Origin of the sequence: Pseudomonas bubulae (genome assembly GCF_900618535.1) — a bacterium.
In the GTDB taxonomy this organism is placed as follows: Bacteria; Pseudomonadota; Gammaproteobacteria; order Pseudomonadales; family Pseudomonadaceae; genus Aquipseudomonas; species Aquipseudomonas bubulae.
Map to the genome: position 1 here is coordinate 395,414 of NZ_UYJA01000004.1, position 56,356 is coordinate 451,769.

A 56,356-nucleotide genomic window follows, 5' to 3' on the forward strand; every position below is an offset into this window, starting at 1 on the left:
AGTTGCGCCTTCAGGCAGGGCGTCGAGGCTTTTGTATTTTTTCGAGTACAGGCCCACGTTGTTGATGATGCCTTTGGCGTAGGGTGCCAAATCGAACCCGGCGGCGGCCTTGGCGTTTTCCAGGAACGGGATGTGCTGGAAGTAATTCACATCGATATCGCCGCTGGCCAGGCTGACGTTGGGTGCGATCCAGTCGGTGAACTCCACCAGCTCGACCTTGAGCCCTTGCTTGTCGGCCTCGGCCACTGCGGTTTCCAGGGGAATGGCGAACGCGGCGGTGGTACCGACCTTGAGCGGCTTGTCGGCCGCGTGGAGCAAACCGCTAAACAGCCCGAGGGCCAGAACCAGTGCGTGTTTTTTGTTCATGATAATTGCCCAGTCAAAGAGTCGGAATTCGAACCCTGTGGGAGCGAGCCTGCTCGCGAAAGTTTGGCAGTCCTGCAAGCTTCGCGAGCAGGCTCGCTCCCACAAAAGAACAGTTATGCGCTGTGCCTGAAGGCCGCACCTGTATGGCGTTGCGGCAAGTGCGCATCGCCTTCCACAAACAGCTTCTGACGCAGGCTGCCAGTGTCATAAGCGGTTTTATAAGAGCCCCGGCGCTGCAGTTCGGGGACCACCAGGTCGATAAAATCGACGTAGCTTTCAGGGGTGACGATGCGGGTCAGGTTGAACCCGTCCAGGCCGGTTTCTGCAATCCAGGATTCCAGCTCGTCGGCCACTTGCGCAGGCGAACCCACCAGCGTGATGTAACGCCCGCCCAGGGCGTGCTGTTCAAGCAGCTTGCGCCGGGTCCAGTCGTTGTTTTGCAGCACTTTGGTCGCGGACTGGATCGCGTTGCTCTTCACGTACTGGATCGGCTCGTCCAGTTCGTAATCGGCAAAGTCGATACCCGTGGAGCTGGAAAAGTGCGCCACGCCGGCTTCGGCACTGGCATAGCTCAGGTACTCGTCACGCTTGGCCAGGGCCTGGGCCTCGGTCGGCGCCACGATCACGTTGATCCCCATAAACAGCTTGATGTCGTCCGGGTTGCGGCCCGCAGCCACAGCGCTGGCGCGCACCTTGTCGACCTGGGCTCTGGTCGCTGCCTTGGTCTGCCCGCTGATAAACACGCACTCGGCATGGCGACCGGCAAACACCAGGCCGCGATCCGAGCTGCCCGCCTGAAACAGCACCGGGGTGCGTTGCGGCGACGGTGCGCAAAGGTGATAACCCTCCACCTGATAGAACTCACCTTCGTGTTTGATCTTGTGCACCTTGTCGGGCCGGGCATAGATGCGCCGGGCCGGGTCATTGAGCACGGCGTCGTTTTCCCAGCTGCCTTCCCATAGCTTGTAGAGCACTTGCAGGTACTCATCGGCCTGATCGTAGCGCCGGTCATGCTCGACCTGTTCGGTCAGGCCCATGGCTTTGGCTGCACTGTCGAGGTAGCCGGTAACAATATTCCAGCCCACGCGACCGCGGGTCAGGTGGTCCAGGGTCGACATGCGACGCGCGAATAAATACGGCGTTTCGTAGGTCAGGTTGGCGGTCAGGCCAAAACCGAGGTTCTTGGTGACGGCAGCCATCGCCGAAACCAGCAGCAGTGGATCATTGACCGGTAGCTGGATCGCCTCTTTGAGCGGCATATCAACCGATTGTTGATAAACGTCATACACGCCCACGATATCGGCGATAAACAGCCCGTCGAACAGCCCGCGTTCCAGCAGCTGCGCCAACTCAGTCCAGTATTCAAGGGTGTTGAAGGTGGTCGAGTTGTCCCGTGGGTGGGTCCACAGACCGTGGTTGATATGACCAATGCAGTTCATGTTGAAGGCATTGATCAGAATCTTCTTTTTGCTCATCAGATGGTCCCCCGCAATGGCGGGTTGGCATCATTTAGGTAGTAATTGCCTACCGCGTGGTACTTCCAGCGCACCGGGTCATGCAGGGTGTGCACGCGGGCGTTGCGCCAGTGACGGTCAAGGCCGTGCTCGGCCAGCGTGGCCTGGCTGCCGGCGAGCTCGAACAGGGTGCTGCCGGCGGCCAGGGAAATTTCTGTACTCAGGGCCCGGGCTTCTGCGATGGCAATCGAGGCTGCGGCGACGGTGCTGGCGCTGGTGTTGCTCTGAGCAATATCCAGAAACGCTCCGGCACGTTCCAGCAGGGCTTCGGCGGCATGCAGACGTACGCTCAAATGGCCGAAGCTTTTGAGGGTCAGCGGGTCTTCGCTGGCGATATCCGTAGTGGCATCGATCCAGGGCCGGGTTTTGCTGCGCACAAAATGCAGGGCGTCTTCAAAGGCGGCGCGGGCGATACCGGTATCGATGGCCGCGTGAAGGATCTGCGCCAGCGGGCCAACCGGGGTCGGACGCTCGAAGGCGCTTTGAAACGGGATCACGTCTTGTGCTGCGACCAGTACGTTGTCGAAAACCACCGAACCGCTGCCCGTAGTGCGCTGGCCAAAACCGCTCCAGTCGTCGATCACGCTTAGGCCATCGCTGTCGCGGCGCACGAATGCGAGATGCTGGATGCCGTTATCGTCCACAACCGAGGTAGGTATCCGCTGTGCATACAGTGCGCCAGTGGCGTAGAACTTGCGGCCGGTGATGCGGTAGCCGTGTTCGGCCTGGGCCAGATGGGTGGTGCGATCGTGTGCAGTCTTGGTGCCGATTTCAGCCAGGGCATTGCCGAAGCGCTCTCCGGCCAGCACCTCGGCATAGAGCCGCTGCTTTTGCTCGTGTGTGCCATTGACCCGTAAAACTTCGAGTGCATAAAAGTGGTTTTGCGGGATTTGCCCCAGAGAGGCATCGGCCGCAGCGATCAGCGCGATCACTTGCGCCAGGGTGACGCTGGACACGCCTGCGCCGCCGTAGGCCTTGGGCACGGTGATGCCCCACAGGCCGGTATGGGAAAACAGCTCAAGCTCATCAAACGGCAAACGCCGCTCACGGTCGCGCAGGGCACTGTCGCGTTTGAAAAACGCCGCCAGTTCACGGGCTACGCTCAGGGCCTCGGCATCGCTGTGGATAACCGGGACCTGTTTGGATATCAGTGACATGGGTGTCTCCAGGGTCAGATCCAGGAATGCCGGGCAGGCAGGGTGCCGTTGAGGCGATACGCGCCGATGGCGTGGTATTTCCAGCGCACCGGGTCGTGCAGGGTGTGCACCCGGGCGTTGCGCCAGTGGCGGTCGAGGTTGAACTCGGCAAGGCTGGCGCGGCTGCCGGCCAGTTCGAACAATTTTTCGCTGGCCAGCAGCGACAGCTCGGTGCTCAGCACCTTGGCTTCGGCCACCGCAATCGATGCGCGGGCAGCGCCAGGGGCGTCGATCGCTGCCGCGCTGACTTCGTCCAGGACGCGTCCGGCTTTGCGCAACAAGGCTTCGGCTGCGTGCAGTTCAATGTGCAGTTTGCCGATATCGGCAATCACATAAGGATCATCGCTGTTGCGTTCGACCTTGGCGTCGATCCACGGGCGTGAGCGCTCGCGGACAAAACTCAGGGTGTCGGCAATGGCACCGCGGGCAATGCCCAGGTCAATGGCGGCCTGGATCAATTGCGACACGGCGCCTTGAATGTTCGGAGCATCGTTGAGGCGCGAACTGTCGACCACCTGTTCGGCTTCCACCCGCACGTTGTTAAGTAATACGGTGCCACTGGCGGTGGTGCGCTGACCAAAACCGGACCAGTCATCCACGACGCGCAAGCCTGGTGTACCGCGACGAACGAAGGCCATGACCTGTCTGCCTTCATCGTTGACGGCTTTTACCGCAATCCAGTGGGCGAACAGGGCGCCGGTGGAGTAAAACTTCTGACCGTTAATGGCGAAGTCGTCGCCATCGGCGATGATCCGGGCCTTAATGTCCAAGGTGTTTTTGCTGCCGCGTTCCGGGCCCGCATTGCCGATGCGCCAGCCTTGCAGCACGCTGGAGAACAGTTGTTCTTTTTGCGCCTGGGTGGCCGTGGCAGCGATCAGGCTGAGAATGCCAACCTGATTTTGCGGGATTTGCCCCAGCGCCGGATCGGCAGCCGAGATGATCGCGAACACTTCAGCCAGGGTCACAAATGACACCTGGGGGCCGCCAAATTCGCGGGCAATGGAAATACTGCCCAGGCCGCTGCGGGTGAAGGCTTCTATGAGCGACCACGGCAGCTTGCGTTGCTGGTCGCGTTTGCCCGCGTGTTCGCGTGCACTGGCTGCCAGTGTGTGTGCGGCTTCAAGGGCTTCGTTGTCGGTGCGCAGAACCTGCGCTGCCAGCAACAGAGGCGCGACATCCTGGTCGCTTTGCAGGTGTGCATTGGCCAAGCTGGACATTAGTTGCGCTCCTTGGCTGCACTCAATGCCCTGGCGTTATGCACAAGGGTGATTGTGTTACGGACCATACCTACCTCACGTTTCATGGGAGCGCCGCTCGTGCGGCGCGGATAAAAGCTGAGAGTCCGGTGGTCCGGTTCATATACCCTAATCGAGTATAAAAATTTTAAGAACTAACTTTTAGGAATATGGATAGACGATTCCCTGGCTCCCTGCTCCTGGTTACGCCAGTTGGAACGGGGCTCTGCGGCGTGCAGTACCTCCCTCGGGGCAGGGTTGAGATAGAGCTTGGGAGCACCTACCTTGAGCACTCGCGCCGGTGCCCAGCGCGAATTGTTGCCCACGCGGTCGATCACGCAGTAGGTGACTTCCAGCTTGGCGTCTTCGCCAGCCTCCTGGATGATGTGGGGGGGCACGAACACGCTGACGGGTTTGTCGATATCCACTTTGCGCAGTTTGGGCAAATCCAGGCGTACATCCCCCCAGAGCAGGGTGATGGCGTCATTGTTGGCCATGTTGCGATAGGGTTCGATACTCACCGGGACACCGCGTTTCATCTGGCTTGGGTTAACCCCGTAGCGCTGGATGGGCTGCGGAATTACAAGCGGGGCCAGGCCCTGGTTTTCGTCGCCAATGGCTTCGCCGCCAGGGCAGTCAAGTTTGACCAATATTTTAAGTTGCGCAGAAAGAACCGGGCTGCTGCCGATATGCATCACCCGGTAGTAAAGGCGCGCCGTACCATTTTGAATAAAACTCTCTGGCACTCTTAACATGACAGGCTGGCCAATACCGGCTTTGAAAATCTGCCGCGAGGCGACATAGCACCCATCCCAGTACAACTCGACAAGGTCACCTTCTTCCATGTTCTTGTAAGGGTTTATTGTAATAAGCAAGTGCTCGGCCGCGCGCGCGCACACAGTATGCCTTGCGGGGTTTGAAAGTACGGGCGGAGGGAGTTTGTTGAAACATGAGGTAAAGGGCATATTTAAAGATTCCTTTTCAGTATGTAAGGGAACGGTACACGTCTGCGCAGACCGGCCCTCGCTTTCAGCACCGAGTACTGGCCGCACATGGTTAACGCGATAAATATTTGCTTTTTGACAAGTGGCTGGGCTCGATTATTTTTATTAGATAAGAGTCTGTGGGTATGAGTGTCAAGGGCGAACAGAAGTAATATAAATGTCCCTGAATTATTCAGAATGTTCCTACTGAAAGAGTACTTTAAAGTTGCATGACAAGTAGTTCTGGCGATGAGCGATGAGTCATCAGTCTAAGTTTACAGGCTGTTTAATGGTCCTCTCTCACCAGGCCTTTGCACACGCCCAATCACTCGGGACCTCAGCCAGCATGATTTTTTTGCGTTTTTGCCATTTATTTCACACTCCGTCTGCATAATCGCCATGCACGAGGCAGCTGGTTAGCCCGCTTTGTGATATTTAGATCTGGCCCAACATTTCGGAAGCCCACTCAAATGGCAACAAACCCACAGTTGATACCGCCTGTTCCCCGGTCCTCACGTTTCAGCATGCGCTGGTATTCCTGGGTATTACTGGTGGGGGTATTGGTCTACGGGCTCGCGTGGATCATGCATTGGGATGACCGCGGTGCGTTGTGGGTACTGGAGCGGTTTGAGAGCCCGTCCGAGCAGAACGAAAGCATATGGCTACCTGACTACAGGGCGGTGATTGATGCCAAGGTGTTGCCAGGAATGGAAAAGGACGAGGCATCGGACCTGGCCTATAACCCGCTGACCAAAACACTGTTCTCGGTGATGGGTAAAAACCCTTTTCTCGTGGAACTGACTCTGGATGGCGACGTACTGCGCAAAATTCCGCTGGTGGGCTGGAGCAACCCGGAGGGCCTGACAGTCATGGAGAACGGCCTGCTGGCCATTGTCGATGAGCGTGAGCATATGCTGAGCATCATCAACATCGACGCGGACACCAAGTCCCTGAATATTGCCGACTTCCCCAAGTACGACCTGGGGCCTTCGAAAAACCAGAACAAGGCCTTCGAAGCCATTGCCTGGGACCCTCGTCGCCAACAACTGCTGCTGGGTGAAGAGCGTCCGCCGCAGTTGTTTGTATGGAAGAGCGACGGTAGCCAGGTGCTAACCGGCAGCAAGCAGAAAGTGCCAAGCGATGAGCTGGATCTACGTAACCTGTCGGCCCTGAGCATCGATCCGCGTACAGGCCATACACTCGTACTGTCGGCCGATTCGCATATGCTGCTGGAGCTCGATGAGCTGGGTGAGCAGGTCAGCTTCATCACCTTGCTCGGTGGCTTCAATGACCTGAAGAACACCATTCCCCGGGCCGAAGGTGTCGCGATTGATGAACACGGCACGCTGTATATGGTGAGCGAACCGAACCTGTTTTATCGCTTCGAGAAGGTGGCCAAATAAATCCCGCGCTCGCGCAAGACATGTTGCCCGTTGAGGTTTAAGGTTCAATTCAGACAGCCGTGGTATTTCATTGGCCTGATCTGTTTAGAGTTCGACCCATGCGCCGTGTCAACCGCACTACCGTTTTTACTCTCTGTATAACGCTGGTGGCCTTGCTGGCCGCCGGCTTTGCCGCGCAACATTTTCGCCTGTTTGAACGGACCTGGTTCCAGATCAGCCAGATGTGGCACCCCGCCAATCCTGATGCAATCAACCTGGGAGACTACCGCGCCGTAATGCAGGGCAAGGTCATCGAAGGGCTTGAGGATGATGTCTCGGCACTGACCTTCGATCCATTGCGTAAGAGTCTGTTTACCGTGACCAACAAGAAAGCCGAGCTGATCGAGCTGTCCCTAGATGGCCGGGTCTTGCGCCGCATTGCACTGGTCGGGTTCGGCGATGCCGAGGCAGTCGAATTTATTGGCGAGAATACCTACGTCATTACCGATGAACGTCAACAGCGCCTGATCAAGGTCAAGGTCGATGACAACACCCGGGTTCTGGATGCCCGGGATGCTGAGCAATTGACGCTGGGGATCAATCAGTCGGGCAACAAGGGCTTTGAAGGTTTGGCCTATGACTCGGTGGGCAAGCGCCTGTTTGTAGCCAAGGAGCGCGACCCCATGCTGATTTATGAAGTGCGCGGCTTCCCTCAAGCCAACCCCCAGCAACCTTATGCCACCCATGTTGTGAGCAATCCGCGACGGGATGCACGGTTGTTTGTAAGGGACTTGTCGAGCTTGCAGTTTGACGAACGCACCGGGCATTTGCTGGCACTGTCAGATGAGTCGAAATTGCTGCTTGAACTGGGTCTGGACGGGCAACCGATCAGCACACTGTCGCTGAAGAAGGGCAAGCACGGTCTGACCCGCTCAGTGCCACAGGCAGAAGGCGTCGCGATGGACGATGAAGGGACTGTCTATGTGGTGAGCGAGCCGAATCTGTTTTACGTGTTCAAAAAACCGGCTTTGTAGATGAGAAATGGCCGATCATTTTCTCTTGTGGGAGCGAGCCTGCTCGCGAAGTTCGTTCGCGAGCAGGCTCGCTCCCACAGTTGAAATTTTCCTGCTGGCGCAGTTACTTGCTCAGGGTTTTCACGCCCTCAGGCGTGCCCAGCAACAGCAGGTCGGCCGGGCGGGCGGCGAACAGACCGTTGGTCACAACACCGACGATGGCGTTGATCTGACGCTCCAGCTCAACCGGGTTGGTGATCTGCATGTTGAACACGTCAATGATGATATTGCCGTTGTCCGTAACCACACCTTCGCGGTACACCGGATCGCCGCCCAGTTTTACCAGCTCGCGGGCCACGTGGCTGCGGGCCATCGGAATAACTTCAACTGGCAGCGGGAACGCGCCCAGCACCGGAACCAGCTTGCTGGCATCGGCGATGCAGATAAAGGTCTTGGCCACGGCAGCGACGATTTTTTCGCGGGTCAGGGCTGCGCCACCGCCCTTGATCAGGTTGAGGTTTTCGTCACTTTCATCGGCGCCATCAACGTAGAACTCAAGATCACTGACCGTGTTCAGTTCGTACACCGGAATGCCGTGGCCCTTGAGACGCGCGGCGGTGGCTTCGGAGCTCGCAACCGCGCCGTCGAATGCGCCCTTGTGCTGGGCCAGGGCATCGATAAAGCAGTTGGCAGTGGAGCCGGTACCGACCCCGACGATGCTCTTGTCATCCAGTTTTGGAAGGATGAAGTCGACAGCAGCCTGGGCTACGGCCTGTTTGAGTTGATCCTGGGTCATGCGGGCTCCGGGGCGGGAAGGGGGAAAAAGAAAGGAGCTGAGTATAACCCAAGGCTTTAAAACCTTTGGATTCGTATGGTCGCCTGCGCAAACGCTGGGGTAGACTCCTTGGTCCCTGCCAACCCGCCCAGTGAAGCTTTCCGATGCTCGAACAGTACGTTAAGAAGATCCTCACCTCGCGCGTTTATGACGTTGCCGTAGAAACCCCACTGCAAGCTGCCAACCAGCTTACCCAGCGGTTGGGCAACCAGATTTTGCTCAAACGCGAAGATTTGCAGCCGGTGTACTCGTTCAAGATTCGTGGCGCTTACAACAAACTGATGCACCTGACCGACGCCGAGCGCGCGTGCGGCGTGGTGACGGCGTCAGCGGGCAATCACGCCCAGGGCCTGGCCCTGGCGGCCAAGGTGCTGGGGGTCAAAGCGACCATCGTGATGCCCAAGACCACCCCCGAGATCAAGGTCGAAGGCGTGCGCTCCCGTGGTGGCATTGTGGTGCTGCATGGCGACACGTTCCCCGAGGCGCTGGCCTACTCGCTGCAACTGGTCGAAAAAGAAGGCTACGTCTACGTTCACCCCTACGATGACCCGCACACCATTGCCGGGCAGGGCACCGTGGCGATGGAAATTCTGCGCCAGCACCCGGCGCCGCTGGATGCGATCTTCGTACCTGTGGGCGGCGGCGGGCTGATTGCCGGTATTGCGGCGTATGTGAAGTACCTGCGCCCGGACATCAAGATCATTGGTGTCGAGCCCGATGACTCCAACTGCCTGCAAGCCGCGATGGCGGCGGGTGAGCGCGTGGTGCTGCCAACCGTGGGGATTTTCGCCGACGGCGTGGCCGTGGCGCAGATTGGCCAGCACACGTTCGATATCTGCAAGGACTATGTGGATGAAGTGATCACCGTCAGCACTGACGAGATCTGCGCAGCCATCAAGGATATCTTCGACGATACCCGCTCGATCACCGAACCTGCCGGTGCGCTGGGCGTGGCCGGAATCAAGAAGTACGTCGAGCAGCGCGGCGTGCGCGGCCAGACCCTGGTGGCAATCGACTCCGGTGCCAACGTCAACTTTGACCGACTGCGTCATGTGGCCGAGCGGGCCGAGCTGGGTGAAGGCCGTGAAGCCATCATTGCGGTGACCATTCCTGAGGTGCCGGGTAGCTTCAAGGCGTTCTGTCAGGCCGTGGGCAAGCGTCAGATCACCGAGTTCAACTACCGCTACCACACTGGCAGCGAAGCGCACATTTTCGTTGGCGTGCAGACCCACCCCGAGAACGATCCCCGCAGCGCGCTGCTGGCCAGTCTGACTGAGCAGGGCTTCCCGGTGGTCGACCTGACCGAGAACGAGCTGGCCAAGTTGCATATCCGTCATATGGTTGGCGGCCATGCTGCGAAGGTCAGCGATGAGTTGCTGTTCCGTTTCGAGTTCCCGGAGCGGCCGGGGGCGCTGTTCAACTTCCTCAACAAGCTGGGCGGGCGCTGGAACATCTCGATGTTCCATTACCGCAACCACGGCGCGGCGGATGGCCGGGTCATGGCCGGCCTGCAGGTACCGGCGGACGAGCGCCACCTGGTGCCGGCGGCGCTGGAAGAAATCGGCTACCCGTACTGGGATGAGAGCGATAACCCTGCCTACCAGCTGTTTCTTGGCTGATAGGCGCTACGCTGATTGAACGGCTCAAGGGATTAATCAAATGGAAACGTTCACAGCGTTAAAACTGCTGCATGGCGTGTCGACACTGCTGCTGTTTGTCAGCGCCATTGCCTTGCTGGTTGTGGTAATTCGCCGCTGGCGGGCAGGGGATAAAAACCTGTCAGGCGGAGTGGTGCAGCGGCCCTGGAGTTATGTTTGGGCGCTGATGGGCCTGTGTCTGCTGGCGTTGCCCGTCAGTGGCTGGTTTCTGGTGCATCTGGCCGGTTGGCCGTTGAGCCAGATATGGCTGCTGGCGGGCAGCTGCCTGTATCTGCTGGGCAGCCTGAGCTGGCTGTGGCTGGTGGTGCGCCTTAACCGTCTGCGCTTGGGGCGAATGGCCAGATACCCGTGGTTTACCCTGGTGCTGGCCATTTTTTGTGCAGTCTGCTTTATCGCCATCGCGGGATTGATGGGCGCCAAGCCGGTTTAAGCACACGTGCTTGTGTGGGAGCGGGCTTGCTCGCGATGGCATCACTGCGGTCTTGCAGAAAAACCGCGGCGATCTTATCGCGAGCAAGCCCGCTCCCACAGGTTGTGTGTCAGTCGCGCAGCGAGATGACTTCCCAGCCACGCTTGATGGCCTCCGCCCGCAAGTTCGGATCCGGGTCTACCGCCACCGGATGATCAACCTGCTCCAGCAGCGGCAAGTCGTTCATCGAGTCGCTGTAGAAGTAGCTGTCTTCCAGGCTGTAGCCGTTTTCTTCGATCCAGCGGTTCAGGCGTGTCACCTTGCCTTCACGGAAGCACGGTACGTCTGTGCTGCGACCGGTGTAACGGCCATCGATGATTTCGCATTCGGTGGCAATCAAATGTTCCACGCCGAGTTTTTCGGCAATGGGGGCCGTGATCACGCGGTTGGTGGCAGTGATGATCACCAGGGTGTCGCCGGCTTCACGGTGTTTGGCCAGCAGGGCATGGGCCTTGGGCAGCATCAGGCCATCAATGCAGTCGCGCATGAATTCGCGGTGCCATTGATCCAGTTGCGCCATGTCATGGCGGCCAAAGATTTCCATGCTGAAATTAAGGTAGGCGGCGTTGTCCAGCTTGCCGGCCAGGTAGTCCTGATAGAACGCGTCGTTGCGCGCCTTGTAGGCGTCGCCGTCGAGAATGCCCCGGCGGCACAGGTAATCGCCCCAGGCGTGATCGCTGTCACCGCCCAGGAGGGTGTTGTCCAAGTCGAATAAAGCCAGACGCATTGAGGTTACCCGTTGAGTTGCCTGAGAAATGGCCACAAGAATACGGTCTTTTAACAAGAGTGCACATAAGGCAGGAAGGCGCGTTGCTGCTTTCACAACCTTTGTGGAACAATGCGGCGACATGCGTTTGCGAGGTTGTTGCCGTGATCGACCCCGATGGTTTCCGCCCTAATGTCGGGATTATTCTGACAAATGACGCTGGTCAGGTACTTTGGGCTCGCCGTATCAATCAAGACGCCTGGCAGTTTCCACAGGGTGGCATCAACCCTGACGAAACGCCGGAAGACGCCTTGTACCGTGAGCTGAACGAAGAAGTTGGCCTTGAACGCGAAGATGTAGAAATACTCGCCTGCACGCGAGGCTGGTTGCGTTATCGTTTGCCGCAACGCCTGGTACGTACCCACAGCCAACCGCTGTGCATCGGCCAGAAGCAAAAGTGGTTTTTGCTGCGCCTGGTCTCCAACGAGCAACGGGTGCGGATGGATTTGACCGGTAAACCGGAGTTCGATGGCTGGCGTTGGGTCAGTTATTGGTACCCGTTGGGCCAGGTGGTGACATTCAAGCGCGAGGTCTACCGTCGCGCTCTCAAAGAGCTTGCCCCGCGCCTTTTAACGCGCGCCTGACACGGAGTTCGACCCCGAGCCATGCTCAATACGCTGCGCAAGATCGTCCAGGAAGTTAACTCCGCCAAGGATCTCAAGGCGGCGTTGGGGATTATTGTGTTGCGCGTCAAAGAGGCCATGAGCAGCCAGGTCTGCTCGGTCTATTTGCTTGATCCAGAGACCAACCGCTTTGTCCTGATGGCCACCGAGGGCTTGAACAAGCGCTCGATCGGCAAAGTCAGCATGGCGCCCAACGAAGGCCTTGTCGGCCTTGTGGGCACCCGTGAAGAGCCTCTGAACCTCGAAAACGCCGCCGATCACCCGCGCTATCGCTACTTTGCCGAAACCGGAGAGGAGCGTTATGCCTCTTTCCTGGGCGCGCCGATCATCCACCACCGGCGCGTGGTCGGGGTCCTGGTCATTCAGCAAAAGGAGCGCCGTCAGTTCGACGAAGGTGAAGAAGCCTTCCTGGTGACCATGAGCGCCCAGTTGGCCGGGGTTATTGCCCACGCCGAAGCCACGGGTTCGATTCGTGGCCTGGGCCGTCAGGGCAAGGGCATCCAGGAAGCCAAGTTCGTCGGCGTACCGGGTTCGCCGGGCGCTGCCGTGGGTACCGCCGTGGTGATGCTGCCACCCGCGGATCTGGATGTGGTGCCCGACAAGACCATCACCGATATCCCCGCCGAAATTGCGTTGTTCAAGACCGCCCTGGAAGGCGTGCGCAACGATATGCGCGCGGTGTCCAAGAAACTCGCCACCCAGTTGCGCCCCGAAGAACAGGCATTGTTCGACGTGTACCTGATGATGCTCGACGATGCGTCGCTGGGCAGCGAAGTCAAAAATGTCATCAAGACCGGTCAATGGGCCCAGGGCGCGCTGCGCCAGGTCGTGACCGATCACGTCAACCGTTTCGAACTGATGGACGACGACTACCTGCGTGAGCGGGCGTCGGATGTGCGTGACCTTGGCCGTCGTCTGCTGGCCTATTTGCAGCATGATCGCCAGCAAACCATGGTCTACCCGGACAACACCATTCTGGTCAGCGAAGAGCTGACGGCCACCATGCTCGGTGAAGTGCCCGAAGGCAAGCTGGCAGGCCTGGTGTCGGTACTGGGTTCGGGCAACTCCCACGTTGCCATCCTGGCCCGCGCCATGGGTATCCCGACGGCGATGGGCGTGGTCGACCTGCCGTACTCCAGGGTCGACGGCATCCAGATGATCGTCGACGGCTACCACGGCGAGGTCTATACCAACCCCAGCGAAGTGCTGCGCAAGCAATACGCCGAGGTGGTCGAGGAAGAGCGCCAGCTGTCCCTGGGGCTTGATGCCCTGCGCGAGCTACCCTGCATCACCCCTGACGGGCATCGCATGCCGCTGTGGGTCAATACCGGCCTGCTGGCCGATGTGGCGCGAGCACAACAGCGTGGCGCTGAAGGCGTAGGTCTGTACCGCACCGAAGTGCCGTTCATGATCAACCAGCGCTTTCCCAGCGAAAAGGAGCAGCTGGCGATTTATCGCGAGCAATTATCTGCCTTCCATCCGCAACCGGTGACCATGCGCAGCCTGGACATCGGCGGCGACAAGTCACTGTCTTACTTCCCGATCAAGGAAGAAAACCCGTTCCTGGGCTGGCGCGGGATTCGCGTGACCCTCGACCACCCTGAAATCTTTCTGGTGCAGGCCCGGGCCATGCTCAAGGCCAGTGAAGGCCTGAACAACCTGCGTATCTTGCTGCCGATGATCTCGGGCACCCACGAACTCGAAGAAGCCCTGCACCTGCTGCACCGCGCCTGGGGTGAAGTGCGCGACGAAGGCACCGACGTGCCGATGCCGCCTATTGGGGTGATGATCGAAATCCCGGCTGCGGTTTATCAGACCAAGGAGCTGGCCCGTCAGGTCGACTTTCTGTCGGTGGGTTCCAACGATTTGACCCAGTATCTGCTCGCTGTGGACCGCAACAACCCACGCGTGGCGGACTTGTACGACTATCTGCACCCGGCGGTGCTGCAGGCCCTGCAGTCGGTGGTGCGTGACGCCCATGCCGAAGGCAAGCCGGCGAGCATCTGTGGAGAAATGGCCGGTGACCCGGCGGCGGCGATCTTGTTGATGGCGATGGGCTTTGACAGCCTGTCGATGAACGCCACCAACTTGCCGAAAGTGAAATGGATGCTGCGTCAGGTCAGCCTGAGTCGCGCCAAGGAACTGCTGGCCGAAGTGATGACCATCGACAACCCGCAGGTCATTCGCAGCACCATTCAACTGGCGCTGAAAAACATGGGCCTGACCCGCATGATGAACCCGGCGGCGATCAAGCCTTACTGAAAAGCGTCCTCACCCTAACCCTCTCCCGGAGGGAGAGGGTTGGGGTGAGGGCTAGCGTCACACCGCCAGCCTTACCTCTCCCAACCGCCCCCCATGCGGCCCGAAGCTGTGCTCCACCATCACCCTTGACCCGTCTGCATTCACAATAAGCGCGGTGCTGGCACGGGTGCCATAGCTGGGGCTGGTGATAAACACACTCGACAGCAGACTCTCCGTGGCCAGACCTACGCCGGTGTCCGGCAGTTCGCTGAACGGGGCCGTCTGCGGGTCCTTGAGCAACGCCAGCAGCGCTTGTGGCTGCGGGTTGTCCAGCACCTCGGCCAGCGCGGCCTTGGCTTTGAGCAGTTTGGGCCACGGCGTATCCAGCCCGCCGTTGGACAAACCATAAATCCCCGCGCTCAGCGGTTGCGGCGCCAGTTCCCCGGAATTGAAATGCCAGAGCTGATCTGCGGTGCCCAACAGCAGATTAAAACCGGCATAGTCGACAGAACGTCGGCCTACCTGGGTGAAATACTCGGCAATTGACTGGTGGCCGGTGAGAAAGTCTGCCACCAGCTCGCCCCGTGAGCGCCGTGAAGGCGGCTTGTGCGGTTCGCGGATATTGGTCAGGGCCGCAAAGCGTCCATCGGCGCCGATGCCCAGCCAGGTTCCTCCCGCTTCAAGGTCGCGCCCGGCATATACCTGTGGCGCATTGGCCCACTGCGCCAGGGGTTTGGCGGGGCGGGCATAGAATTCATCGCGGTTGGCCGCAACGACCAAAGGCTGTGCATGGCCGGGGCGCCAGGCGAAGACAATCAGACACATGGGCAGTCCTTAATGTTTTTTTAACCACACTACTTATAGATTGCTCGGGCGGCTCGCGCCATACCGTGCAGCGCAGTGGAGCCAAAGCCCTTGCTCCGTTACCATGCGGATCAAATTTGGGGGGGGCGTCATGGAATTTCTGCTCTATCTGGTACTGGGAGGTTTTGCGGGGGTGCTGGCCGGGCTGTTCGGGGTCGGCGGCGGGTTGATCATCGTGCCGGTGCTGGTGTTCAGCTTCACCTTGCAGGGTTTTGACAGCGAGGTGCTGACCCATCTGGCCGTTGGCACGTCACTGGCCACGATCATTTTTACCTCGATCAACTCGATTCGCGAGCACCATCGAAAAGGCGCCGTGCGCTGGCCTCTGGTGCTCTGGATGACGCTGGGCATCCTGATCGGTGCGGGCATCGGTGCGTTAACCGCAGAAGCCATTGCCGGCCCCCACTTGCAGAAAATCATCGGTGTGTTCGCCGTGGTGATCGCCATTCAGATGGCCCTGGGCTTGCAACCCAAGGCCACTGGCACGGTACCTGGCAAGGTCGGGCTGACCCTGGCCGGTACGGTGATTGGCTGGGCTTCGGCGATTTTCGGCATCGGCGGCGGCTCGCTGACCGTGCCATTTCTGAGCTGGCGTAGCGTGCCGATGCAGCAGGCCGTGGCCACGTCGTCAGCCTGCGGGCTGCCGATTGCACTGGCAGGTGCAGCAAGTTTCATGATCATTGGCTGGCACAACCCCGACCTGCCCGCGCATAGTCTCGGTTTTGTCTACCTGCCCGCGCTGCTCGGGATCGCCCTGACCAGCATGTTTTTCGCCCGTTTCGGTGCGCGACTGGCCCACAAGCTCTCGCCACGCCTGCTGAAACGGCTGTTTGCCGCACTGTTGTTCTGTGTCGGCTTGAGTTTCCTGATCTAACAAGGAGTCGCAATGCTGCCTTACCCGCAGATTGATCCGGTGGCACTGGCCATCGGCCCGCTGAAAATCCATTGGTACGGCTTGATGTACCTGATCGGCATTGGCGCTGCCTGGCTGATCCTGTCACGCCGCCTCAACCGCTTCGACCCGACCTGGACCAAGGAGAAACTCTCCGACCTGGTGTTCTGGGTGGCCATGGGCGTGATTGTCGGCGGGCGCCTGGGCTATGTGCTGTTTTACGACCTGAGCGCCTATATCGCCAACCCGCTGCTGATTTTTGAAGTGTGGAAAGGCGGCATGGCATTTCATGGCGGCTTGATCGGCGTGATGCTGGCGGTGTGGGGTTTTGGCAAGCGCAACGGCAAGTCATTCTTCCAGATCATGGACTTTATCGCCCCTGTAGTGCCCATTGGCCTGGGTGCAGGGCGCATCGGCAACTTTATCAACGCCGAACTGTGGGGCAAGGCCAGCGATGTGCCGTGGGCGATGATCTTCCCTACCGACCCACAACAACTGGCGCGTCATCCGTCGCAGCTTTACCAGTTCGCCCTCGAAGGTGTGGCACTCTTCCTGATTCTTTGGCTGTACTCGCGCAAACCCCGTCCAACCATGGCGGTTTCCGGGATGTTCGCCCTGTTCTACGGCATCTTCCGCTTTATCGTCGAATTCGTCCGTGTGCCGGATGCCCAATTGGGTTATCTCGCGTTCGGCTGGGTGACGATGGGGCAAATTCTCTGTATCCCGATGATCGCGGGCGGCCTGTTCCTGATCTGGTGGGCTTACCACCGCGATCCAGCGGCTCAAAAAGCTGCGTAATACATTCGGATGGCGGGGCTTATAAAGCCCCGCATTCAAACGGTAGGAAAACCATGAAGCAATATCTCGACCTCGTTGCCAACGTCATTAAAAACGGCACCCTGCAAGCCAACCGTACCGGCGTAAAAACCATCAGCCTGCCCGGCGCCATGCTGCGCTATGACCTCAAGGAAGGCTTCCCGGCCATCACCACCCGGCGCATGGCGTTCAAATCGGCTATTGGCGAGATGTGCGGTTTCTTGCGCCCGGTCAATAGCGCTGCAGACTTCCGCGCACTGGGTTGCAAGGTGTGGGACCAGAACGCCAACGAAAACGCCCAGTGGCTGGCCAACCCGTTCCGTCAGGGCGAAGACGACCTTGGCGAGATCTACGGTGTGCAATGGCGCAAATGGCCGGCCTACAAGCAAGTTGATCGCAGCAATGTGGCCGCTATCGAGTTGTGCCTGAGCCAGGGTTATCGCCAGATTGCCGAAGGCGAAGAAGACGGCCAGGCCTATGTGGTGCTGTACAAGGCCATCGACCAGGTACGCCAGTGCGTCGACACCATCATCAATGACCCGGGCAGCCGCCGTATCCTGTTCCACGGCTGGAACTGCGCCCAGCTCGACGAAATGGCCCTGCCACCGTGCCACCTGCTGTACCAGTTCCACCCGAATGTCGAGACCAGGGAGATTTCCCTGACCCTCTACATCCGCTCCAACGATCTGGGCCTGGGGACACCGTTCAACCTGACCGAAGGCGCTGCGCTGCTGAGCCTGATCGGCCGCCTGACCGGCTATACACCACGCTGGTTCACCTACTTTATCGGCGATGCCCACGTGTACGAAAACCACTTGGACATGCTTAACGAGCAGCTCACCCGCGAACCGTTCCCGATGCCCAAACTGGTAATCTCGGACCGCGTACCGGAATTCGCCAAGACCGGCGTGTACCAGCCGGAGTGGCTGGGCATGATCGAGCCGGGCGACTTCAGCCTCGAAGGCTACCAGCACCACGCGCCAATGACCGCGCCAATGGCGGTGTAATGCCAAAGCCTGTGGCCGTTGCCACAGGCTGTTTCAATTGCCAGGCCCGGACTAACGAACGCGGCTCTCGAAGCGGCTAACGCCCGTCAGCTCCAGCACCAGCTCATCGCCCACATTCAGTGGGCCGACGCCCACCGGTGTGCCAGTCATGATCACATCACCGGCTTGTAGCGAGAAGCACGCAGCCATGTGCTGGATCATCGGTACGATCGGGTTGAGCATCAGGGCGCTATTACCGTCCTGACGCACTTCGCCATTGATGGTCAAACGAATGCCGATATCGGCCAGGTCAGCAAAAGTGCTGCTCTGTACGAAAGGAGCCAGCACACAGGCGCCATCGAACGACTTGGCAATTTCCCACGGCAGGCCTTTGCCTTTGAGCTCGGCCTGTTTGTCGCGCAGGGTCAGGTCCAGGCCAGGGGCAAAACCGGAGATCGCATCCAGCACTTCTTCGGCGCTCGGGTTGTTCGACAGGGGCTTGCCGATCAGTACCGAAATTTCGGCTTCGTAATGCACCGAACCGCGCTCGGTGGGGATCGCAAAGCCGCCTTCCAGTGGCACGACACAACTGCCCGGTTTGATGAAGAGCAGGGGCTCGGTCGGGATCGGGTTGTCCAGCTCTTTGGCGTGCTCGGCATAGTTGCGGCCGATGCACACCACTTTACCGATGGGAAAGTGGATCCGGGTACCGTCGACATACTGGTGCTGATAGCTCATGGACAGACTCCGCTATTGAATACCGTTAACTTTAAACCGCAAAAATCTTGCCGGGGTTCATGATGCCTTTAGGGTCGAACACGGCCTTGAGCGCTTTCATGTACTCGATCTCAACCGGCGAACGGCTGTAGGTCAGGTAGTCACGCTTGGTCATGCCCACGCCATGCTCGGCAGAGATCGAGCCGTTGTATTTCTCAACGGTTTCAAACACCCACTTGTTCACCGTCGCGCACTTGGCGAAGAACTCATCCTTGCTCAGGTTTTCGGGCTTGAGGATGTTTAGATGCAGGTTGCCGTCGCCAATGTGGCCGAACCAGACAATTTCGAAATCCGGGTAGTGTTCGCCGACGATCGCGTCAATTTCTTTCAAAAAGGCCGGGACTTTTGACACGGTGACCGAAATGTCGTTTTTGTATGGCGTCCAGTGGGAAATGGTCTCCGAGATGTACTCGCGCAGTTTCCACAGGTTCTGCAGTTGGGTTTCGCTCTGGCTCATCACGCCATCAAGTACCCAGCCTTCTTCCATGCAGTGCTCGAAGGTTTCCAGGGCCGCATTGGCAACCTCTTCAGTGGTCGCCTCGAATTCCAGCAGCGCATAGAACGGACAGTCGGTTTCAAACGGGGAAGGCACGTCGCCACGCCCCATGACCTTGGCCAGCGCCTTGTCGGAGAAGAACTCGAAAGCCGTCAGATCGAGCTTGTTCTGGAAGGCGTGCAGCACCGGCATGATCGAATCGAAATCTGCCGTGCCCAACACCATCGCCGTCAGATTTTTCGGCGCACGGTCCAGGCGCATGGTGGCTTCCACCACAAAGCCCAGGGTGCCTTCGGCACCGATAAACAGCTGGCGCATGTCATAGCCGGTGGCGTTCTTGATCAGGTCCTTGTTGAGCTCCAGCACATCGCCCTTGCCGGTGACCACTTTCATGCCGGCCACCCAGTTACGGGTCATGCCGTAGCGAATCACCTTGATGCCGCCGGCATTGGTGCCGATATTGCCGCCAATCTGGCTGGAGCCAGCCGAAGCGAAGTCCACCGGATAGTACAGGCCGTTTTCTTCGGCCAGGTTCTGCAGATGCTCGGTGACCACCCCAGGCTGGCAGACCACAGTACGGTCGGTCAGGTTGATGTCCAGCACCTGATTCATGTAGTCGAACGACACCACTACTTCGCCATTGGCGGCCACGGCAGCAGCGGACAGGCCGGTACGGCCACCCGACGGTACCAGTGCCACGTCATGGGCGTTGGCCCACAGCACGATGGCCTGCACCTGCTCGGTGGTTTTCGGGAACACAATGGCCAACGGGGCGGGAGCGAAATGCTTGGTCCAGTCCTTGCCGTAAGCATTAAGGGAGTCAGCGTCGGTCAAAACCTTGCCAGGCTCTACCAGGGTCTTCAGCTCATCAATCAAGGCAGGATGGGTCATCAACAGAACTCTCGAACAATTCATGGTCATCCTGAGAACGCTTCACGTCGCAGGAATGGGTGTTTAGCGGGGCGCTTATGCTAGCATACGACCCCCCCGCAGAATCGAGCCACAGGACGATTCTCGGGGCCGGTTTTCACGCCGGCCAGGTCAGCTCGCGCTGTCCATTCCCTGCCATTTTTTCTCTGGGACACAGGTTTACGCAGATGAGCAAGACTTCTCTCGATAAGAGCAAGATCAAGTTCCTTCTTTTGGAAGGCGTCCACCAATCCGCTGTTGAAGTGCTCAAATCCGCCGGGTACACCAGCATTGAGTACATCACCAGTTCCTTGCCTGAAGCCCAGCTGAAGGAAAAGATCGCTGATGCCCACTTTATCGGCATCCGTTCTCGTACCCAGCTGACCGAAGAAGTGTTCGATTGCGCCAAGAAACTGGTCGCCGTTGGTTGTTTCTGCATCGGCACCAACCAGGTCGACCTCAACGCTGCTCGCGAACGCGGTATCGCTGTTTTCAACGCCCCTTACTCCAACACCCGTTCGGTGGCCGAGTTGGTGCTGGCTGAAGCGATCCTGTTGTTGCGTGGCATCCCTGAGAAAAACGCTTCCTGCCACCGTGGCGGCTGGATCAAAAGCGCAGCCAACTCCTTCGAAATCCGCGGCAAAAAGCTGGGTATCGTGGGTTACGGCTCGATCGGTACTCAGCTGTCGGTTCTGGCTGAAGGTCTGGGCATGCAGGTGTTCTTCTACGACACCGTGACCAAGCTGCCATTGGGCAACGCCACCCAGGTCGGCAATCTGCACGAACTGTTGGGCATGTCCGACATCGTCACCTTGCACGTACCGGAAACCGCAGCCACCCAGTGGATGATCGGCGAGAAAGAAATCCGTGCCATTAAAAAGGGCGGCATTCTGATCAACGCCGCTCGCGGCACCGTGGTTGAGCTGGACGCCCTGGCTGACGCAATCAAGGACAAGCACCTGATCGGCGCCGCCATCGACGTGTTCCCGGTTGAGCCGCGCTCCAACGACGACGTGTTCGAAAGCCCGCTGCGTGGCCTGGACAACGTGATCCTGACCCCGCACATCGGCGGTTCTACCGCTGAAGCGCAAGCCAACATCGGTCTGGAAGTGGCAGAAAAACTGGTCAAGTACAGCGACAACGGTACCTCGGTATCGTCCGTGAACTTCCCGGAAGTGGCCCTGCCGGCCCACCCTGGCAAGCACCGTCTGCTGCACATCCACCAGAACATCCCGGGCGTGATGAGCGAGATCAACAAGATCTTCGCCGAAAACGGGATCAACATCTCCGGCCAATTCCTGCAAACCAACGAGAAAGTTGGCTATGTAGTGATCGACGTCGACGCCGAGTCTTCGGACCTGGCGCAAGAGAAGCTGCAGACCATCAACGGCACTATTCGCTGCCGCGTGTTGTTCTAAACGCCTCTCACTAAAAAGGGAGACCCTCGGGTCTCCCTTTTTTATGCGTCGAAAAAGCTTATTTCACATTAACCGTGATTTTTTCCGACACGATGCTTGGCTTGAACGGCACATGAACCTGGTTACCCAGCACCAGTTGCAGGGTGTGCTTGCCAGGTGGCAGGGTGACCTGGGTTTCGGTCTGGGCCTTGCCGAAATGGATATGGTTGGCATCGGCCGGGATCGGTGCGTTCTCGGCCGGCAACTGGTCGACATCGATCAGCAGGTGGTGATGGCCCGCATGCGGCGTGGCCTCGGTGATAGGCGCCAGAGGCATGCCTTCAATACCGAATTTAACGGTGAAAGTTTGATCAACTGTGGCACCGTCTTTAGGTTCGACGATAAACACTTTGGCGCCTTTTGGTGCAGGCTCCGATTCCAGGCCAGCCGCTGTGGCCATGACCGAAGCGCCCATCAATACAGAAGCCAGCGCAACACGAGACAGTAGAGCTTTCATTTTTTTCTCCGGTTTTTTGCAAAATTCTTCGGTGCCTGACAACTTAGAGCCAAACCGTTGTCCAACCCCGCAAGTGACCAACATAAAGCAAAGCGAACGTTAAATGCGATTCGCTTGCATCCCAACCAAAGGAGTGACCATGCGTTTATTGCCGGGCCTGATGCTTTTACTGCCACTGGCGAGCCCTTTTGCTCAGGCCGAACTGATCGACGACATCAACGACCGTGGTGAACTGCGCATAGCCCTGGAAGCCGACATGGCACCGTTCAGCTTCAAGCAGGACGGGCGTCTGACCGGCTTTGACGTTGAACTGGCCGAGTTGCTGGCTCAGGAACTGGAAGTACATTCCTCCATTCTGGTCACCGATAACGCTGACTTGCTGTCAGGGGTTGAGAGCGGCAAATACGATGTCGCGATCAATCATGTGGCTTTGACCCAGGAACTCCAGGATCGGTTCGATTTCAGCGAACCTTACAGCCATCTGCCAGCGCAGACGATTGCCCGGCAAGAGCAGCCGCGCTCACTCAACAGCCTTGCAATGTTTCAAGGCCAGACTTTAGGCGTAGCTCAGGGCAATGGGTTTGTCGAACGTGGGCCATTGGTCACGGTGGCGCAGAAAACGCCGGTCACAGATGAGGAAGTTGCCCTGGTAATCCCCTTCCAGAAAGGCAACCCGGCGTTCCAGGCCAGCCTGGACAAGGCCTTGCAGCGGATCAAGGCAGACGGGAGGCTGGAGGCGTTGTCGCAGAAGTGGTTCGGGATGTCTGCAAGACAGCCCTGAAGACCCAATGTGGGAGCAGGCTTGCCCGCGATGGGAGCGACTCGGTAAGTCAGGCATACCGAGTTGTCTGCATCGCGAGCAAGCCCGCTCCCACCGAATACTCAGGGTTAACGAATCGCCTTCACATCCCCGGCCTTCACCTCAGCCGCCTGGTTGCCCCAACTGGTGCGGATGAAATTGACCACATCGGCCACTTCCTGATCCGACAAACGCCAGTCGAAAGCGGGCATGGTGAACGTCGATGGCGCTGTATGCGTTGCAGGCAACGTCCCTCCCTTAAGCACGATATGTATCAACGACGTCGGGTCGGCCGACTGCAATACCGGATTGCCCGCCAGGGCAGGGAACACACGGGTATAGCCGTGACCGTCGGTACGATGGCAAGCCGCACAGTTGTCGATGTACACCGCAGCGCCACGCTTGCTGTCATCACCGTTCCACAGGGCATCCGCCACTGCCGGGTTGTACTGATGCGGTTTGTCAGCCGGATTCACCGCTGGCAACGACTTCAGGTAACGGGCAATGGCCGTCAGATCAGCGTCGGACATGTACTGCATGCTGTGCACGATCACATCGCTCATGCCGCCAAATACCGCACTGCGATCACTGCGACCGGTCTTGAGGAACTGCACCAGCTGGTCTTCGCTCCAGCTGCCCAGACCGTCCTTGTGATCACCGCGCAGGTTCTTCGCGATCCAGCCTTCCAGCGGGGCACTGCCTGACAGAAATGCCGGGCTATCACTGGCACTCAAGGCTTTTTCCTGCATGGTCAAGGCACGTGGTGTATGGCATGCACCGCAATGGCCCAAGCCTTCCACCAGATACGCCCCACGGCTGACTACCGCGTCCTGCCCGGCTTGCGGCTTGAAATCTTCAACCGCAGGGGCAAACAGCCAGCGCCAGATCGCCAGCGGCCAGCGCATGCTCAACGGCCACGGGATATCGGCTTCCTGGTTCGCTTGCTCGACAGGTTTAACGCCCTTCATGAAGTAGGCATACAACGCCCGCATATCGGCCTCGTTGACCCGTGCATAGGACGGATACGGCATGGCCGGGTACAACGTGCTGCCGTTCTGCGCAACACCGTGACGCACGGCTTTGTCGAAATCTTCAAAGCTGTAAGTGCCAATGCCGTTTTTGTCTGGCGTGATGTTAGTCGAATAAATGGTGCCGATCGGCGTCTCCATCGCCAGGCCACCGGCGAACGGCTTGCCGCCCTTGGCCGTATGGCACGCCACGCAGTCACCGGCACGGGCGAGATATTCACCTTGTTTGATCAACGCCTGCGGGTCGCTTTCAGCGGCCACCGCCGAAAAGCTGGCGAGCAGGCTCAGGGTCGCGATAACAAGTGCTTTCATGGTCATCGCTCCTTATGCCTGAACCAGTGGGCCGGGGTTCTTCAGATACTGCTCGCGGATCGCCCGCGCCGACCAATAGGTCAATGCAGCCACCAGCCCCGTAGGGTTGTAGCCCAAACCTTGTGGGAAAGCCGATGCACCCGGCACAAACACGTTGTGCACGTCCCAGCTTTGCAGGTAACGGTTCAGTGCACTGGTTTTCGGGTTGGTCCCCATGATCGCTCCACCGTTAAGGTGGGTGGTCTGGTACGACGACGTATTGAAGTGGTCACCCACTTGTTTGCCGATACGCGCAATGGCCTTGGGGTTCATCGCTTCGGCGATCTTGCCCATTTTTTCCATCATGAAACGGTTCATCTTGATGTCGTTTTCTTGCCAGTCGAACGTCATGCGTAGCAACGGCTGGCCGTAGGCATCGCGATACACCGGGTCCAGATCGAGGTAGTTGCCACGGTAGGACTGATGCGCACCGTGGGCGTCCATGGACACTTGGTGAGTGTAGTAATCGGCGGTTGCACGCTTCCACGCGCTGCCCCAGGCCGGCGTACCCGGCGGGTTGGACGTGCCTGCAATCGGCCGGCTACCGGCCTGGTTGACCCACATCGGCGAGCCACCGACAAAACCGTGCGGCCCGTGGTCGAAGTTGTCGGCGTTGAAATCATCAATTGCCACGCCATTGCCGCCTGCACCGATAAAGTTATTGGTGTGCACGTCTTTGTCGAAGTAGGCCTTGATGGTGCCCATGTTCTGGTAAGCAAAGTTTTTACCGACAACACCTTCGCCGGTTTTCGGGTCATACGGCTTGCCAATGCCCGACAACAACATCAGACGCACATTGTGGAACTGGAACGCGCCCAGGATCACCAGATCGGCCTGCTGCTCGATTTCTCGGCCCAGGGCATCGATATAGGTCACGCCGGTAGCCTTGGTTTTGCTGCTGTCCAGGTTGACCCGGATCACATGGGCATTCGGGCGCAGCTCGAAGTTCGGCAACGGCTTCAGGGCAGGAAGAATGTTTACGTTGGGCGATGCCTTGGAATACATGTAGCAGACATAACCGCTGCAAAAACCGCAGAAGTTGCACGGCCCCATCTGCGCGCCATAGGGGTTGGTGTATGGCCCGGAGGTGTTTGCCGACGGCAGGTTATAAGGCTTGTAGCCAACCTCATTGGCCGCTTTCTGAAACAGCTGTGCGGAGTAGGTGTTCTTCTGCGACACCAACGGAAAGTGGTCCGAACGGTCCGGCGCATAAGGGTTGCCGCCCTTGCCTTCACCGACCCGTTGGCCATTGACGGTCCAGGCCTGACCCGACGTACCAAAAACCTTTTCGGCATAGTCGAAGAACGGCTCCAGCTCTTCGTAGCTGACGCCGAAGTCCTGAATGGTCATGTCCTTGGGGATAAAGTTCTTGCCGTAACGCTCTTCGTAATGGCTGCGCATGCGCAGTTCGATCGGGTCGACCCGAAAGTGCACCCCCGACCAGTGCAAGCCTGCACCGCCCACACCGTTACCCGGCAGGAAAGCACCCAACTGGCGGTTGGGCAGGGCCACGTCATTGACGCTATGGCGAATGGTGACGGTTTCTTTGGAGACGTCCTGGAACAGCTTTTTGCGCACGCTGTAGGTAAGTTCGTCGATGACCTGTGGATAGTTGCCGTCTGGATAGGTGTCCTGCATCGGACCGCGCTCCAGGGCCACAACATTCAGGCCGGCTTCGGTCAGCTCTTTGGCCATGATCGCGCCGGTCCAACCGAAACCAACGATTACTGCATCAACTTTTTTCATAACGGTCGACATGCTCAAGCCCTCTCGCCGCGAATGGAAACTGCCGGGAAGGGGTATTGCTCGTTGCGTTCTACCCAGTCCATGAAATCAGCGCGCGCGCCGGGGAAGCCGATCATGGTCCAGCCGATCATGCCTTTGTTGCCACCGTGAATAGGGTCGCAAAAGAAGCCTTCCTTGGTGTTTTGCAGCAAAAAGCTGAAAAACATCTTGGCCGGGACGCTATCGAATTTAGGCGTGCCGGCTTCCAGCTGTTTGAGCACTTCGTCTCGGGTAGCGCTGTCTAGCCCAGCAAATGTTGAGTTATAGGCTTTTTTGCAGAGCTCCTCCGTGGCAGCAATGCCCAGGCGATAGATCTGTTTTGGCACCAGTTTGCTCTGCCAGCCCATTTCCGGCGCAGCGTCGGCATTGAACGGCCCCTGCATAAACCACAGCGCGCCGCTGGCGTAAGGCGTGTTCATCTGACGGTCGATATATTCCGGAACGCCAGCTTCGAGCGCCCCCGGGCCTTGCTCGTCAGCCGGGATCAGACGCGCGACGGCGGCGTTAACGAACGCCCACTCTTCAGCCGTGAAGTACGTTGGTTCATAGGCCGGGCCTGATGCGGCAACGGGCGGCGCAGCGACCGGTGCGGCTTGAGCGTCTGGCGTAGCCATCAGAACGGAACCACCCAGGCCCGTGCTCGCAACAGTGACCACTGGAATCAGGGTCAGGGTTTTGCGCAAAAACTCACGCCGGGGGTTGTCTTGCTCAGACATGCGGGGCACCTCATCAGGCATTCACGGATTACAGCCGCTCATGGGCAGCTTTTCGTTTTGGCAGCGATACGGGTCGAAATCGACCTGAGAAAAAAAACGCAGGCAAAGTTTGGTTACAAATACTAACAGGCCAGGCGACCAGATGAATCGTTTCATGCGTAAATTTGCCGCACCAATAGCATCAGGCCATCACTGGCTGCGCCCTCACGCTTTTTTGACAAATGCCTGACACAGTTTTGATAAGTCATCCCTCAATCTAGCGTTTCAACTTCCAAATTCTTTGTTAATGGTCGAACTGATATGCCCAAAGCCCGGTTTTTTCCTGCTCTGTGCCTGACCTTGCTGGCAGCGTTTTCTGTGCCTCAGGCCCTGGCCGACGAAACAGTCCAGGCCCGGCCTGTACAGTGGGCACAGCCCATTGCCACGCAATACAACCTCTATCAAATGTCCCCGACCCTGTACCGCAGCGCACTGCCTGACAGTGCCGCGCAGCCGCTGCTGGAAAAATTACAGATAACCACCGTCATCAACTTCTTGCCTGATGCCGACAGTTCCTGGCTCAAGACTCCAGGCGTCGCTCAAGTCCAACTGCCTTATCGCACCAACCATGTAGATGACACCGATGTGCTGGCCGCGCTGCGTGCCATCCAGACGGCACAAGCACAGGGCCCTGTATTGATGCACTGCAAGCACGGTTCGGACCGTACCGGGCTGATGGCGGCGATGTACCGCGTGGTCGTGCAGGACTGGAGCAAGGAAGACGCCCTGAAAGAAATGACCCAGGGCGGCTTTGGCGAAAACTCGCACCACAAAGATGGCGAGAGCTACATGATGAAGGCGGATATCCCACAGTTGCGCGCAGCCCTAAGCAGCGGCGCATGCAGTACCAGCCCTTTTGCTTCATGCGTGGTGAAGAACTGGCTCAAGTCCTGAAGATACCTACACGCTCGCGGGCGGCTGGCCCATAAACTCCTCGAAAGACTCATGCAGCGGGCGTTCGATGCCCGGTGCATGGAAGGCTTCGCGATAGGCCAAGCCCGTTTGCGGGTTAAACACACCTTGCTGTTCAAACCTTGCAAAAACCTGCTCAGCCATCGCTTCGGCCCATTCATTGACGAAATAAGCGCCATCATGGCCCGAGACGATCGCATCGAAAGTGTTGGCAGATCGGTCGTTCTGCGCCAACGGTAACGGCTGGAGTTCATTGTGTGCACTGCGCCAGATCTCTTCCACGCTGCGGCCATCGCCCCAGGTGCGGTGCAGTTCAAAATCAAACAGCGCAAGCCCAAGCTCGCGGGCCGTTTCAAGCCAACGCTCGGCACTGCGCGCTTCAAGTACTTGGTCTATCTGCTCATAGGTCAGCTCACTGTCATGCTGGGCATGCCTGGCCAACCAGCGCAGACCGTCCCGTGACCAGCACCACTTTTCAGCGCATTTGCCTGAAAACCCGGACGCCTCAGCATTCAGTACATCCACGCGGGAAAATGCACCGTAGGGACTGCGGGTCAGCAGTTGCTTCATGCAACAACCCAACTCATGGAAAAGCAGGGTTAACTGCTGCGGCGTCAGCAGTGATGGGGAGCCAGGGGATTCGGGTGAGAAGTTGCCATAGAGAATGGCCACCGGGGTGGTCAGGCCCCCTTGCTGATTGATTCTGCGGTTACGTGCCGACTGCATCCAGCACATATTCGGCTTGGATTCACGAAGGTAAGGGTCGAGATAAAGATGCCCCACCCGAACACCTGACTCGACCACCTCAAACAAACGAACGTCCGGGTGCCAGGTATCAAACGATACCTGTTCGACCAGATCGACCGCGAAGAGGCGCTTGACGAGTAACACGATGCCTTCAAAAACACGTGTGAACGCAAAATATGATTTCAATTGATCGCCCGCCAGCGGGCTTAGTTGCAGAGCGCGTTTTTGCGCCAGAAACAACAGATCCCATGGTTTGAGTCCGTCGTATTGCATAGCCGACGCCAGGGCATGCAGCTCTGCGGTTTGAGTTGAAAAAAATGCCGACTTGCGTTCAATTCGAGTGCGCAGAAAACTCAGCACCTCATCAACCGAGGTTGCCGTCTTGCCCTGCAGGCTCAGCTCGGCATGGCTGTCATACCCCAGCAGGCGCGCCTTCTGCTGACGCAGCCTGAGCAGATCATGGAGCACCGGGCCATTGCCATATTGCCCGCCTGCGGGGCCCTGCTCGGAAGCCCGCGTGTTGTAGGCCGTGAACAACTCCTCGCGCAGCGCCCTGTTTTCGCATGAGCGCATGATCGCGGTGTAGGTAGCGCGCTCCTGAAGAGTTATCAGCCAGCCTTGCAGGTCGGCGTCCGTGGCAATGTCTGCCAACTGCCCCTTGAGTTCACTCGCAAGCCCCGCAAGCAAGGACTCATCGGTAACCAGCTTGCTCCAGGACTTTCTGGATTGTCGTGCGTTTTCGTAAAAAACCCATTCCTGTCGGGATATCTCGTGGTTGAGCTCGATGAGTTCGCCTCTGCCAGAGGCTGACAGCTCACTCCCAGCCAACCGGTAGTCGCGCAGTATCTTGCCCAATAGAGCCTGCTGCGAGCGATCAAATTGCATGGCTTCAGGGCTTTCTGCCAAAGCCTTGCAGGCCAGATAAAGCTCGCGATTTTGCAAGACTTGCGCCTTGTAATTGTAGGCAGCCAGAAAGCATTGGCCGATGTCTGTTTCCCATGACACTTCTCTTGGTACCTGCCCCAGTGTCGTGATGACGGCAATGGCTTCATCCAGCCGCGCCGTCAGGGCTTCCATCGGCAACACCAGGCCCGACCATGTGGGTTGGGACTGGGCACTGACGATTCGGCTGATTGACTGCAGGTTGTCGGCAACAATGTGTTCGATTGCCGGCTTGAGATGTTCTAGACGTACCTTGCTGTAAAGGGGCAGAAGGGTCGCGCTCAACAGCGGGTTGGTTGGCTCCATGGCAGCATTCCTTGAAAGTTCTGCTTCATTTCGGGCTGAGTATCGGTGGGTTCTCAGCCTATTGAGACAGGGATTTCAGGGGGGCTATCTATGTAGTGCAGCCTCAAAAAGCTCAGCGTTCTGCCCATTTATACAAGGCAGCCTTGCGCTGTTCGGGGGGCAATTTACCCAGCTGTTCAACTTCGGCATAAAAACTCGGCCAGTCGCCGCCCACGTGCTTGAACAGGGCTGAGAAGGCAGGCACCCATTGATCGTAAAGACCGAAGGGCAACAATTTGGCGTTATTGAGAGGGCCATTGACCCACGCGTCATAGCGCGGATTTCCCGCCCATTGCTCATCCCGTAACTGACGATAATCACGGCGCATTCGTTCGAATGCAGCGGTTTTACGCTGCTGCATTTCGGCTGCAGGCAACGGCTGTGCATAAAGGGTCTTCAAGCGCTGGCGAGTGTCGAGCACCAGGGTGATAAATTGTTCACGTTGCTGCACATGGCTGCCGTCGGAGGGTGGCAAGCCTTGTTCGACGCGCCATTGGCGGGTGCCTTCCTGTTCCACGAAACTGGCAAAAGACTCATTGAATTCAGTGTCGTCCTTCACATAAAACTGCTGATGGGCCAGCTCGTGAAAGATCAGTGTGGCCAAGCGCTCATCACCCCAATTGAGCATGCCATTGAGGATCGGGTCATCAAACCATCCCAGGGTGGAATAGGCTTCAACGCCGCTGACAAACACGTCCATGCCCTGCTGGTGTTGCAGGGCCGCCTCGCCTCGCGCCGCTCCCTGGCTGTAATAACCCCGGTAGGCCACGCACCCGGCTATGGGAAAGCAATGGGTGACGGGGTCGAGGGAATACGCCGGGGTGGCAAAGACATTCCACACCACGTACTGCCGTTTCAGGTCGGCATACAGACGATAGCTCTGGTTGTCCGGCAGGTGTAAATGCTCGCTGGCGAAGGAGCGCGCAGCCTGGGCTTTTGCCAATTGCTCACGCAACGCTGTCGGGCGCCGGGGATCAACAATCACCTTGCTCACGGGTTCACGGGCCTGCAATAAATTCCATTGGCCGGTGGCCAATTGCGAGTAGTAGCCCGCACTGGAGCAACCGCTGAGAAGAAGCGGCAAGGCAAGGACCAACAAGCCGCGAACACGCGAGGTCATAAAGCGATCCAGTAGGCGAGTGATGTGACCATAATGCACGCTATGCTTGCGTAACACTTTTTTTGGACATCATCATGCCCACGCTTTTGTGGTTGCTGGCTGCTTGTCTGCTCAGCGCCTGTACCAGCACGCCAATCCCCCCGGCTGATCCCGCCATGGCCTGGGTCGACCTTGAAACCCAAACCGGCAAGCTGGTAATGGCCGAGCGTCTGGATAACAAGCGACAGGCCGATGGCCGCTATTTTCAAGTAACGCCAGGTAGCCACGAGTTGATGGTGCGCTTCGATTTCGAGGTGTTTGTCGGCGGCATGGGTATGTTCAGTGACCCACAGGAACGCCTGTGTTACGTCACCGTCGATTACGACAACTTCCAGCCCGGCCAGCGTTACCGGCTACAGGCCCGCTCACTGGGCTTCAACGCCTACGCCCGGCTGTACGACGCAACGGGCAAGGTGGTCGCCGAGGAGCGGCTGGTCAACTGCTTACCTTGAAGGCTGACGGTCGTTGTTCTGGTAGATGATTTTCTTGGTGCCGCTTTCACACGAACCAACCACCATGTTCTCGTCATGAACTTCTTCATTGCTCACGATTTCGAGGGTGTAGGACGACACATTGTTCGCCTGGATCTTGGCTTCGATTTCGGCTTTCAGTTCTTCGCACGGCTTGGGCGCCGCCAGAGCCGAGGTGGCCAAGGCGCAGCAAACTACAGCTAGAGCAAAACGTTTCATGGTGAGACTCCCTTGAGGCAGAACGCAAAGTCATGATCTGACGCGAGTAACGACCATTCGATCACATATCGCACAGCGCAGGACTGATCTGTCGCAGCCGGGTATCGATTGTGCCCCGCTAGCGGTTAGCGGGGCACACAGGTGGTGTCAGCTCACCAACGTCGCGTCGAGGGTGATTTTGGCGTTCAGTACCTTGGACACCGGGCAGCCCTCTTTGGCTTTGGTGGTCAGTTCGTCGAATTGCGCCTGGGTGGCGCCGGGCACCTTGGCCTTGAGCACCAGATGCACGGCCGTAATTGCAAAGCCGCCGTCCACTTGATCCAGGGTTACTTCAGCAGTGGTATCGATACTGTCGGCCTTGAGGCCGGCATCACCGAGAATCATCGACAAGGCCATCGAGAAACAGCCTGCATGGGCTGCGCCGATCAGCTCTTCGGGGTTGGTGCCCTTACCGCCTTCGAACCTCGCCTTGAAGCCATAAGGCGCTTCGCGCAGCACGCCGGTTTCTGTGGAGATGGAGCCAATGCCGGTTTTAAGGTCGCCTGCCCAATGAGCCGATGCTTTCTTTTTAATACTCATGCGTGCCTCCTGAAGAACGGCGCGAAGGTTTCACGCCTTGAATGAACTAGTGAGGGTAGTTCGCCCCACAAAGTTCACCCTGTCGGACCAATCTTCATTTTTAGTAGCTCAATTCCCAGTCGACCATTGAAACTCGGGTATATGCCCATATTGCTGTAAGTACTGGCAGGTTATGCGAGCACCCTGACCTGCATCCCACCTGGAGTAGCCGGCTGATGAAACGACTGTCTGACATCAAATTCTCGACCCTCGACCTGGTCCCTGTCCGCGAAAACGGCAGTGCAGCCCAGTCGTTGCGTAATTCGCTGGATCTGGCACAGCATGTGGAAAAATTCGGCTACAACCGTTTCTGGGTAGCGGAACACCACAACATGGATGGGATTGCCAGTTCGGCGACCTCGGTGTTGATCGGTTATCTCGCCGGCGGTACGTCAACCATCCGTGTCGGCTCGGGCGGCGTGATGCTGCCCAACCATGCGCCGCTGGTTATCGCCGAGCAGTTCGGCACCCTCGAAAGCCTGTACCCGGGACGCATTGACCTGGGCCTTGGCCGCGCGCCCGGCTCGGATCAGATGACCGCCCGCGCCCTGCGTCGTGAGCGTTCGGGCAGTGCCGATGATTTCCCGCAGGATGTGGCCGAGCTGATGCGCTATCTGGGCCCACGTACTCCCGACCAACGGATCATCGCCATGCCGGGCACTGGCACCAATGTGCCGGTCTGGCTGCTGGGCTCCAGTCTGTTCAGTGCACAATTGGCCGGTGAACTGGGTTTGCCTTACGCCTTTGCATCACATTTCGCACCACGGTTGATGCATGAAGCGATTCGCGTTTATCGCAACCACTTCAAGCCTTCTGCCGTGCTGGACAAGCCCTACGTGATGTTGGGCGTGCCGCTGGTGGCTGCTGATACCGACGAGCAGGCCGAGTACCTGGCCACCTCGGTGTACCAGCGAATCCTGGCGCTGATGCGCGGGCAGAGTCTGGTGCAGCGCGCGCCGGTGGCGACGATGGACGGTTTGTGGCTGCCCCACGAAAAAGAGGCGGTGATGAGTTTCCTGGGCCTGGCGATGGTCGGCAGCCCGCAGAAGATCAAGGCCAAGCTGGACGTGCTGGTCGAGCAGACCCAGGCCGATGAGTTGATTTTTACCTGTGATCTGTACGAACACGCAGACCGCATTCACTCGTATGAATTGCTGTCGCAGGTGATGAAAGGGGCCTGACGCAAAGGGAAGTGTGGGAGCGGGCTTGCTCGCGATGGTATCGACGCGACTGATCTGAAACACCGCAGCGTGCGCATCGCGAGCAAGCCCGCTCCCACAAGATCTACTACTGCGCTGGACTTACCCGCGCTTGTAGACAATTTCTTTGGTGCCGGCTTCGCAAGAGCCCACTACCTTGCCGTCAGCGGCAGCACCTTTTTCCACAACCGTCAGCGAATAATGTCTGGCGCCGTTAGCTTCAATCTTCGCCGCGATTTCGCTTTTCAGTTCTTCGCACGGCTTGCCCGCCGCGAACGCCGTTCCTGCCAGACTCAGCAAACCTACAGCCAATAAAAGCTTTTTCATCGGTCACATTCCCCGGTCAAAACAAAAAGGGTGCAATGCGAACATGCCGCATTGCACCCAGACTGTGTAGCGGACTTTATGGCAAACGGCCAGTCCACGGGGCAAAACCTTGCCTCAAATCAACTGCTGGCAATCCTGAAGCCGATTTTGAGCGTTACCTGATAGTGCGCCACCTTGCCGTCCTTGATATGGCCGCGGGTGTCGATCACCTCGAACCATTCAAGGTGCTTGATGCTTTTGTTGGCTTCGGCCAGTGCATTACCGATGGCGTCTTCTATGCTGGTCGGGGACGAGCCTACCAATTCGACTTTCTTGTAGGTGTGATGGTCAGACATAACGTTCTCCTTTGTCGTAAATCAAAGCCTAGCAGCGAATGTGCTAAATACTTTGTAGGCAATCTAAAAGGAAAAGTTCAGGTTAACTGCACTTTCTCACGCCCCTGTAGTCCGACTTAACAAGCACCTCACTCATCAATGCAGGAGAGCCCTAATGGCTAGCAACTCTTTACGTAAAGCCTCATTGCAAAGCATGGAAGCAGAGATCGAGAGCCTGCTCAAGTCTCTTGAAAGCCTCAAGCACGACGCTTCGGACGAGTCCAAAAAGACCCTTGGCATCCTCAAAAACAACGCCGAGAACGCGCTCAAGCATTCACGTCATCTGCTCAGCGATGCGCTGGAAGAAGTGAAGGACAAAACCCGCGAAACCGCGATCGCTACCCGTGAATACGCCCAAGAGCATCCGTATGCCACCGCTGGCGTTGCCATCGGCGCACTGGGTCTGCTGGCAGCCTTCCTGTTGTGCAAGCGCGGCAATTAATCTGCGCTGCGCGCAAGCTCTGCCTTGAGCCATTGCGCAAGTTGCCTGGCGCGCCCGTCTGCGGCGCGCTTGGGCAACCATAACGTCAGTTGCCCCGGGGTTTCATTGAAGCCCCAGGGCGCAGCCAGCCGTCCTGCTTGCAGGTCCTGGGCCACCAGCGGCTCGGGAGCAATCGCTACACCCAGCCCCGCAACGGCGGCTTCCAGCAAGTAATACAAGTGTTCAAACCCCTGCCCGTATTGCAAATCCTTCGTCTCAATTGCGTTTTTTTGCGCCCAGCTCGGCCATGCCTGCGGCCGCGAAGTGGTGTGCAGCAACGGTTCGTCGAGCAAGGCGCTGGCCGGGGCATGGCGCAGTTGTTCGTACCGCGCATAACGGGGACTGACCACCGGGCCAATGCGCTCGCTGGCTAATTCGTAAACCTGCATGTCTGCTGGCCAGGGTGGCTCGGCAAACACCAGCAATGCATCCAGCCCGGGGCGACGCGGGTCCAGATCGCCTTCACCGGCCGACAGGTGCAGGCGCAAGTCAGGCAAGTCGGCATTCAATCGGCCCAGGCGCGGAATAAACCAGCGCGCCAGCAAACTGCCTGAACAGCCGAGCACGAACGGAGCGTCAACCTGGCTTTGCGTGAGTTCAGCGCATACATTTATCAAGCGCTCAAAGGCTTCGCTACTGGCATCCCGCAAGCGGATACCGGCTTCGGTCAGCTTTAGCCCGCGCCCTTCCTTGACGAACAGGCTCACCCCCAGGTGCTCTTCCAGCACTTTCAATTGCCGACTGACGGCACCGTGGGTGACGTGTAGCTGCTCAGCCGCCTGGCTGACGCTGCTCAGGCGGGCGGTGGCTTCAAAGGCACGCAGGGCATTAAGAGGGGGGAGATCGCGGCTCATGGTATCTGTGAGTTTTCCTGACAGGTTACGGCGATCTTATCGGTTTTCATCCCGGGCTGTCACGGGTACAGTCAGGCCCATAGACCTTCGCCATTTTTTATCTGGAGCGTCACATGACTCAATCCACTTTGCGTACCGGCCCTGATGCCAATGGCCTGTTTGGCTCATTTGGCGGCCGTTATGTGGCTGAAACCCTGATGCCGCTGATCCTTGACCTGGATCGCGAGTACGAGCTGGCGAAAAAAGACCCTGAGTTCATCAAGGAGCTGGCTTACTTCCAACGCGACTACGTGGGCCGCCCAAGCCCGCTGTACTTCGCCGAGCGGCTGACCGAGTTCTGTGGCGGCGCCAAGATCTACCTCAAGCGCGAAGAGCTGAACCACACCGGCGCCCACAAGATCAACAACTGCATCGGCCAGATCCTGCTGGCACGGCGCATGGGCAAAAAACGCATCATCGCCGAGACCGGCGCCGGCATGCACGGCGTGGCCACTGCCACCGTGGCTGCGCGCTTTGGCCTGCAGTGCGTGATCTACATGGGCACCACCGACATCGAGCGCCAGCAGGCCAACGTGTTCCGCATGAAGCTGCTGGGCGCCGAAGTGATCCCGGTGGTGGCCGGCACTGGCACCCTCAAAGATGCAATGAACGAAGCCTTGCGTGACTGGGTGACCAACGTTGACAGCACCTTTTACCTGATCGGCACCGTGGCTGGCCCGCATCCTTACCCGGCGATGGTGCGCGACTTCCAGGCCGTGATCGGCAAGGAAACCCGCGACCAGATGCAAGCCCAGGAAGGCCGCCTGCCGGACAGCCTGGTGGCATGCATCGGCGGTGGCTCCAACGCCATGGGCCTGTTCCACCCGTTCCTGGATGACACCAGCGTTGAAATCATCGGCGTAGAAGCCGCCGGCTACGGTATCGAAACCGGCAAGCACGCAGCCAGCCTCAATGGCGGCGAACCGGGCGTGCTGCACGGCAACCGTACCTTCCTGTTGCAGGACGACGATGGCCAGATCATCGACGCCCATTCGATTTCCGCAGGCCTGGACTACCCGGGCATCGGCCCTGAACACGCCTGGTTGCACGATATCGGTCGTGTCCAGTACACCTCGGTGACCGACGCTGAGGCGCTGGATGCCTTCCACAAATGCTGCCGCCTTGAAGGCATCATCCCGGCCCTGGAAAGCGCCCACGCGCTGGCCGAAGTGTTCAAGCGAGCACCGACCCTGCCGGCCGATCACCTGATGGTGGTCAACCTTTCGGGTCGCGGCGACAAAGACATGCAAACCGTGATGCACCACATGGAACAGTCTCAACAGGAGCAACACTGATGAGCCGCCTGCAAACGCGCTTTACCGCTCTCAAGGAACAAAACCGCGCGGCGCTGGTGACCTTTGTCACCGCCGGTGACCCGGATTACGACACCTCGCTGGCCATCCTCAAAGGCTTGCCGGCAGCAGGCGCCGATGTGATCGAACTGGGCATGCCCTTCACCGATCCGATGGCCGACGGCCCGGCGATCCAGCTGGCCAACATCCGTGCATTGGGCGCCAAGCAGAACCTGGCAAAAACCCTGCAGATGGTTCGTGAATTTCGTACCGGTAACAACGACACTCCGCTGGTGCTGATGGGCTATTTCAACCCGATCCACCACTATGGCGTGGCGCGTTTTATCGCCGAAGCCAAAGAGGCGGGCGTAGACGGCCTGATCGTGGTCGACATGCCACCCGAGCACAACAGCGAGCTGTGCGACCCGGCACAGGCTGCTGGCCTGGACTTTATCCGCCTGACCACGCCAACCACAGACGACGTGCGCCTGCCGACCGTATTGGCCGGCAGCTCGGGCTTTGTGTACTACGTTTCGGTGGCGGGCGTGACCGGTGCCGGTTCGGCCACCACGGAACAGGTGAGCGCGGCTATCGAGCGTCTGCGTCGGCATACTGATTTGCCGATCAGCGTGGGCTTTGGTATCCGTACCCCTGAACAGGCTGCGGCAATTGCCCGCCTGGCCGATGGCGTGGTGGTGGGCTCGGCCCTGATCGACAAGATCGAGAATGCAGCGACGCCTGAACAGGCGGTGGATGGTGTGCTGAGTTTGTGTGCTGCGCTGGCTGAAGGTGTACGTAGCGCCCGCTAGATCAAGAGCCCCTCTCCCGGAGGGAGAGGGGACTGATTGGGGGATGTCACCACACATCGGCTCCCTCTCCCCCGGGAGAGGGCTGGGGTGAGGGCAAGAGGCTTACACAGTATTACTTCTGCGTCCCGTCATCATGCAGCAGGTTGGCCTGGGTCAAGTTGCTGCCTGCCGGTACGCTGCGGGTCAACCATACGTTGCCACCAATGGTCGAACCCTGACCAATGGTGATACGCCCCAAAATCGTCGCTCCCGCATAAATCACCACATCATCCTCAACGATCGGATGGCGTGGATGGCCTTTTTGCAGCTGGCCCGACTCATCCGCCGGGAACCGCTTGGCCCCCAACGTCACCGCCTGATAAATCCGCACACGCTCGCCGATAATCGCGGTTTCACCAATCACCACACCCGTACCGTGATCGATAAAGAAACTGCGGCCAATCTGCGCGCCGGGGTGAATGTCGATCCCCGTGGCCGAATGGGCGATTTCTGCGCTGATCCGCGCCAGCAACGGTAGCCCGGCACGGTACAGGTGGTGCGCCAACCGGTGATGAATCACCGCCAGAATTCCCGGGTAGCACAGCAGCACTTCATCGACGCTGCGCGCCGCCGGGTCACCGTGGTAAGCGGCCAGCACGTCAGTATCGAGAATGCTGCGCAAACCCGGCAATGCCAGGGCGAAGTCCTGAATCAGCAAGGTCGCCGTCGCATCCACTCCCTCATCCGGCAACCCGCCCTGACGCGCGACATAACGCAACTCCAGCCGGGCCTGGGTCAGCAACGCATTGAGGGCTACGTCCAGGGTGTGGCCCACGTAGAAATCTTCGCTCTCTTCACGCAGGTCCACCGGGCCCAAACGCATCGGAAACAAAGCACCGCAAAGAGCTTCAAGAATATCGGCCATTGCAGCACGCGACGGCAGCTCGCGACCGCCCTGTTCGCCACTGACGCGGCCGTTTTGCGTACGCCACTGGTTTCGCGCCGCGCGCAGTTGGCAGACGATGGCCTGCAATTGCCAAGGATTGGAACGATCACTCACGATGAATACTCCGCACGCTGGCGGCTGGATCAACCAGCCGCGAATAGGCAATGATTTTACGGTATCAAAACGTTTGCGACTCCGGCAATCAAGCCTTAACGCCGGCGCCAGAGGCGCCAACCCACCGCGGCGCTGATCAACAGTAGCAACCCGCCCAAAATGGCCATGCTCAAGCCGTGATAGCTGAATAGCGGCTTTTCGATGCGAATGTACCCGGGCTCGGCAAATAACTCGCGCAGTGCGGCATTTGCCTGCTCCAGGTTAATGGCCTGCAACTGCCGGGCAGGGTCGGCAAAACGGCCTTCATCGTAGTCTCCCAGCGAGGCCCAGTAGTAATCAGCCAGCGCACTGCTGCCTTGCACCGTCCACGCCTGACGGGAAATGGCCGTTTGCTTGAGTCGGGCAAACACCTGCGGATCCAGCCCGTCCTTGAGCAGCCGTGACGTGAGTTGCTGCATCACCTCACGGGCCCTGGGCACGTTCTCGCGTTCAAGATCCGCATTCAGACTCAGAAAACTCACGCCGCCAAACACCTCGCGCTCAGCCCAGGGGCCGTAAGACAAGCCGTGGTTGAGCCGCAGTTCGCTGTACAGCGCCCACTCCAGATAATCGCGCAGCAGGGTCCAGGTTTCATCGGATTGCCCTTCGATAACCGGTTCGGGCAGCAACCAGTGCAGGGTTGCCGTATCGCCCACCACACCGCGCACCAGCTCGCGCTCTGCGTCGGCCTTGGCATCGATGGCGGCCAGGGGACGGTGCTCGCTGGGGTCAACCGGCTCGAGGGCACCGTAGGCTCGCTCGAGATAAGCTGGCAAGAAACGGTCAAGGTCGCCGACGATAATCAGCGTCATGTTGTTGGGCGCGTACCACTTCTGGCGTACAGCCTCTAGTTGCTGGCGGGTAAGGTCATGCACTTCGGCCCGCTCGGCGCACTTCAGGCCCAATTCGACAGCCAGCTGGTTGCTGGCGCTGTGGCCCAGATCCTGACGGTCCAGCCAGCGCTGCAAGTGCGAATAATGGCCGCCGTCTTCGCGCTCGACCACCTGTTTGGCGTCGCTGATACGTTGTTCGGTCAGCTGGGTGCGGGTCAGCAACCCCAGCAGCAGGTCGAGAATCTTGCGCTGATTTTTTGCCGGGGCCTCGATCACAAAGGTGGTATCGGCGCTGCTGGTAAAAGCGTTCCATTCGCCCCCCAACGCTTGCATGCGCTCCTCCAGCCCCCCTTCACCGGTGTCGTCGATGCCGCTGAAGAGCAAATGTTCCAGCAGATGGGGCAATTGCTGATCGGCGCAGGAAAAGTCATCCATACCCACCCCCACCACCAGCCGAATAGCCACATGATCGCGATCGTTGTTGGGTTTGAGGATCAGTTGCAGACCATTGGGCAGTTGATAGCCCTCAACGCTGTAGCGATCCAGGGCAAAGCCTTGGGCAGCGCCAAGCAGCAAGCAGATAAACAGCAGGCAACGCATAAAAAATCCCTGAATTCTCGAATCCTTGAGCCCGTGCAGCTTAGTCGCTGCATAACGGCTGACAACAGCCCGACGTACAACGTTCAAGGCGAATGTTGCGTGTCGGCTGCGTCATCCAGCTCCAGGGCCCCGGTTTCAGAGGTCTCCAGCACCACGTAGGCGCTGCCGCAAAACAACGAGTTAAGGCGTTTCATGTCCGCGATCAGCTCCAGATGCATAGAACTGGTCTCGATACTTTGTGTGACTTTACGCTGCAAGCGACTTACGTGAGCGTGGGCCAAACGCCGCTCCTGGGCGCGAAAGCGGCGTTTTTCACGCAGCAATTGGCGGGCGTTCTGCGGGTCGGAATTGAGAAACACCGTCAGCCCAAGACGCAAATTATCGATCAACTGGGTTTGCAGGCCCACCAGCTCCTCCAGCCCTGTTTCTGAAAATGACCGGCGCTGGGAGGTTTTCTGCTGCTGGACTTTGCGCAGCATGCGTTCGATTACATCACTGGCAAGTTTGAGGTTGATCGCCAGTTCGATGATTTCAGCCCAGCGCCGACTGTCCTGCTCGCTTAAATCCTCCCGAGGCATTTGTGCCAGATAGAGTTTTACCGCGCTGTAGAGCACTTCGACTTCATCGCTCAACGTGCGCATTTCCGCGGTGATAGCCGTTTGCTTGCCGCGTAGAACGTCGAACATATTGACCAACATGGTGTCGATCAGGTCGCCAATACGCAGGGTTTCGCGCACCGCATTGGCTAGCGCCAGGCTCGGTGTATCGAGGGCGGCGGGGTCCAGGTGGCGCGGTTTGGCGACACCGTTGGTTTGCTCGCGCTCAGGCAGCAGCCAGGCGCAAATGCGCGCCATCAGGCCTACTGTCGGCAACATCAAGAAACAGCGGGCGGTGTTGTAGAGCAGATGGAAGCCGATCACCAACTCCTGGGCGCTATAGCTCAGGCTGTCCATCCAGGCCACCAGCGGGTCGAGCACGGGCATGATCAACAACAGGCCGATCAGCTTGTACAGCAGGCTGCCCAATGCCACCTGCCGGCCCGCTGCGTTCTGCATATTGGTACTGAGAAACGCCAGTATGCCGCTGCCGATATTGGCGCCAATCACCAGGCCGATGGCCACATGCAGGCTGATAACCCCCGCGCCCGCCAATGTGGCGGTCAGCAGCACGGCCGCCAGGCTTGAGTAAGACACCATGGCGAACAGGGCGCCAACCAGGGCATCGAGCAGAATATCGCCGGTCAAAGAAGCAAAAATCACCTTCACGCCTTGAGCATGGGTGATGGGTGTGGCGGCTTCGACAATCAATTGCAACGCCAGGATGATCAAGCCCAGGCCAATGCCCACCCGCCCCAGTTGCCCGGCACGGGTTTGCTTGCGGGTCAAAAAGAAAATCACACCCAGAAAAATCAACAGCGGCGACAGCCACGACAGGTCGAAGGTCAGCACCCGCGCCATCAAGGCCGTACCGACATCGGCACCGAGCATGGTGGCCAGCGCGGGAGTGAGCGCCATCAGCCCCTGGCCGACAAAGGAGGTGACCAGCATGGCCGTGGCGTTGCTGCTTTGCACCATGGCGGTAACCACGATCCCCGCGACAAAGGCAAACATGCGCCTGGAGACGTTTTGCCCGATGACATGGCGCAGGTTGGTACCGTAGACCCGCAAGATGCCGGTTCGGACGATATGCGTGCCCCAGATGAGCAAGGCCACGGCGGAAAGCAGATTGAGCAGGGTCAGCATGCTGGCTCCCTGTGGTAGATGTGTCTAAGGATCAGATAGCTGCGGGCCGTTCCTACAGATGTTTCTTAAGATGTAGTCGGCAATTGAGCAGAGCGCCAGCATCGCATAGCAGGGGCAGGGTTGAAAGATTAATACCTCGTAGCAACTGCCGAGGAACGAAGGCTGCGTCCGGCTGCGCAGCAGTCGTAAAATCGGCGATTGCGGTGTGTCAGGCACACCATAGGCTCAGACTTTACGACCGCTTCGCGCTCGAACGCAGCCTACGTTCCTCGGCAGCTGCTACGCGATTGCTGTGTTACAGCGTACTGAACAGCGGGAATGTGCCCAGCAGCAGCGCGGCGACCATGATGCACAGGCACACCAGAATCGCCCACTTGAGGGTGAAACGCTGGTGATCGCCAAACTCGATACCGGCCAGGGCTACCAGCAGGTAGGTCGAGGGCACCAGTGGGCTGAGCAAATGCACTGGCTGGCCGACAATTGAGGCACGGGCCATTTCGGCGGCAGTGATGCCGTAGTGGCTGGCCGCTTCGGCCAATACAGGCAGTACCCCGTAGTAGAACGCATCGTTGGACATGAAGAAGGTGAAGGGCATGCTCACCAGCGCGGTGATCACCGCCAGATACGGCCCGAGCGCAGGCGGAATCACGGCCAACAGGCTTTTGGACATGGCATCGACCATCCCGGTGCCCGACAGGATGCCAGTGAAGATACCCGCGGCAAAAATCAGCCCAACCACTGCCAGGACACTGCCAGCATGGGCCGCTACGCGGTCTTTTTGCTGTTGCAGGCAAGGATAGTTGACGATCATCGCGATACTGAACGCGACCATAAACAACACGGGCAGAGGCAGCAGGCCGGCAATCAGCGCGATCATCAGCGCCAGGGTCAATGCACCGTTGAACCAGATCAGTTTAGGTCGACGTGCATCCGGATACTGCGACACGCTGATTTCGCTGTGGTCGACTTCATCGCCGTGCAGGTGCAATTCGCCCAGACGCGCACGCTCGCGCTTGCCGTAGAACCAGGCGATGACCAGGATCGCTGCGCAGCCGGCGAGCATTGCCGGGATCATCGGTACAAAAATATCCGAAGGATCGACGTGCAGCGCACTGGCCGCCCGTGCTGTCGGGCCGCCCCAGGGCGTCATGTTCATCACGCCGCCGGCCAGGATGATCAGGCCGGCCATGATCCGCGGGCTCATCCCGATACGGCTGTAGAGCGGCAGCATGGCCGCCACGCAAATCATGTAGGTGGTCGCGCCGTCGCCATCCAGGGACACCACCAGCGCCAGCACCGCCGTGCCCACCGAGATTTTCAGCGGATCACCCTTGACCAGCTTGAGGATCTTGCGCACTGCCGGGTCAAACAGACCGGAGTCGATCATCAGGGCAAAGTAGAGGATGGCGAACATCAGCATCACCCCGGTAGGGGCCAGCTTGGTGATGCCTTCGAGCATCATCGGGCCGATTTTCGGGGCAAAACCGCCGAAAACGGCAAACAGGATGGGCACCAGAATCAGGGCGATCAGGGCGGAAAGACGCTTGGTCATGATCAGGTACATGAATGTAATGACCATGGCAAAGCCAAGGAAGGTCAGCATGAAAGTCACCCTTATTGTTGTAGTAAGGCGCTGACCGCGGGTTGTACGCGTGGCAGGCCAACCGGTCTGTTGCCGGTAATGACTCGATGCTAGAGAGGGAAGCTTTCAGCCAGCTTTCGCTGGCAAAAGTTCTTACAGAAGGGAGAGTTGCATAAATCCTTGCAGCAGCTGCCGAAGGAACGAGGCAGCTGCTACAAAGAGCGGGATTTAATCCAGCTTGAGGACTTTGGCCAGGACGATTTTCGGACCTTTCATCTTTTTGATGATGATGCGCAGGCCTTCGACTTCCAGTTGTTCTTCTTCGGCCGGAACCCGCTTGAGGGTGTCGTAGATCAGGCCCGCGACGGTTTCGGCTTCAACGTGGTCAAGGTCCACACCCAGCAAGCGTTCAATCTTGAACAACGGCGTGTCGCCGCGCACCAGCAGCTTGCCAGGCTGATACGACAGAATGCCGCGCTCGGCCTTGCGGTGTTCGTCCTGGATATCACCCACCAGCACTTCCAGCACGTCCTCCATGGTCAGGTAGCCCACCACCTTGCCGTCAGCTTCTTCAACCAGGGCAAAGTGCGCGCCGCCCTTGCGGAACTGCTCAAGCAACTGACTCAGCGGCATATGCCGCGACACCCGCTCCAGCGGTCGGGTCAGTTCTTCAAGGTTGAAGGTTTCGGGCAAGTGGTCCAGGTCGGCCAGTTCCAGCAGCAGATCCTTGATGTGCAGCAAACCGACGAAGGTGTTGGTGTCGGCATCATAGACCGGGTAGCGGCTGAATTTGTGGCGACGGAACAGCGCCAGGATGTCCTTGAGCGGCGCCTTGGAATCCAGGGTCACCAGGTCTTCGCGGGAGTTGGCCCAGTCGACCACTTCCAGCTCGCCCATTTCCACGGCAGAAGCCAGCACGCGCATGCCCTGGTCGCTCGGATCCTGGCCACGGCTGGAGTGCAGGATCAGCTTGAGTTCTTCACGGCTGTAAGCGTGATCGTGATGGGCACCGGGCTCACCCTGGCCGGCAATACGCAAAATCGCGTTGGCACTGGCGTTGAGCAGGTAAATCGCCGGGTACATGGCCCAGTAGAACAGGTACAGCGGCACGGCGGTCCACAGCGACAGGGTCTCTGGCTTGCGGATGGCCCAGGACTTGGGCGCCAGCTCACCGACCACGATGTGCAGGTAGGAAATGATAAAGAAGGCGGTAAAGAACGATACGCCCTTGATCACTTCAGGCGACGAGACGCCGATGGCGCCCAGCAGCGGCTCCAGGATATGGGCGAACGCCGGCTCGCCGACCCAGCCCAGGCCCAGCGAGGCCAGGGTGATACCCAGCTGGCAGGCAGACAGGTAGGCGTCGAGCTGGTTATGCACGGTGCGCAGGATCTGCCCGCGCCAGCCGTTGTCTTCGGCTATCGCCTCAACCCGGGTGGAGCGCAATTTGACCATGGCAAATTCGGCCGCAACGAAAAAACCGTTGAGCAAAACCAGGATCAAAGCAAAAAGAATCATGCCGAAGTCGGCGAAGAGTGTCGCGAGGGTCAAGCCAGGGGAAGGGTCCATGATGGAGTTTTACGGGTTCCGTCGTTACAGATAGGGAGGTATGGCCAAACAATGTAACGGCTGATGTAGCCCTTGCCTAGTGGGAAAGGGCTACAGGGCCTAGTCAATAAGTGTCTTTGGCTGGGGTTTTGTCACCTGGCCCGGTGCGAAATGGCAGGTGAAGGTGCTGCCGTGTCCCAATACGCTGCTGATCTCCAGCCGCGCGCGGTGGCGCAGCAACACATGCTTGACGATCGCCAGGCCCAGCCCGGTGCCGCCGGTGCTGGCGTTGCGGCTGGAGTCGACACGGTAGAAGCGTTCCGTCAGGCGCGGCAAATGCTTGTTGTCGATACCCACGCCCGAGTCCTGCACGCTCAAGTGGGCGCCCGCGCTGTCTGCCCACCAGCGAATGCGTACGCTGCCGCCATCGGGGGTGTATTTGACGGCGTTGAACACCAGGTTGGAGAACGCGCTGCGCAATTCGGCTTCGCTGCCCTTGAGCGCGCAATCGGCTTCCACGTCCAGGGTGATCGTCTGGTTGCGCTGACCGGACAACGCCTGGGCGTCGCTCTTGATCGAACGCAGCAAGCTGTCGATGGCCACCGGCTGGTTATCCGAGGGGTAATCCGTGGCCTCCAGCTTGGCCAGCAACAGCAGGTCGTTGAGCAGGGTCTGCATGCGTTCACCCTGTTGCTGCATTTGCGACAGGGGGCGCTTCCAGCGCGGGTTTACGTCGTCGACGTTATCGAGCAGGGTTTCAAGATAGCCACAGATCACCGTCAACGGCGTACGCAGTTCATGGGACACGTTGGCGATAAAGTCTTTGCGCATCTGCTCCAGTTGATGAATGCGCGTCACGTCGCGCACCAGCATCAGGTGTTCGTTGTTGCCGTAGCGGGTGATATAGAGCTGGATGCGCAAGTGATCGTTGACCGGCGAGGGGATATCCAGCGGTTCGCCATAATTACCTTGCTCGAAGTATTCCTTGAAGCGCGGGTGGCGTACCAGGTTGGTCACTGGCTGGCCGCTGTCCTGTGGCGTCTTGAGACCCAGCAGGGTCTCTGCGGCGAGGTTCCACCACTCCAGGTTGCCGTCACTGTCGAGCATGATCACCGCGTCCTTGAGCGCCGCCGTAGACTCTTGCACGCGATCGATCACCGCTTGCAGTCGCCCGCGTACGCGCTGGTCACGGCGCTGCAGGTGGTAGATGCTGTCGAACACCTCGCCCCACAAACCGTAGCCATCGGGCGGTGCTTCGTCGGGTTTGTGCTGGCGCAGCCACTCGTGCAGGCGCAGCAACTGCTTGAGGGTCCAGCCCAGATAGAACGCTAGGCCAATGGCCAGGCTCCAGCCGTAATAGCCACTGATCAGCCCGACCAGCAGGCAGCCAGTGACCAAAAGCAACAAATGACGGATCAGAGTGCCATGCCAGTTTTGATTCACGTCGCGCGAGTCCTTGCTTGCCGCTGGATCAGTGAGAGCCGGTATCAGGCCTTGGTGGAAAACCGGTAACCGGTACCACGCACGGTTTGTACCAGATTTTCGTAAGCCTCACCGAGCGCTTTGCGCAAGCGGCGGATATGCACGTCCACAGTGCGCTCCTCCACATACACGTTGCCGCCCCAGACCTGGTCCAGCAACTGGCCCCGGGTGTAGGCGCGCTCCTGGTGGGTCATGAAAAATTGCAGCAGGCGGTATTCAGTGGGGCCCATTTCGGCAGGGGTGCCGTCGATGGTCACGCGGTGGCTGATGGGGTCGAGCAGCAGGCCGCCGATCTCGATGGGCGATTCGGCATCGGCCGGGCCGGCGCGGCGCAGCACGGCCTTGAGGCGGGCGACCAGCTCACGGGGGGAGAATGGTTTGGTGATGTAGTCATCCGCGCCCACTTCCAGGCCCTGGATCTTGTTGTCCTCTTCACCCTTGGCCGTGAGCATGATGATGGGAATATCGCCGGTCAGCTCTTCGCGCTTGAGGCGTCGGGCCAGCTCAATGCCCGACGTACCGCCGGGCAGCATCCAGTCGAGCAGGATCAGGTCCGGTTTACGGTCCACGATAATGGCATGGGCATCCTGGGCATTATCGGCTTCAAGGCAATCGTAGCCCGCCATTTCCAGGGCCACGGCGATCATCTCGCGGATCGGCGCCTCGTCATCAACGATCAAAATGCTCCTGCCAACCATGCCGTAATCCTCTCGTCATTAAACTGTCTTGTGGCGCATTAGATAACGCAATTATTGCAGTCGTGTGACAGCTTTGGGGATGGGCGCGCGCTAACGGTTCGTGAACTACGCTTTAGTCTCAAATCGTACAACCACAAAAAGGACGATTCCAATGACATCTAGCTCGTTTTCCCTAAAGACATTGCTGCTGGCCGTAGCCTTCACCTTGCCCGGGTTGGCGTATGCGGCTGAACCGGCGATGACCAAGGACGGCATGCTGGTCGACCACAAAGGCATGACCCTCTACACCTTCGCCAAGGATGCGGGCGGCAAATCGATGTGCAATGACAAGTGCGCCGCCAACTGGCCGCCGCTGGCAGCCGAGAGCACAGCCATGGACATGGGCAAGTGGACGGCCATCAAGCGCGATGACGGCCACATGCAATGGGCCTATGACGGCAAACCGCTGTACACCTTCGTGATGGACAAGAAAGCCGGTGACATGACCGGTGACGGTAAAATGGACGGGGCGTGGAAGGTGGCCAAGCCATAGGAAGATCAAAAAAACCCTCACCCTGACCCTCTCCCAATGGGAGAGGGGACTAAAAGCAAAAGCAGATGTCCGCCTCACTGAAGATCGGCTCCCTCTCCCTCCGGGAGAGGGCTGGGGTGAGGGGTCTTGATCTCAGGCAAAAAAAACCTCGCTTCCCTGTCACAGGGGGCGAGGTTTTTTATGACGCTGTCTTAAACCGCGCTGGTCGACTGCGGACGACGCACGTCCGGCTGCTTCCACGATTCCGCCGCAGACTCATCGATAGCCTGCTGAATCGCCTTTTTGCGATGCTCTTCGGCACGGCGGCTGAAGAACCACACCATGAAGGTAACCAGTGACACTGCCAGCAAAATCAGGCTGGCCACGGCGTTGATCTCAGGTTTGACCCCCAGGCGCACCGCCGAAAACACTTCCATCGGCAAGGTCGTCGACCCCGGCCCCGACACAAAACTGGCCAGTACCAGGTCATCCAGCGACAGGGCAAAGGACATCATTGCGCCGGCCGCCAGGGAGGGCGCAATCATGGGAATGGTGATCAAAAAGAACACCTTCCACGGCTTGGCGCCCAGGTCCATGGCCGCTTCTTCGATCGACAGATCCAGCTCACGCAAGCGCGACGACACCACCACCGCCACATAGGCCGAGCAGAACGTCGTGTGCGCGATCCAGATGGTCACCAGGCCACGTTCTTGCGGCCAGCCAATCATCTGCGCCATCGCCACGAACAGCAGCAACAGCGACAGACCGGTAATCACCTCTGGCATGACCAGCGGCGCCGTCACCAGGCCGCCAAACAGCGTGCGACCCTTGAAGCGGCTGATACGCGTCAGCACAAATGCCGCCAACGTACCCAGTGCCACCGCTGCAATCGCCGTGTACAGGGCGATTTCCAGCGAGCGCATCACCGAACCCATCAGTTGCGTGTTGTCCAGCAGGCCCACGTACCACTTCAACGACCAGCCGCCCCACACCGTCACCAGCTTGGAGGCGTTGAACGAGTAGATCACCAGAATCAGCATCGGCAGGTAGATGAACAACAACCCCGCGACCAACATAAAGCTAGAAAAACGGAAGCGATTCATATCTTGCCCTCCAGCTCTTTAGCCTGGCTGCGGTTGAACAGAATGATGGGCACGATCAGGATCGCCAGCATGACCACGGCAAGCGCAGACGCCACCGGCCAGTCACGGTTGTTGAAGAACTCTTGCCACAGCACTTTACCGATCATCAGGGTTTCCGGGCCGCCCAGCAGTTCCGGGATCACGAACTCGCCCACCACCGGGATAAACACCAGCATGCAGCCGGCGATAATGCCGTTTTTGGACAGCGGCACGGTGATCTTCCAGAAGCTGTTGAAGGTGCTCGACCCCAGGTCTGACGCGGCTTCCAGCAAGCTGGTGTCGTGTTTCACCAGGTTGGCATACAGCGGCAGGATCATGAATGGCAGGTACGAATACACAATGCCGATATACACCGCGATATTGGTGTTGAGGATCTGCAGGGGTTCACTGATCCAGCCCATCGACATCAAGAAGCCATTGAGCAGGCCGTTGTTGCTGAGAATGCCCATCCACGCGTAGACGCGGATCAGGATCGCGGTCCAGGTCGGCATCATGATCAGCAGTACCAGCACGGTCTGCATCTCTTTACGGGCATTGGCGATGGCATAGGCCATCGGATAACCGATCAGCAGGCACAGCAGGGTGCTGAAGAAAGCCATCTTCAGGGAGCCCAGATACGCGGCGATATACAGTTCATCGTCGCCGAGCATGGCGTAGTTGCCCAGGTTCAGCAGTACCTGGATTTTCTGGTCAACGTAGCTATAGATCTCGGTATACGGCGGAATCGCGACGTCCGCTTCGGCAAAGCTGATCTTCAGGACGATGAAGAACGGCAGCATGAAGAACAAAAACAGCCACAGGAATGGAATCCCGATGACCATATGGCGGCCACCGGGGGTTATTCGTTGCAGTCGGCGTTTGAGTTTTCGCATGTTCATGAGCGCAATACCACGCCGCTGTCGTCTTCCCACCACACGTAGACTTCGTCGTCCCAAGTCGGGCGGGCGCCACGGCGTTCGGCGTTGGCCACAAACGACTGCACCAGCTTGCCGCTCGGCAGCTCGACGTAGAACACCGAGTGCCCGCCCAGGTAAGCGATGTCATGCACCTTGCCGCGCGACCAGTTGTATTCGCAGGTCGGCTTTTCGGTGGTGACGAGCATTTTTTCCGGGCGAATCGCGTAGGTGGTGTGCTTGTCTTCCACCGAGGTGCTGACGCCGTGACCGACGTAGATGTCGTTCTCCAGCTCCGGGCACTTGATCCGCGCATAGCCTTCGGCGTCATCGACCACTTCACCGTCGAACAGGTTGACGTTGCCGATAAATTCACACACCAGGCGGCTGACCGGGGTTTCGTAAATGTCGATAGGGCTGCCGATCTGGGCAATCCAGCCCAAATGCATGATCGCAATACGCTGGGCCATGGTCATGGCCTCTTCCTGGTCGTGGGTCACCATCACGCAGGTCACGCCCACGCGCTCGATGATCTCAACCAGTTCCAGCTGCATCTGCGAACGCAGTTTTTTGTCCAATGCGCCCATTGGCTCATCCAGCAGCAGCAACTTCGGGCGCTTGGCCAGCGAACGGGCCAGGGCAACACGCTGGCGCTGGCCACCGGACAACTGATGGGGCTTGCGCTTGGCGTACTGGCTCATGTGGACCAGCTTGAGCATCTCGCCCACGCGGGCATCGATCTCGGCGGTCGACATCTTGTCCTGCTTGAGGCCGAAGGCGATGTTCTGCGCCACGGTCATATGCGGGAACAGGGCATAGGACTGGAACATCATATTGATCGGCCGCTCATAGGGCGGCAGGTCGGTGATATCAACACCGTCAAGGAAGATACGACCCTCTGTTGGGCGCTCGAAACCGGCGAGCATGCGCAGCAAAGTGGATTTGCCCGATCCCGATCCGCCGAGCAGGGCGAAGATTTCGCCCTTGTTGATTTCCAGGGACACATCGTCCACGGCAATCGTCTCGTCGAATTTCTTCGTGACCCGGTCGATTTTGACCAGCACCTGCTTAGGTGTCTGGTCGCCCTCGAGGGCTTTCTTATAGGCGCCGGAGGCAACAGCCATTACGTAACTCCCAACAAATTTAGCAGCCCGGCCTTGATGGCCGGGCCTTGGATAGGTGGTCTGGCGAGATTACTTGCCCGTCTTGACCTTGGTCCACGTACGCGTCATCAGACGCTGTATTTTCGGGGGCAGCTCGGTTGAGACGTATGTCTTGTCCAGCACCGCCTGGGTTGGGTAAACCGCTTCGTCGGTACGAATGGACTCATCCATCACCTTGTCGGCCGCCGGGTTAGGGTTGGCATAACCGACATAGTCACTGACCTGAGCGATCACTTCAGGCTTGAGCAGGTAGTTGATGAATGTGTGGGCCTCCTTGACGTTGCTGGAATCCTTGGGGATGGCCAGCATGTCAAACCACAGGGCGCCGCCTTCCTTGGGCACGATATAGGCGATGTTCACGCCTTTTTTTGCATCCTCGGCACGCGCCTTGGCCTGGAATACATCACCGGAAAAACCAATCGCAACGCAGATGTTGCCGTTGGCCAGGTCGGAGATGTATTTGGAAGAGTGGAAGTAGGTGACGTATGGACGCACCGACATCAGGACTTCTTCAGCTTTCTTGTAGTCCTTGGGGTTGGTGCTGTTGGCATCCAGGCCCAGGTAGTTGAGTACGGTAGGCAGCATTTCATCTGCCGAATCCAGGAAAGCCACGCCGCACTTGGTGAGCTTCTTCATGTTCTCGGGTTTGAACACCGCATCCCAGGAGTCGATACTGTCGACGCCCAGCACTTCTTTGACTTTATCGACGTTGTAGCCAATGCCGTTGGTGCCCCACAGGTAAGGCACGGCATATTGATTGCCCGGGTCATTGGCCTGCAGGCGCTTGAGCAGGGCCGGGTCGAGGTTGGAATAATTCGGCAACTGCGCAAGGTCGAGCTTCTGGAACGCACCCGCCTTGATCTGCTTGCCCAGGAAGTGGTTAGACGGAACGACCACGTCATAACCGGTACGCCCGGCCAGCAGTTTGCCTTCCAGGGTTTCGTTGGAATCAAAGACATCATAAATCGGCTTGATGCCGGTCGCGGCTTCAAAATCAGCCAGCGTGTTCGGCGCGATATAGTCCGACCAGTTGTAAATGTGCACCGTGGGTGCCGCTTGTACGCTGACGGCAAGCGTCAAACCAGCTCCGACCAGCAAGGTCTTGCGAAACAGAGATATAGACACGTGATGGTCCTCTAAATAGTTGGGCCTGAGTTGCCCGCGTCATACGGCAGTCGAACCGCCAAAGACAAAACCGGCGCGCAACTTACCCTCGATAAACCTGCACAGCAAAGTTTTCCGCGAATAATTGCCCTAACACCTTGTTTTTCCGACCATTGCGCCGGTTTTTGTGAAACCGGAAGGCCTCAGCCCTCCGGTCTCAATCGCAGCCTTCGGCAGCGGCTACAAGGGGCGAGGCGTTATTTACCGGACTTGATTTTGGTCCAGCTGCGCGTCAGCAACCGCAGGGTGGTCGGCGGCAAATCGCTGATGGCGTAGAGCTTGGCCTTCACTTCATCGGACGGGTAAATGCTCGGGTCGCCCGAGATATCTTTATTCACCAGCGGCGTTGCAGCCTTGTTACCGTTGGGGAAACGCACGCTGTTGGTGATTTCGGCCATCACTTCAGGCTGCATCAGATAATTCATCCAGGCATAGGCGGCGTCGACGTTCTCGGCATCCTTGGGAATGGCGACCATGTCATAGAAACTGCCGGCACCTTCTTTAGGGATCGCGTACTTGAGCTTGACCTTGTCACCGGCCTCTTTGGCGCGGGAAATGGACTGTTCAAGGTCACCCGAGTAACCCACGGCCACGCAGATGTTGCCGTTGGCCAGGTCGGAGATGTACTTGGAGGAATGGAAGTAGCCGACCGAAGGGCGAATCTTCAGGAACAGCGCTTCGGCTTCAGCCAGTTGTTTCTTGTCTTGCGAATCGGTCGGGTAGCCCAGGTAGTGCAGGGCGGCCGGGATCATTTCGGTCGGCGAGTCGAGGAAGCTTAAGCCGCAGCTTTTAAGCTTGGCAGCGTTCTCCGGCTTGAACAGCACGTCCCAGGAATCGATGGTGTCCACGCCCAGCGCGGCCTTGACCTTCTCCGGGTTGTAGCCGATGCCGATGGTGCCCCACATGTACGGGAACGCATGTTTGTTGTCTTTGTCGCTGGCATCGCCAACGGCCTTGAGCAACGCCGGGTCGAGGTTTTTCCAGTTGGGCAGCTTGGACTTGTCCAGCTCCTGGTAAACCCCGGCCTTGATCTGCTTGGCCAGGAAATTGTTGGAAGGCACGACGATGTCGTAGCCGGACTTGCCCGCCAGCAGCTTGGCCTCAAGGGTCTCGTTGCTGTCGAACACGTCGTAGACCACCTTGATACCGGTCTGGTCTTCGAATTTTTTAACCGTGTCCGGTGCGATGTAATCGGACCAGTTGTAGATGTGCAGAACCTTGTCTGCTGCTTGAGCTGCCCCGGCCATCACACCCATCAAGGAGAGGGCGAGAAGGGTCTTGCCAGCTTTTTTAAAACCTGATGCCTTCATCTGTAATGCTCCAATTGTTCTTTTAAACCACCGATTCAGCGACCTGATCTCAAGGTGACTAAAGCCGGCGGCTAGTCTGGCAAGATCCGGGGCAGGCTTTCAAGGGAAGAGCCTTGATTCTTAAGGCTCTGAGCGCAATTGCCTGCTTTAAAACAGCAGTTCTCCTGCGCTCAAAGCCTAGCAGTTAACCTTGCAAAGTTTCCAAGGTCAGATCCAGGCACTTACGCGCCTTGGTCACCAGCTCGTCGATCTCGTCCTTGCTGATCACCAATGGCGGCGAGATGATCATGGTGTCACCCACGGCACGCATGATCAGACCGTTATCAAAACAGAACTGCCGGCAGATCATGCCGACACCACGGCCTTCGTAACGCTTGCGTGTGGCTTTGTCCTGTACCAGCTCAATGGCACCCAGCATGCCCACACCACGCACTTCGCCCACCAACGGGTGATCGTTCAGTTCACGCAGACGCTTTTGCAAATACGGTGCCGTTTCGGCATGCACCTTCTCGACAATTTTTTCTTCGCGCAGGATGCGGATGTTTTCCAGTGCCACGGCGGCGGCTACCGGGTGACCCGAGTAGGTGAAGCCGTGGTTGAAATCGCCGCCCTCATTCAGCACCGCCACCACTTCGTCGCGCACGATCAGGCCGCCCATCGGGATGTAGCCCGAGGTCAGGCCCTTGGCGATGGTCATCATGTCCGGCTTGAGGTCGTAGAAATCACTGCCGAACCACTCGCCGGTGCGACCAAAACCACAAATCACTTCATCGGCCACGAACAGGATGTCGTACTTGGCCAGAATTTCCTTGATGCGTGGCCAGTAGGTGGCTGGCGGCACAATCACACCGCCCGCGCCCTGGATCGGCTCGGCAATAAAGGCACCGACAGTGTCGACGCCCAGTTCGAGGATTTTTTCTTCGAGCTGATTGGCCGCCCAGATGCCGAACTCTTCCGGGGACATATCGCCCCCTTCTCCGAACCAGTACGGCTGCGGGATGTGGGTAATGCCCGGAATCGGCAAATCGCCCTGTTCGTGCATGTAGGTCATGCCGCCCAGGCTGGCACCGGCCACGGTAGAACCGTGGTAGCCGTTTTTGCGGCTGATGATGGTCTTTTTATTCGGCTGGCCCTTGATCGCCCAGTAATGGCGAACCATGCGCAGCATCGTGTCGTTGCCCTCAGAGCCTGAGCCGGTGAAGAACACATGGTTCATGCCTTCAGGTGCGATCTCGGCGATGGCTTTTGACAGTTCAAGGACCGGCGGGTGGGCGGTCATGAAAAACAGGTTGTAGTACGGCAGTTCACGCATTTGCTTGCTGGCCGCTTCAGCCAGCTCGTCACGGCCATAGCCGATGGCAACACACCACAGGCCGGCCATGCCGTCGAGAATCTTGTGGCCTTCGCTGTCCCACAGGTACACGCCCTTGGCGTGAGTGATGATGCGTGGGCCGACTTCTTTCAACTGTTTGAAGTCACTGAACGGTGCCAGGTGGTGATCGTTGCTCAGTTGTTGCCATTCGAGGGTTTGCGGGTTCTTGTTGGTCATACGGCTCTCCTTTAGTCAGTAGAGGAGGGGCGGCGCCTTCCTGGCTCGCCCCTCCAGCGTGTCAGACGGCGAACAGCAGGAATTCCCGCTCCCACGAACTGATGACGCGCTTGAAGTTTTCATGTTCGGCACGTTTGACTGCCACGTAGCCGGTGATGAACTTGGTGCCCAGGTACTTCTCGACCGTCTTGCTGTTTTCCATACGCTCCAGGGCGTCTTCAATGGTCAACGGCAAGCGCAGGTTGCGGCGCTCGTACCCACGGCCCACTACCGGCGCACTCGGGTTGATGCCTTCGACCATGCCGATGTAGCCACACAGCAGGCTGGCGGCAATGGCCAGGTACGGGTTGGCATCGGCGCCCGGCAGGCGGTTTTCGACACGACGGTTCTGCGGCCCGGCATCCGGTACGCGCAAACCCACGGTACGGTTCTCCTCGCCCCACTCCACGTTTACCGGCGCCGAGGTATCAGGCAAGAAACGGCGGAACGAGTTCACATTCGGAGCAAACAGCGGCAACAGCTCTGGAATGAACTTCTGCAGCCCGCCGATGTGGTTCAGGAACAGGTCGCTCATGGTTCCATCTTCATTGGAGAAGATGTTTTTGCCGGTGTTGATATCGATGATGCTCTGGTGCAAATGCATGGCACTGCCAGGCTCGCCGGTCATGGGTTTGGCCATGAACGTGGCGGCGACATCGTGCTTGAGCGCGGCTTCGCGCATGGTGCGCTTGAACACCAGAATCTGGTCGGCCAGGGACAGTGCGTCGCCGTGACGGAAGTTGATTTCCATCTGCGCCGTGCCGTCTTCGTGGATCAACGTGTCCAGATCCAGCTTTTGCAGTTCGCACCAGTCGTATACGTCTTCGAACAACGGGTCGAATTCGTTGGCCGCTTCAATGGAGAAGGACTGACGACCGGTTTCCGGGCGGCCGGAGCGGCCCACAGGCGGCTGCAACGGGTAATCCGGGTCGTCACTGCGCTTGGTCAGGTAAAACTCCATCTCCGGCGCCACGATCGGCTGCCAGCCATGGTCGGCGTAGAGTTTGAGGACCTTTTTAAGCACGTTGCGCGGCGACAGCTCGATCGGGTTGCCCTGCTTGTCGTAGGTGTCGTGAATCACCTGAGCAGTTGGCTCAATTGCCCACGGCACCACAAAGACTGCGTTCTGATCGGGACGGCAGACCATGTCGATGTCGGCCGGATCGAGGAGTTCGTAATAGATGTCGTCTTCGACATAGTCGCCCGTTACGGTTTGCAGCAATACGCTCTCGGGCAGGCGCATGCCCTTTTCGGCAATGAACTTGTTGGTCGGCGAGATCTTGCCGCGAGTAATCCCGGTAAGGTCGGCGATCATGCATTCGACTTCTGTGATCTTGTGGTCTTTCAACCAATCGGTGAGCTGGTCGAGGTTGTTACTCATAAATGCCTCTGGGCTGAGTGTCCTGACTTGAATAAGTCAGGCGTTTACTGACGCATCTGCGTCGCGTTGTGTTGCGCGCCGTCTGCAGGCATCTCCAAATGCCTGGAAGATGGCGAGGTAAATCGGGTTGGAGCTTATCTGCCATTCGGGGTGCCACTGAACCGCCAAAGCAAAAGCCTTGCCGTCTTTGACCGACACGGC

54 protein-coding genes (2 of these 54 cut by a window edge) are annotated in these 56,356 nt (G+C 58.5%); 18 read left to right on the forward strand and 36 right to left on the reverse strand.

The annotated features are described in order from the left end of the window. The 5 genes from PPTH39_RS16395 to PPTH39_RS16415 form a co-directional block, all read right to left on the reverse strand. On the reverse strand, positions 1–366 hold the start of the coding sequence (locus PPTH39_RS16395; protein WP_094999660.1) for a MetQ/NlpA family ABC transporter substrate-binding protein. The gene continues 426 nt to the left of window position 1, outside the view; only the first 366 of its 792 coding nucleotides appear in the window; its start codon is at positions 364–366; its stop codon lies off the left edge, out of view. A gap of 113 nt (positions 367–479) precedes the next feature. Beyond that, positions 480–1,841 (reverse strand): LLM class flavin-dependent oxidoreductase, encoded by a 1,362-nt coding sequence (locus PPTH39_RS16400; RefSeq protein ID WP_094999659.1) that lies wholly within the window; start codon positions 1,839–1,841, stop codon positions 480–482. Further along, positions 1,841–3,037, reverse strand: coding sequence for an SfnB family sulfur acquisition oxidoreductase (locus tag PPTH39_RS16405; RefSeq protein WP_094999658.1), 1,197 nt, complete (start codon positions 3,035–3,037; stop codon positions 1,841–1,843). Before PPTH39_RS16405 ends, PPTH39_RS16400 begins: the two co-directional genes overlap by 1 nt. Before the next feature lie 14 nt (positions 3,038–3,051). Further along, on the reverse strand, positions 3,052–4,293 hold the full coding sequence (locus PPTH39_RS16410) for an SfnB family sulfur acquisition oxidoreductase (RefSeq protein ID WP_095023164.1): 1,242 nt from the start codon (positions 4,291–4,293) through the stop codon (positions 3,052–3,054). A 173-nt stretch (positions 4,294–4,466) separates the two neighbouring features. After that, positions 4,467–5,276 (reverse strand): hypothetical protein, encoded by an 810-nt coding sequence (locus tag PPTH39_RS16415; protein WP_130872204.1) that lies wholly within the window; start codon positions 5,274–5,276, stop codon positions 4,467–4,469. A gap of 488 nt (positions 5,277–5,764) precedes the next feature. Between PPTH39_RS16415 and PPTH39_RS16420 the strand changes: the two genes are divergently transcribed. Continuing rightward, complete coding sequence (locus tag PPTH39_RS16420) at positions 5,765–6,697, forward strand: SdiA-regulated domain-containing protein (protein WP_130872205.1); 933 nt, start codon at positions 5,765–5,767, stop codon at positions 6,695–6,697. A gap of 98 nt (positions 6,698–6,795) precedes the next feature. Next, on the forward strand, positions 6,796–7,710 hold the full coding sequence (locus tag PPTH39_RS16425) for an SdiA-regulated domain-containing protein (RefSeq protein ID WP_095017896.1): 915 nt from the start codon (positions 6,796–6,798) through the stop codon (positions 7,708–7,710). 103 nt (positions 7,711–7,813) lie between these two features. On the opposite strand, the gene rpiA is transcribed toward PPTH39_RS16425, so the two are convergent. Then, a complete protein-coding gene (gene rpiA / locus PPTH39_RS16430; protein WP_048361307.1) occupies positions 7,814–8,485 on the reverse strand; it encodes a ribose-5-phosphate isomerase RpiA in 672 nt (223 codons plus the stop codon). A gap of 143 nt (positions 8,486–8,628) precedes the next feature. Between rpiA and ilvA the strand changes: the two genes are divergently transcribed. Together ilvA and PPTH39_RS16440 are read left to right on the forward strand one after the other, a co-directional pair. Next, entirely contained in the window at positions 8,629–10,143 is a 1,515-nt protein-coding gene (gene ilvA, locus PPTH39_RS16435; RefSeq protein WP_094999653.1) for a threonine ammonia-lyase, biosynthetic, read from the forward strand. 40 nt (positions 10,144–10,183) lie between these two features. Beyond that, on the forward strand, positions 10,184–10,612 hold the full coding sequence (locus PPTH39_RS16440) for a DUF2269 family protein (RefSeq protein WP_095017898.1): 429 nt from the start codon (positions 10,184–10,186) through the stop codon (positions 10,610–10,612). A gap of 109 nt (positions 10,613–10,721) precedes the next feature. Here PPTH39_RS16440 and PPTH39_RS16450 read toward each other — a convergent pair whose 3' ends face one another. Continuing rightward, positions 10,722–11,378 carry a histidinol-phosphatase gene (locus PPTH39_RS16450; protein ID WP_094999651.1) on the reverse strand — a complete coding sequence of 219 codons (657 nt, stop codon included), beginning with the start codon at positions 11,376–11,378 and terminating at the stop codon, positions 10,722–10,724. 143 nt (positions 11,379–11,521) lie between these two features. Here PPTH39_RS16450 and PPTH39_RS16455 point away from each other — a divergent pair, with 143 nt between their 5' ends. Then, entirely contained in the window at positions 11,522–12,001 is a 480-nt protein-coding gene (locus tag PPTH39_RS16455; protein WP_019828104.1) for an RNA pyrophosphohydrolase, read from the forward strand. Between the two features lie 21 nt (positions 12,002–12,022). Then, entirely contained in the window at positions 12,023–14,302 is a 2,280-nt protein-coding gene (ptsP, locus tag PPTH39_RS16460; protein ID WP_094999650.1) for a phosphoenolpyruvate--protein phosphotransferase, read from the forward strand. A 57-nt stretch (positions 14,303–14,359) separates the two neighbouring features. Here ptsP and PPTH39_RS16465 read toward each other — a convergent pair whose 3' ends face one another. Then, positions 14,360–15,106, reverse strand: a complete 747-nt coding sequence (locus PPTH39_RS16465; protein ID WP_130872206.1) for an NRDE family protein — start codon at positions 15,104–15,106, stop codon at positions 14,360–14,362. Positions 15,107–15,236: 130 nt separating this feature from the next. Here PPTH39_RS16465 and PPTH39_RS16470 point away from each other — a divergent pair, with 130 nt between their 5' ends. The 3 genes from PPTH39_RS16470 to PPTH39_RS16480 are packed head-to-tail and all read left to right on the forward strand — an operon-like array spanning position 15,237 to position 17,860. Beyond that, on the forward strand, positions 15,237–16,019 hold the full coding sequence (locus tag PPTH39_RS16470) for a sulfite exporter TauE/SafE family protein (protein ID WP_095020617.1): 783 nt from the start codon (positions 15,237–15,239) through the stop codon (positions 16,017–16,019). A gap of 12 nt (positions 16,020–16,031) precedes the next feature. Then, entirely contained in the window at positions 16,032–16,835 is an 804-nt protein-coding gene (gene lgt, locus PPTH39_RS16475) for a prolipoprotein diacylglyceryl transferase (protein ID WP_094999647.1), read from the forward strand. Positions 16,836–16,888: 53 nt separating this feature from the next. After that, complete coding sequence (locus PPTH39_RS16480; protein WP_095020616.1) at positions 16,889–17,860, forward strand: thymidylate synthase; 972 nt, start codon at positions 16,889–16,891, stop codon at positions 17,858–17,860. 51 nt (positions 17,861–17,911) lie between these two features. On the opposite strand, the gene PPTH39_RS16485 is transcribed toward PPTH39_RS16480, so the two are convergent. Further along, positions 17,912–18,577, reverse strand: coding sequence for a fumarylacetoacetate hydrolase family protein (locus tag PPTH39_RS16485; protein ID WP_094999645.1), 666 nt, complete (start codon positions 18,575–18,577; stop codon positions 17,912–17,914). Positions 18,578–18,608: 31 nt separating this feature from the next. Beyond that, entirely contained in the window at positions 18,609–20,003 is a 1,395-nt protein-coding gene (locus PPTH39_RS16490) for an FAD-binding oxidoreductase (protein ID WP_094999644.1), read from the reverse strand. 206 nt (positions 20,004–20,209) lie between these two features. Between PPTH39_RS16490 and serA the strand changes: the two genes are divergently transcribed. After that, on the forward strand, positions 20,210–21,439 hold the full coding sequence (gene serA, locus PPTH39_RS16495) for a phosphoglycerate dehydrogenase (RefSeq protein ID WP_083369705.1): 1,230 nt from the start codon (positions 20,210–20,212) through the stop codon (positions 21,437–21,439). A gap of 58 nt (positions 21,440–21,497) precedes the next feature. On the opposite strand, the gene PPTH39_RS16500 is transcribed toward serA, so the two are convergent. Continuing rightward, positions 21,498–21,935 carry a DUF4399 domain-containing protein gene (locus PPTH39_RS16500; RefSeq protein WP_094999643.1) on the reverse strand — a complete coding sequence of 146 codons (438 nt, stop codon included), beginning with the start codon at positions 21,933–21,935 and terminating at the stop codon, positions 21,498–21,500. Between the two features lie 139 nt (positions 21,936–22,074). Here PPTH39_RS16500 and PPTH39_RS16505 point away from each other — a divergent pair, with 139 nt between their 5' ends. Continuing rightward, positions 22,075–22,716: a transporter substrate-binding domain-containing protein gene (locus PPTH39_RS16505; protein ID WP_094999642.1), complete on the forward strand. Its 642-nt coding sequence runs from the start codon at positions 22,075–22,077 to the stop codon at positions 22,714–22,716. A 107-nt stretch (positions 22,717–22,823) separates the two neighbouring features. On the opposite strand, the gene PPTH39_RS16510 is transcribed toward PPTH39_RS16505, so the two are convergent. From PPTH39_RS16510 to PPTH39_RS16520, 3 genes are read right to left on the reverse strand one after another with little or no spacing between them, the layout of a single operon-like run. Continuing rightward, positions 22,824–24,074 (reverse strand): cytochrome c, encoded by a 1,251-nt coding sequence (locus PPTH39_RS16510; protein ID WP_095026757.1) that lies wholly within the window; start codon positions 24,072–24,074, stop codon positions 22,824–22,826. Between the two features lie 12 nt (positions 24,075–24,086). Continuing rightward, the gene (locus tag PPTH39_RS16515) at positions 24,087–25,871 is read right to left on the reverse strand and encodes a GMC family oxidoreductase (RefSeq protein WP_094999640.1); all 1,785 of its coding nucleotides are present in this window, start codon (positions 25,869–25,871) and stop codon (positions 24,087–24,089) included. Between the two features lie 2 nt (positions 25,872–25,873). Beyond that, entirely contained in the window at positions 25,874–26,614 is a 741-nt protein-coding gene (locus PPTH39_RS16520) for a gluconate 2-dehydrogenase subunit 3 family protein (protein ID WP_094999975.1), read from the reverse strand. A gap of 300 nt (positions 26,615–26,914) precedes the next feature. Between PPTH39_RS16520 and PPTH39_RS16525 the strand changes: the two genes are divergently transcribed. Continuing rightward, positions 26,915–27,547 (forward strand): dual specificity protein phosphatase family protein, encoded by a 633-nt coding sequence (locus PPTH39_RS16525; protein ID WP_130872207.1) that lies wholly within the window; start codon positions 26,915–26,917, stop codon positions 27,545–27,547. A gap of 6 nt (positions 27,548–27,553) precedes the next feature. On the opposite strand, the gene PPTH39_RS16530 is transcribed toward PPTH39_RS16525, so the two are convergent. Both PPTH39_RS16530 and PPTH39_RS16535 read right to left on the reverse strand, forming a co-directional pair. Continuing rightward, complete coding sequence (locus PPTH39_RS16530; RefSeq protein WP_095023159.1) at positions 27,554–29,560, reverse strand: M3 family metallopeptidase; 2,007 nt, start codon at positions 29,558–29,560, stop codon at positions 27,554–27,556. Positions 29,561–29,672: 112 nt separating this feature from the next. Beyond that, complete coding sequence (locus PPTH39_RS16535; protein ID WP_130872208.1) at positions 29,673–30,719, reverse strand: aminopeptidase; 1,047 nt, start codon at positions 30,717–30,719, stop codon at positions 29,673–29,675. Positions 30,720–30,793: 74 nt separating this feature from the next. Here PPTH39_RS16535 and PPTH39_RS16540 point away from each other — a divergent pair, with 74 nt between their 5' ends. Further along, a complete protein-coding gene (locus PPTH39_RS16540; protein ID WP_130872209.1) occupies positions 30,794–31,210 on the forward strand; it encodes a PA0061/PA0062 family lipoprotein in 417 nt (138 codons plus the stop codon). Here the strand turns inward: PPTH39_RS16540 and PPTH39_RS16545 are convergent. Then, on the reverse strand, positions 31,202–31,447 hold the full coding sequence (locus PPTH39_RS16545; protein WP_094999635.1) for a DUF1161 domain-containing protein: 246 nt from the start codon (positions 31,445–31,447) through the stop codon (positions 31,202–31,204). The two genes, PPTH39_RS16540 and PPTH39_RS16545, sit on opposite strands and share 9 nt — an antisense overlap. 147 nt (positions 31,448–31,594) lie before the next feature. Continuing rightward, positions 31,595–32,026 carry an OsmC family protein gene (locus PPTH39_RS16550; RefSeq protein ID WP_094999634.1) on the reverse strand — a complete coding sequence of 144 codons (432 nt, stop codon included), beginning with the start codon at positions 32,024–32,026 and terminating at the stop codon, positions 31,595–31,597. Between the two features lie 215 nt (positions 32,027–32,241). Here PPTH39_RS16550 and PPTH39_RS16555 point away from each other — a divergent pair, with 215 nt between their 5' ends. Then, complete coding sequence (locus tag PPTH39_RS16555; protein WP_095020613.1) at positions 32,242–33,246, forward strand: LLM class flavin-dependent oxidoreductase; 1,005 nt, start codon at positions 32,242–32,244, stop codon at positions 33,244–33,246. A gap of 120 nt (positions 33,247–33,366) precedes the next feature. Here PPTH39_RS16555 and PPTH39_RS16565 read toward each other — a convergent pair whose 3' ends face one another. Both PPTH39_RS16565 and PPTH39_RS16570 read right to left on the reverse strand, forming a co-directional pair. Next, entirely contained in the window at positions 33,367–33,591 is a 225-nt protein-coding gene (locus tag PPTH39_RS16565) for a DUF1161 domain-containing protein (RefSeq protein ID WP_094999632.1), read from the reverse strand. A 119-nt stretch (positions 33,592–33,710) separates the two neighbouring features. Beyond that, the gene (locus PPTH39_RS16570; RefSeq protein WP_094999631.1) at positions 33,711–33,926 is read right to left on the reverse strand and encodes a dodecin; all 216 of its coding nucleotides are present in this window, start codon (positions 33,924–33,926) and stop codon (positions 33,711–33,713) included. A gap of 154 nt (positions 33,927–34,080) precedes the next feature. Between PPTH39_RS16570 and PPTH39_RS16575 the strand changes: the two genes are divergently transcribed. Beyond that, positions 34,081–34,407 (forward strand): ElaB/YgaM/YqjD family protein, encoded by a 327-nt coding sequence (locus PPTH39_RS16575; RefSeq protein ID WP_016782799.1) that lies wholly within the window; start codon positions 34,081–34,083, stop codon positions 34,405–34,407. Here PPTH39_RS16575 and PPTH39_RS16580 read toward each other — a convergent pair. Continuing rightward, complete coding sequence (locus PPTH39_RS16580) at positions 34,404–35,300, reverse strand: LysR family transcriptional regulator (protein WP_130872210.1); 897 nt, start codon at positions 35,298–35,300, stop codon at positions 34,404–34,406. The two genes, PPTH39_RS16575 and PPTH39_RS16580, sit on opposite strands and share 4 nt — an antisense overlap. A 113-nt stretch (positions 35,301–35,413) precedes the next feature. On the opposite strand from PPTH39_RS16580, the gene trpB reads away from it, so the two are divergent. Then, positions 35,414–36,634, forward strand: coding sequence for a tryptophan synthase subunit beta (gene trpB, locus PPTH39_RS16585; protein ID WP_095020612.1), 1,221 nt, complete (start codon positions 35,414–35,416; stop codon positions 36,632–36,634). Next, a complete protein-coding gene (gene trpA, locus PPTH39_RS16590; RefSeq protein WP_095020611.1) occupies positions 36,634–37,440 on the forward strand; it encodes a tryptophan synthase subunit alpha in 807 nt (268 codons plus the stop codon). The genes trpB and trpA overlap by 1 nt, the downstream gene beginning before the upstream one ends. A 112-nt stretch (positions 37,441–37,552) precedes the next feature. Here trpA and epsC read toward each other — a convergent pair whose 3' ends face one another. The 7 genes from epsC to phoB form a co-directional block, all read right to left on the reverse strand. Continuing rightward, positions 37,553–38,479, reverse strand: coding sequence for a serine O-acetyltransferase EpsC (gene epsC / locus PPTH39_RS16595; protein WP_094999627.1), 927 nt, complete (start codon positions 38,477–38,479; stop codon positions 37,553–37,555). Positions 38,480–38,574: 95 nt separating this feature from the next. Then, positions 38,575–39,951, reverse strand: coding sequence for a M16 family metallopeptidase (locus PPTH39_RS16600; protein ID WP_130872211.1), 1,377 nt, complete (start codon positions 39,949–39,951; stop codon positions 38,575–38,577). Between the two features lie 83 nt (positions 39,952–40,034). Then, on the reverse strand, positions 40,035–41,693 hold the full coding sequence (locus tag PPTH39_RS16605) for a Na/Pi cotransporter family protein (protein WP_130872212.1): 1,659 nt from the start codon (positions 41,691–41,693) through the stop codon (positions 40,035–40,037). Positions 41,694–41,988: 295 nt separating this feature from the next. Beyond that, positions 41,989–43,296, reverse strand: coding sequence for a CitMHS family transporter (locus PPTH39_RS16610; RefSeq protein WP_094999624.1), 1,308 nt, complete (start codon positions 43,294–43,296; stop codon positions 41,989–41,991). 207 nt (positions 43,297–43,503) lie between these two features. After that, positions 43,504–44,844 carry a hemolysin family protein gene (locus PPTH39_RS16615; protein ID WP_094999623.1) on the reverse strand — a complete coding sequence of 447 codons (1,341 nt, stop codon included), beginning with the start codon at positions 44,842–44,844 and terminating at the stop codon, positions 43,504–43,506. A gap of 99 nt (positions 44,845–44,943) precedes the next feature. Next, positions 44,944–46,266: a phosphate regulon sensor histidine kinase PhoR gene (phoR, locus tag PPTH39_RS16620; RefSeq protein WP_094999622.1), complete on the reverse strand. Its 1,323-nt coding sequence runs from the start codon at positions 46,264–46,266 to the stop codon at positions 44,944–44,946. A 44-nt stretch (positions 46,267–46,310) separates the two neighbouring features. Beyond that, entirely contained in the window at positions 46,311–47,003 is a 693-nt protein-coding gene (gene phoB, locus PPTH39_RS16625) for a phosphate regulon transcriptional regulator PhoB (RefSeq protein ID WP_094999621.1), read from the reverse strand. A 151-nt stretch (positions 47,004–47,154) separates the two neighbouring features. Here phoB and PPTH39_RS16630 point away from each other — a divergent pair, with 151 nt between their 5' ends. Continuing rightward, positions 47,155–47,535: a COG4315 family predicted lipoprotein gene (locus PPTH39_RS16630; protein ID WP_094999620.1), complete on the forward strand. Its 381-nt coding sequence runs from the start codon at positions 47,155–47,157 to the stop codon at positions 47,533–47,535. Between the two features lie 191 nt (positions 47,536–47,726). On the opposite strand, the gene PPTH39_RS16635 is transcribed toward PPTH39_RS16630, so the two are convergent. From PPTH39_RS16635 to PPTH39_RS16670, 8 genes are all read right to left on the reverse strand, one after another. Next, a complete protein-coding gene (locus tag PPTH39_RS16635) occupies positions 47,727–48,617 on the reverse strand; it encodes an ABC transporter permease subunit (RefSeq protein WP_016782811.1) in 891 nt (296 codons plus the stop codon). Continuing rightward, a complete protein-coding gene (locus PPTH39_RS16640) occupies positions 48,614–49,534 on the reverse strand; it encodes an ABC transporter permease subunit (protein WP_029611643.1) in 921 nt (306 codons plus the stop codon). Before PPTH39_RS16640 ends, PPTH39_RS16635 begins: the two co-directional genes overlap by 4 nt. Further along, positions 49,531–50,673 (reverse strand): ABC transporter ATP-binding protein, encoded by a 1,143-nt coding sequence (locus PPTH39_RS16645; RefSeq protein WP_094999618.1) that lies wholly within the window; start codon positions 50,671–50,673, stop codon positions 49,531–49,533. Before PPTH39_RS16645 ends, PPTH39_RS16640 begins: the two co-directional genes overlap by 4 nt. A 69-nt stretch (positions 50,674–50,742) precedes the next feature. Then, a complete protein-coding gene (locus PPTH39_RS16650; protein WP_094999617.1) occupies positions 50,743–51,837 on the reverse strand; it encodes a polyamine ABC transporter substrate-binding protein in 1,095 nt (364 codons plus the stop codon). Positions 51,838–52,073: 236 nt separating this feature from the next. After that, positions 52,074–53,186, reverse strand: coding sequence for a polyamine ABC transporter substrate-binding protein (locus tag PPTH39_RS16655; protein WP_130872213.1), 1,113 nt, complete (start codon positions 53,184–53,186; stop codon positions 52,074–52,076). A 184-nt stretch (positions 53,187–53,370) separates the two neighbouring features. Continuing rightward, positions 53,371–54,735, reverse strand: coding sequence for an aspartate aminotransferase family protein (locus PPTH39_RS16660; protein WP_094999615.1), 1,365 nt, complete (start codon positions 54,733–54,735; stop codon positions 53,371–53,373). Between the two features lie 61 nt (positions 54,736–54,796). Next, complete coding sequence (locus PPTH39_RS16665; protein WP_094999614.1) at positions 54,797–56,155, reverse strand: glutamine synthetase family protein; 1,359 nt, start codon at positions 56,153–56,155, stop codon at positions 54,797–54,799. Positions 56,156–56,191: 36 nt separating this feature from the next. After that, positions 56,192–56,356: the 3' portion of a gamma-glutamyl-gamma-aminobutyrate hydrolase family protein gene (locus tag PPTH39_RS16670; protein WP_130872214.1), read on the reverse strand. Its footprint extends 612 nt past the window's final position; 165 of the gene's 777 nt are visible here — the last part of the coding sequence; the start codon falls outside the window, past its right edge; the stop codon is at positions 56,192–56,194.

Coding starts and splice junctions, on each gene's coding strand:
- PPTH39_RS16515 (WP_094999640.1), bottom strand. CDS start 25,871: ATGTCGACCGTTATGAAAAAAGTTGATGCAGTAATCGTTGGTTTCGGT.
- PPTH39_RS16410 (WP_095023164.1), bottom strand. CDS start 4,293: ATGTCCAGCTTGGCCAATGCACACCTGCAAAGCGACCAGGATGTCGCG.
- PPTH39_RS16610 (WP_094999624.1), bottom strand. CDS start 43,296: ATGCTGACCTTCCTTGGCTTTGCCATGGTCATTACATTCATGTACCTG.
- PPTH39_RS16630 (WP_094999620.1), top strand. CDS start 47,155: ATGACATCTAGCTCGTTTTCCCTAAAGACATTGCTGCTGGCCGTAGCC.
- PPTH39_RS16530 (WP_095023159.1), bottom strand. CDS start 29,560: ATGGAGCCAACCAACCCGCTGTTGAGCGCGACCCTTCTGCCCCTTTAC.
- PPTH39_RS16450 (WP_094999651.1), bottom strand. CDS start 11,378: ATGCGTCTGGCTTTATTCGACTTGGACAACACCCTCCTGGGCGGTGAC.
- PPTH39_RS16660 (WP_094999615.1), bottom strand. CDS start 54,735: ATGACCAACAAGAACCCGCAAACCCTCGAATGGCAACAACTGAGCAAC.
- PPTH39_RS16545 (WP_094999635.1), bottom strand. CDS start 31,447: ATGAAACGTTTTGCTCTAGCTGTAGTTTGCTGCGCCTTGGCCACCTCG.
- trpB (WP_095020612.1), top strand. CDS start 35,414: ATGACTCAATCCACTTTGCGTACCGGCCCTGATGCCAATGGCCTGTTT.
- PPTH39_RS16645 (WP_094999618.1), bottom strand. CDS start 50,673: ATGGCTGTTGCCTCCGGCGCCTATAAGAAAGCCCTCGAGGGCGACCAG.
- PPTH39_RS16480 (WP_095020616.1), top strand. CDS start 16,889: ATGAAGCAATATCTCGACCTCGTTGCCAACGTCATTAAAAACGGCACC.
- PPTH39_RS16575 (WP_016782799.1), top strand. CDS start 34,081: ATGGCTAGCAACTCTTTACGTAAAGCCTCATTGCAAAGCATGGAAGCA.
- PPTH39_RS16405 (WP_094999658.1), bottom strand. CDS start 3,037: ATGTCACTGATATCCAAACAGGTCCCGGTTATCCACAGCGATGCCGAG.
- PPTH39_RS16655 (WP_130872213.1), bottom strand. CDS start 53,186: ATGAAGGCATCAGGTTTTAAAAAAGCTGGCAAGACCCTTCTCGCCCTC.
- PPTH39_RS16485 (WP_094999645.1), bottom strand. CDS start 18,577: ATGAGCTATCAGCACCAGTATGTCGACGGTACCCGGATCCACTTTCCC.
- PPTH39_RS16415 (WP_130872204.1), bottom strand. CDS start 5,276: ATGCCCTTTACCTCATGTTTCAACAAACTCCCTCCGCCCGTACTTTCA.
- PPTH39_RS16440 (WP_095017898.1), top strand. CDS start 10,184: ATGGAAACGTTCACAGCGTTAAAACTGCTGCATGGCGTGTCGACACTG.
- PPTH39_RS16580 (WP_130872210.1), bottom strand. CDS start 35,300: ATGAGCCGCGATCTCCCCCCTCTTAATGCCCTGCGTGCCTTTGAAGCC.
- PPTH39_RS16550 (WP_094999634.1), bottom strand. CDS start 32,026: ATGAGTATTAAAAAGAAAGCATCGGCTCATTGGGCAGGCGACCTTAAA.
- PPTH39_RS16600 (WP_130872211.1), bottom strand. CDS start 39,951: ATGCGTTGCCTGCTGTTTATCTGCTTGCTGCTTGGCGCTGCCCAAGGC.
- PPTH39_RS16565 (WP_094999632.1), bottom strand. CDS start 33,591: ATGAAAAAGCTTTTATTGGCTGTAGGTTTGCTGAGTCTGGCAGGAACG.
- PPTH39_RS16520 (WP_094999975.1), bottom strand. CDS start 26,614: ATGTCTGAGCAAGACAACCCCCGGCGTGAGTTTTTGCGCAAAACCCTG.
- PPTH39_RS16525 (WP_130872207.1), top strand. CDS start 26,915: ATGCCCAAAGCCCGGTTTTTTCCTGCTCTGTGCCTGACCTTGCTGGCA.
- serA (WP_083369705.1), top strand. CDS start 20,210: ATGAGCAAGACTTCTCTCGATAAGAGCAAGATCAAGTTCCTTCTTTTG.
- PPTH39_RS16425 (WP_095017896.1), top strand. CDS start 6,796: ATGCGCCGTGTCAACCGCACTACCGTTTTTACTCTCTGTATAACGCTG.
- phoB (WP_094999621.1), bottom strand. CDS start 47,003: ATGGTTGGCAGGAGCATTTTGATCGTTGATGACGAGGCGCCGATCCGC.
- PPTH39_RS16665 (WP_094999614.1), bottom strand. CDS start 56,155: ATGAGTAACAACCTCGACCAGCTCACCGATTGGTTGAAAGACCACAAG.
- PPTH39_RS16535 (WP_130872208.1), bottom strand. CDS start 30,719: ATGACCTCGCGTGTTCGCGGCTTGTTGGTCCTTGCCTTGCCGCTTCTT.
- PPTH39_RS16605 (WP_130872212.1), bottom strand. CDS start 41,693: ATGCTGACCCTGCTCAATCTGCTTTCCGCCGTGGCCTTGCTCATCTGG.
- PPTH39_RS16420 (WP_130872205.1), top strand. CDS start 5,765: ATGGCAACAAACCCACAGTTGATACCGCCTGTTCCCCGGTCCTCACGT.
- PPTH39_RS16640 (WP_029611643.1), bottom strand. CDS start 49,534: ATGAACATGCGAAAACTCAAACGCCGACTGCAACGAATAACCCCCGGT.
- PPTH39_RS16400 (WP_094999659.1), bottom strand. CDS start 1,841: ATGAGCAAAAAGAAGATTCTGATCAATGCCTTCAACATGAACTGCATT.
- PPTH39_RS16555 (WP_095020613.1), top strand. CDS start 32,242: ATGAAACGACTGTCTGACATCAAATTCTCGACCCTCGACCTGGTCCCT.
- PPTH39_RS16635 (WP_016782811.1), bottom strand. CDS start 48,617: ATGAATCGCTTCCGTTTTTCTAGCTTTATGTTGGTCGCGGGGTTGTTG.
- ptsP (WP_094999650.1), top strand. CDS start 12,023: ATGCTCAATACGCTGCGCAAGATCGTCCAGGAAGTTAACTCCGCCAAG.
- PPTH39_RS16505 (WP_094999642.1), top strand. CDS start 22,075: ATGCGTTTATTGCCGGGCCTGATGCTTTTACTGCCACTGGCGAGCCCT.
- ilvA (WP_094999653.1), top strand. CDS start 8,629: ATGCTCGAACAGTACGTTAAGAAGATCCTCACCTCGCGCGTTTATGAC.
- PPTH39_RS16540 (WP_130872209.1), top strand. CDS start 30,794: ATGCCCACGCTTTTGTGGTTGCTGGCTGCTTGTCTGCTCAGCGCCTGT.
- rpiA (WP_048361307.1), bottom strand. CDS start 8,485: ATGACCCAGGATCAACTCAAACAGGCCGTAGCCCAGGCTGCTGTCGAC.
- trpA (WP_095020611.1), top strand. CDS start 36,634: ATGAGCCGCCTGCAAACGCGCTTTACCGCTCTCAAGGAACAAAACCGC.
- PPTH39_RS16490 (WP_094999644.1), bottom strand. CDS start 20,003: ATGACCCATCCTGCCTTGATTGATGAGCTGAAGACCCTGGTAGAGCCT.
- PPTH39_RS16615 (WP_094999623.1), bottom strand. CDS start 44,844: ATGGACCCTTCCCCTGGCTTGACCCTCGCGACACTCTTCGCCGACTTC.
- lgt (WP_094999647.1), top strand. CDS start 16,032: ATGCTGCCTTACCCGCAGATTGATCCGGTGGCACTGGCCATCGGCCCG.
- PPTH39_RS16470 (WP_095020617.1), top strand. CDS start 15,237: ATGGAATTTCTGCTCTATCTGGTACTGGGAGGTTTTGCGGGGGTGCTG.
- PPTH39_RS16500 (WP_094999643.1), bottom strand. CDS start 21,935: ATGAAAGCTCTACTGTCTCGTGTTGCGCTGGCTTCTGTATTGATGGGC.
- PPTH39_RS16465 (WP_130872206.1), bottom strand. CDS start 15,106: ATGTGTCTGATTGTCTTCGCCTGGCGCCCCGGCCATGCACAGCCTTTG.
- PPTH39_RS16510 (WP_095026757.1), bottom strand. CDS start 24,074: ATGAAAGCACTTGTTATCGCGACCCTGAGCCTGCTCGCCAGCTTTTCG.
- PPTH39_RS16570 (WP_094999631.1), bottom strand. CDS start 33,926: ATGTCTGACCATCACACCTACAAGAAAGTCGAATTGGTAGGCTCGTCC.